Annotated in this window: 60 protein-coding genes and 1 tRNA gene (2 of these 61 only partly in view); 30 read left to right on the plus strand and 31 right to left on the minus strand. The window is 33.3% G+C overall.

Translation table 11 applies throughout. The annotated features are described in order from the left end of the window. From HHX25_RS07155 to HHX25_RS07180, 6 genes are all read right to left on the minus strand, one after another. Window positions 1-202 carry the beginning of a mannosyltransferase gene (locus HHX25_RS07155; protein ID WP_169671612.1) on the minus strand. The gene continues 1,280 nt to the left of window position 1, outside the view, so the window shows 202 of its 1,482 coding nt (coding positions 1-202); the start codon lies at window positions 200-202; its stop codon lies beyond the left edge, outside the window. A gap of 164 nt (window positions 203-366) precedes the next feature. Beyond that, window positions 367-1,857: a cellulose synthase family protein gene (locus tag HHX25_RS07160; RefSeq protein WP_169671614.1), complete on the minus strand. Its 1,491-nt coding sequence runs from the start codon at window positions 1,855-1,857 to the stop codon at window positions 367-369. Continuing rightward, a complete protein-coding gene (locus HHX25_RS07165) occupies window positions 1,854-2,546 on the minus strand; it encodes a glycosyltransferase family 2 protein (RefSeq protein WP_169671616.1) in 693 nt (230 codons plus the stop codon). The genes HHX25_RS07160 and HHX25_RS07165 overlap by 4 nt, the downstream gene beginning before the upstream one ends. Next, entirely contained in the window at window positions 2,543-2,998 is a 456-nt protein-coding gene (locus HHX25_RS07170) for a toxin-antitoxin system YwqK family antitoxin (protein ID WP_169671617.1), read from the minus strand. Before HHX25_RS07170 ends, HHX25_RS07165 begins: the two co-directional genes overlap by 4 nt. A gap of 504 nt (window positions 2,999-3,502) precedes the next feature. Next, entirely contained in the window at window positions 3,503-5,092 is a 1,590-nt protein-coding gene (locus HHX25_RS07175) for a 4Fe-4S binding protein (protein ID WP_169671619.1), read from the minus strand. Window positions 5,093-5,101: 9 nt separating this feature from the next. After that, complete coding sequence (locus HHX25_RS07180; protein ID WP_169671621.1) at window positions 5,102-6,400, minus strand: NAD(P)/FAD-dependent oxidoreductase; 1,299 nt, start codon at window positions 6,398-6,400, stop codon at window positions 5,102-5,104. 286 nt (window positions 6,401-6,686) lie between these two features. On the opposite strand from HHX25_RS07180, the gene HHX25_RS07185 reads away from it, so the two are divergent. The 7 genes from HHX25_RS07185 (at window position 6,687) to HHX25_RS07215 (ending at window position 13,574) form a co-directional block, all read left to right on the plus strand. Beyond that, window positions 6,687-7,400, plus strand: coding sequence for a DUF547 domain-containing protein (locus HHX25_RS07185; RefSeq protein WP_169671623.1), 714 nt, complete (start codon window positions 6,687-6,689; stop codon window positions 7,398-7,400). A 36-nt stretch (window positions 7,401-7,436) separates the two neighbouring features. Next, window positions 7,437-8,312 (plus strand): hypothetical protein, encoded by an 876-nt coding sequence (locus HHX25_RS07190; protein ID WP_169671625.1) that lies wholly within the window; start codon window positions 7,437-7,439, stop codon window positions 8,310-8,312. Window positions 8,313-8,349: 37 nt separating this feature from the next. Continuing rightward, a complete protein-coding gene (locus tag HHX25_RS07195) occupies window positions 8,350-9,354 on the plus strand; it encodes a glycoside hydrolase family 113 (RefSeq protein WP_169671627.1) in 1,005 nt (334 codons plus the stop codon). Further along, a complete protein-coding gene (locus HHX25_RS07200) occupies window positions 9,351-10,076 on the plus strand; it encodes a hypothetical protein (RefSeq protein WP_169671629.1) in 726 nt (241 codons plus the stop codon). Before HHX25_RS07195 ends, HHX25_RS07200 begins: the two co-directional genes overlap by 4 nt. After that, window positions 10,073-11,344, plus strand: coding sequence for a POTRA domain-containing protein (locus HHX25_RS07205; RefSeq protein ID WP_169671631.1), 1,272 nt, complete (start codon window positions 10,073-10,075; stop codon window positions 11,342-11,344). Before HHX25_RS07200 ends, HHX25_RS07205 begins: the two co-directional genes overlap by 4 nt. A 42-nt stretch (window positions 11,345-11,386) precedes the next feature. Then, the gene (locus HHX25_RS07210; RefSeq protein ID WP_169671632.1) at window positions 11,387-12,643 is read left to right on the plus strand and encodes a BamA/TamA family outer membrane protein; all 1,257 of its coding nucleotides are present in this window, start codon (window positions 11,387-11,389) and stop codon (window positions 12,641-12,643) included. Between the two features lie 199 nt (window positions 12,644-12,842). After that, window positions 12,843-13,574 (plus strand): metallophosphoesterase family protein, encoded by a 732-nt coding sequence (locus HHX25_RS07215; RefSeq protein ID WP_169671635.1) that lies wholly within the window; start codon window positions 12,843-12,845, stop codon window positions 13,572-13,574. A gap of 3 nt (window positions 13,575-13,577) precedes the next feature. On the opposite strand, the gene HHX25_RS07220 is transcribed toward HHX25_RS07215, so the two are convergent. Both HHX25_RS07220 and HHX25_RS07225 read right to left on the minus strand, forming a co-directional pair. Then, the gene (locus HHX25_RS07220) at window positions 13,578-14,270 is read right to left on the minus strand and encodes a TIGR04283 family arsenosugar biosynthesis glycosyltransferase (RefSeq protein WP_169671637.1); all 693 of its coding nucleotides are present in this window, start codon (window positions 14,268-14,270) and stop codon (window positions 13,578-13,580) included. Continuing rightward, entirely contained in the window at window positions 14,263-15,135 is an 873-nt protein-coding gene (locus HHX25_RS07225; protein WP_169671639.1) for a DUF547 domain-containing protein, read from the minus strand. The genes HHX25_RS07220 and HHX25_RS07225 overlap by 8 nt, the downstream gene beginning before the upstream one ends. 148 nt (window positions 15,136-15,283) lie before the next feature. Between HHX25_RS07225 and HHX25_RS07230 the strand changes: the two genes are divergently transcribed. Genes HHX25_RS07230 through HHX25_RS07250 form a run of 5 tightly spaced genes read left to right on the plus strand, consistent with a single transcriptional unit; the run spans window position 15,284 to window position 18,912 of the window. Then, a complete protein-coding gene (locus HHX25_RS07230) occupies window positions 15,284-15,838 on the plus strand; it encodes an RNA polymerase sigma factor (protein ID WP_169671641.1) in 555 nt (184 codons plus the stop codon). 2 nt (window positions 15,839-15,840) lie between these two features. After that, window positions 15,841-16,632, plus strand: a complete 792-nt coding sequence (locus HHX25_RS07235; protein WP_169671643.1) for a HEAT repeat domain-containing protein — start codon at window positions 15,841-15,843, stop codon at window positions 16,630-16,632. 22 nt (window positions 16,633-16,654) lie between these two features. Then, the gene (locus HHX25_RS07240; protein WP_169671645.1) at window positions 16,655-17,425 is read left to right on the plus strand and encodes a DUF4097 family beta strand repeat-containing protein; all 771 of its coding nucleotides are present in this window, start codon (window positions 16,655-16,657) and stop codon (window positions 17,423-17,425) included. Between the two features lie 23 nt (window positions 17,426-17,448). Then, window positions 17,449-18,171: a DUF4097 family beta strand repeat-containing protein gene (locus tag HHX25_RS07245; RefSeq protein ID WP_169671647.1), complete on the plus strand. Its 723-nt coding sequence runs from the start codon at window positions 17,449-17,451 to the stop codon at window positions 18,169-18,171. A gap of 6 nt (window positions 18,172-18,177) precedes the next feature. Beyond that, a complete protein-coding gene (locus HHX25_RS07250; protein WP_169671649.1) occupies window positions 18,178-18,912 on the plus strand; it encodes a DUF2268 domain-containing putative Zn-dependent protease in 735 nt (244 codons plus the stop codon). Window positions 18,913-18,954: 42 nt separating this feature from the next. Here HHX25_RS07250 and arsM read toward each other — a convergent pair whose 3' ends face one another. The 7 genes from arsM to HHX25_RS07285 all read right to left on the minus strand — a co-directional run bounded on the left by arsM (window position 18,955) and on the right by HHX25_RS07285 (window position 24,725). Further along, window positions 18,955-19,926, minus strand: coding sequence for an arsenosugar biosynthesis arsenite methyltransferase ArsM (gene arsM / locus HHX25_RS07255; RefSeq protein ID WP_169671651.1), 972 nt, complete (start codon window positions 19,924-19,926; stop codon window positions 18,955-18,957). 2 nt (window positions 19,927-19,928) lie between these two features. Continuing rightward, window positions 19,929-20,741 carry a purine-nucleoside phosphorylase gene (locus HHX25_RS07260; protein WP_169671653.1) on the minus strand — a complete coding sequence of 271 codons (813 nt, stop codon included), beginning with the start codon at window positions 20,739-20,741 and terminating at the stop codon, window positions 19,929-19,931. A 53-nt stretch (window positions 20,742-20,794) separates the two neighbouring features. After that, the gene (locus HHX25_RS07265; RefSeq protein ID WP_169671656.1) at window positions 20,795-21,430 is read right to left on the minus strand and encodes a TIGR04282 family arsenosugar biosynthesis glycosyltransferase; all 636 of its coding nucleotides are present in this window, start codon (window positions 21,428-21,430) and stop codon (window positions 20,795-20,797) included. After that, a complete protein-coding gene (locus HHX25_RS07270; protein ID WP_169671657.1) occupies window positions 21,423-21,917 on the minus strand; it encodes a rhodanese-like domain-containing protein in 495 nt (164 codons plus the stop codon). The genes HHX25_RS07265 and HHX25_RS07270 overlap by 8 nt, the downstream gene beginning before the upstream one ends. Before the next feature lie 3 nt (window positions 21,918-21,920). Beyond that, window positions 21,921-22,976 carry an arsenosugar biosynthesis radical SAM (seleno)protein ArsS gene (gene arsS / locus HHX25_RS07275; protein ID WP_169671659.1) on the minus strand — a complete coding sequence of 352 codons (1,056 nt, stop codon included), beginning with the start codon at window positions 22,974-22,976 and terminating at the stop codon, window positions 21,921-21,923. An 85-nt stretch (window positions 22,977-23,061) separates the two neighbouring features. Further along, the gene (locus HHX25_RS07280; protein WP_169671662.1) at window positions 23,062-23,397 is read right to left on the minus strand and encodes an arsenosugar biosynthesis-associated peroxidase-like protein; all 336 of its coding nucleotides are present in this window, start codon (window positions 23,395-23,397) and stop codon (window positions 23,062-23,064) included. 185 nt (window positions 23,398-23,582) lie between these two features. After that, window positions 23,583-24,725, minus strand: a complete 1,143-nt coding sequence (locus tag HHX25_RS07285) for an acyl-CoA dehydrogenase (protein ID WP_169671664.1) — start codon at window positions 24,723-24,725, stop codon at window positions 23,583-23,585. Between the two features lie 94 nt (window positions 24,726-24,819). On the opposite strand from HHX25_RS07285, the gene HHX25_RS07290 reads away from it, so the two are divergent. The 8 genes from HHX25_RS07290 to HHX25_RS07325 all read left to right on the plus strand — a co-directional run bounded on the left by HHX25_RS07290 (window position 24,820) and on the right by HHX25_RS07325 (window position 32,175). After that, window positions 24,820-25,884, plus strand: a complete 1,065-nt coding sequence (locus tag HHX25_RS07290; protein WP_169671666.1) for an anhydro-N-acetylmuramic acid kinase — start codon at window positions 24,820-24,822, stop codon at window positions 25,882-25,884. Window positions 25,885-26,042: 158 nt separating this feature from the next. Then, window positions 26,043-27,269 carry a Glu/Leu/Phe/Val dehydrogenase dimerization domain-containing protein gene (locus tag HHX25_RS07295; RefSeq protein WP_169671667.1) on the plus strand — a complete coding sequence of 409 codons (1,227 nt, stop codon included), beginning with the start codon at window positions 26,043-26,045 and terminating at the stop codon, window positions 27,267-27,269. 9 nt (window positions 27,270-27,278) lie between these two features. Further along, window positions 27,279-28,670 carry a sodium:proton antiporter NhaD gene (gene nhaD / locus HHX25_RS07300; RefSeq protein WP_169671669.1) on the plus strand — a complete coding sequence of 464 codons (1,392 nt, stop codon included), beginning with the start codon at window positions 27,279-27,281 and terminating at the stop codon, window positions 28,668-28,670. A 185-nt stretch (window positions 28,671-28,855) separates the two neighbouring features. Continuing rightward, window positions 28,856-29,557: a MotA/TolQ/ExbB proton channel family protein gene (locus HHX25_RS07305; protein ID WP_169671671.1), complete on the plus strand. Its 702-nt coding sequence runs from the start codon at window positions 28,856-28,858 to the stop codon at window positions 29,555-29,557. Between the two features lies 1 nt (window position 29,558). Continuing rightward, on the plus strand, window positions 29,559-29,951 hold the full coding sequence (locus HHX25_RS07310; RefSeq protein WP_135875322.1) for an ExbD/TolR family protein: 393 nt from the start codon (window positions 29,559-29,561) through the stop codon (window positions 29,949-29,951). Window positions 29,952-29,959: 8 nt separating this feature from the next. Then, window positions 29,960-30,811 (plus strand): energy transducer TonB, encoded by an 852-nt coding sequence (locus HHX25_RS07315; protein ID WP_169671672.1) that lies wholly within the window; start codon window positions 29,960-29,962, stop codon window positions 30,809-30,811. A 3-nt stretch (window positions 30,812-30,814) separates the two neighbouring features. Next, window positions 30,815-32,038, plus strand: a complete 1,224-nt coding sequence (locus tag HHX25_RS07320; RefSeq protein WP_169671674.1) for a bifunctional folylpolyglutamate synthase/dihydrofolate synthase — start codon at window positions 30,815-30,817, stop codon at window positions 32,036-32,038. 62 nt (window positions 32,039-32,100) lie between these two features. Continuing rightward, window positions 32,101-32,175: transfer RNA gene (locus tag HHX25_RS07325), tRNA-Val, on the plus strand. Window positions 32,176-32,333: 158 nt separating this feature from the next. Here HHX25_RS07325 and HHX25_RS07330 read toward each other — a convergent pair. From HHX25_RS07330 to HHX25_RS07385, 12 genes are all read right to left on the minus strand, one after another. Next, window positions 32,334-32,768 carry a GNAT family N-acetyltransferase gene (locus HHX25_RS07330; RefSeq protein WP_169671676.1) on the minus strand — a complete coding sequence of 145 codons (435 nt, stop codon included), beginning with the start codon at window positions 32,766-32,768 and terminating at the stop codon, window positions 32,334-32,336. Continuing rightward, on the minus strand, window positions 32,740-33,186 hold the full coding sequence (locus HHX25_RS07335) for a GNAT family N-acetyltransferase (protein WP_169671678.1): 447 nt from the start codon (window positions 33,184-33,186) through the stop codon (window positions 32,740-32,742). Before HHX25_RS07335 ends, HHX25_RS07330 begins: the two co-directional genes overlap by 29 nt. 24 nt (window positions 33,187-33,210) lie before the next feature. Then, a complete protein-coding gene (bla, locus tag HHX25_RS07340; protein ID WP_169671680.1) occupies window positions 33,211-34,122 on the minus strand; it encodes a class A beta-lactamase, subclass A2 in 912 nt (303 codons plus the stop codon). Window positions 34,123-34,263: 141 nt separating this feature from the next. Beyond that, entirely contained in the window at window positions 34,264-34,455 is a 192-nt protein-coding gene (locus HHX25_RS07345) for a hypothetical protein (protein ID WP_205958010.1), read from the minus strand. Window positions 34,456-34,496: 41 nt separating this feature from the next. Beyond that, complete coding sequence (locus HHX25_RS07350) at window positions 34,497-35,369, minus strand: EamA family transporter (protein ID WP_169671682.1); 873 nt, start codon at window positions 35,367-35,369, stop codon at window positions 34,497-34,499. Window positions 35,370-35,374: 5 nt separating this feature from the next. Further along, window positions 35,375-35,851 carry a hypothetical protein gene (locus tag HHX25_RS07355; RefSeq protein ID WP_169671684.1) on the minus strand — a complete coding sequence of 159 codons (477 nt, stop codon included), beginning with the start codon at window positions 35,849-35,851 and terminating at the stop codon, window positions 35,375-35,377. A gap of 59 nt (window positions 35,852-35,910) precedes the next feature. Beyond that, window positions 35,911-37,437, minus strand: coding sequence for an amidohydrolase family protein (locus HHX25_RS07360; RefSeq protein ID WP_169671686.1), 1,527 nt, complete (start codon window positions 37,435-37,437; stop codon window positions 35,911-35,913). 26 nt (window positions 37,438-37,463) lie between these two features. Beyond that, a complete protein-coding gene (locus HHX25_RS07365; RefSeq protein ID WP_169671687.1) occupies window positions 37,464-38,516 on the minus strand; it encodes a helix-turn-helix domain-containing protein in 1,053 nt (350 codons plus the stop codon). Window positions 38,517-38,549: 33 nt separating this feature from the next. After that, complete coding sequence (locus HHX25_RS07370; RefSeq protein ID WP_169671689.1) at window positions 38,550-39,644, minus strand: type 1 glutamine amidotransferase domain-containing protein; 1,095 nt, start codon at window positions 39,642-39,644, stop codon at window positions 38,550-38,552. 84 nt (window positions 39,645-39,728) lie between these two features. Further along, the gene (locus HHX25_RS07375; RefSeq protein ID WP_169671691.1) at window positions 39,729-40,493 is read right to left on the minus strand and encodes an isocitrate lyase/PEP mutase family protein; all 765 of its coding nucleotides are present in this window, start codon (window positions 40,491-40,493) and stop codon (window positions 39,729-39,731) included. Between the two features lies 1 nt (window position 40,494). Continuing rightward, on the minus strand, window positions 40,495-40,794 hold the full coding sequence (locus HHX25_RS07380) for a YciI family protein (protein WP_205958011.1): 300 nt from the start codon (window positions 40,792-40,794) through the stop codon (window positions 40,495-40,497). Window positions 40,795-40,801: 7 nt separating this feature from the next. Next, on the minus strand, window positions 40,802-41,881 hold the full coding sequence (locus HHX25_RS07385; protein WP_169671693.1) for an alkene reductase: 1,080 nt from the start codon (window positions 41,879-41,881) through the stop codon (window positions 40,802-40,804). Window positions 41,882-42,022: 141 nt separating this feature from the next. On the opposite strand from HHX25_RS07385, the gene HHX25_RS07390 reads away from it, so the two are divergent. After that, window positions 42,023-42,388, plus strand: coding sequence for a winged helix-turn-helix transcriptional regulator (locus HHX25_RS07390; protein ID WP_169671695.1), 366 nt, complete (start codon window positions 42,023-42,025; stop codon window positions 42,386-42,388). 259 nt (window positions 42,389-42,647) lie between these two features. Here HHX25_RS07390 and HHX25_RS07395 read toward each other — a convergent pair whose 3' ends face one another. Beyond that, window positions 42,648-42,866, minus strand: a complete 219-nt coding sequence (locus tag HHX25_RS07395) for a hypothetical protein (RefSeq protein WP_169671697.1) — start codon at window positions 42,864-42,866, stop codon at window positions 42,648-42,650. Between the two features lie 90 nt (window positions 42,867-42,956). Continuing rightward, complete coding sequence (locus HHX25_RS07400) at window positions 42,957-43,238, minus strand: hypothetical protein (RefSeq protein WP_169671698.1); 282 nt, start codon at window positions 43,236-43,238, stop codon at window positions 42,957-42,959. A 111-nt stretch (window positions 43,239-43,349) separates the two neighbouring features. Here HHX25_RS07400 and HHX25_RS07405 point away from each other — a divergent pair, with 111 nt between their 5' ends. After that, on the plus strand, window positions 43,350-43,661 hold the full coding sequence (locus tag HHX25_RS07405; RefSeq protein WP_169671700.1) for a helix-turn-helix domain-containing protein: 312 nt from the start codon (window positions 43,350-43,352) through the stop codon (window positions 43,659-43,661). 43 nt (window positions 43,662-43,704) lie between these two features. On the opposite strand, the gene HHX25_RS07410 is transcribed toward HHX25_RS07405, so the two are convergent. Together HHX25_RS07410 and gldJ are read right to left on the minus strand one after the other, a co-directional pair. Then, the gene (locus tag HHX25_RS07410; RefSeq protein ID WP_169671702.1) at window positions 43,705-44,997 is read right to left on the minus strand and encodes a UDP-N-acetylmuramoyl-tripeptide--D-alanyl-D-alanine ligase; all 1,293 of its coding nucleotides are present in this window, start codon (window positions 44,995-44,997) and stop codon (window positions 43,705-43,707) included. Between the two features lie 93 nt (window positions 44,998-45,090). After that, window positions 45,091-46,791, minus strand: coding sequence for a gliding motility lipoprotein GldJ (gldJ, locus tag HHX25_RS07415; RefSeq protein ID WP_205958012.1), 1,701 nt, complete (start codon window positions 46,789-46,791; stop codon window positions 45,091-45,093). A gap of 266 nt (window positions 46,792-47,057) precedes the next feature. On the opposite strand from gldJ, the gene porU reads away from it, so the two are divergent. From porU to HHX25_RS07455, 8 genes are all read left to right on the plus strand, one after another. Then, complete coding sequence (porU, locus tag HHX25_RS07420; RefSeq protein ID WP_169671706.1) at window positions 47,058-50,948, plus strand: type IX secretion system sortase PorU; 3,891 nt, start codon at window positions 47,058-47,060, stop codon at window positions 50,946-50,948. 99 nt (window positions 50,949-51,047) lie between these two features. Beyond that, complete coding sequence (gene porV / locus HHX25_RS07425; protein WP_169671708.1) at window positions 51,048-52,250, plus strand: type IX secretion system outer membrane channel protein PorV; 1,203 nt, start codon at window positions 51,048-51,050, stop codon at window positions 52,248-52,250. A 91-nt stretch (window positions 52,251-52,341) separates the two neighbouring features. Continuing rightward, entirely contained in the window at window positions 52,342-52,824 is a 483-nt protein-coding gene (gene cdd / locus HHX25_RS07430) for a cytidine deaminase (RefSeq protein ID WP_169671710.1), read from the plus strand. Between the two features lie 176 nt (window positions 52,825-53,000). Continuing rightward, window positions 53,001-53,999, plus strand: coding sequence for a pyruvate dehydrogenase (acetyl-transferring) E1 component subunit alpha (gene pdhA / locus HHX25_RS07435; RefSeq protein ID WP_169671712.1), 999 nt, complete (start codon window positions 53,001-53,003; stop codon window positions 53,997-53,999). 3 nt (window positions 54,000-54,002) lie between these two features. Beyond that, window positions 54,003-55,616 carry a pyruvate dehydrogenase complex dihydrolipoamide acetyltransferase gene (locus HHX25_RS07440; RefSeq protein WP_169671714.1) on the plus strand — a complete coding sequence of 538 codons (1,614 nt, stop codon included), beginning with the start codon at window positions 54,003-54,005 and terminating at the stop codon, window positions 55,614-55,616. Between the two features lie 126 nt (window positions 55,617-55,742). Next, on the plus strand, window positions 55,743-56,759 hold the full coding sequence (locus HHX25_RS07445; RefSeq protein ID WP_169671716.1) for a M20/M25/M40 family metallo-hydrolase: 1,017 nt from the start codon (window positions 55,743-55,745) through the stop codon (window positions 56,757-56,759). Next, window positions 56,752-57,435, plus strand: a complete 684-nt coding sequence (locus HHX25_RS07450; RefSeq protein ID WP_169671718.1) for an SDR family oxidoreductase — start codon at window positions 56,752-56,754, stop codon at window positions 57,433-57,435. The genes HHX25_RS07445 and HHX25_RS07450 overlap by 8 nt, the downstream gene beginning before the upstream one ends. Window positions 57,436-57,551: 116 nt before the next feature. Next, window positions 57,552-57,671, plus strand: partial view of a gliding motility-associated C-terminal domain-containing protein gene (locus HHX25_RS07455; protein ID WP_169671720.1) — the beginning only. The gene runs 2,685 nt beyond the window's last position; the window shows 120 of its 2,805 coding nt (coding positions 1-120); the start codon lies at window positions 57,552-57,554; the stop codon falls past the right edge of the window.

Consider the following 57,671-nt stretch of genomic DNA (forward strand, 5'->3'; position numbering starts at 1 on the left):
TCCATGTTAAAAAAGAGATGTTGTGCTTTAATAATTGCACCAATTTATAAAATAGAAAAAACAATGCCGCGTATAGCATGATAAGCTTTGTGTAGTCCGTTCTGGTTAAATTATAAGCAAAGGAGGTGTAAAATAAAAAGCACGAAACCACTAGCAATAAAGGTATCCTGTTTATTTTAAAAAAGGCAGAGTTTATAAGCATATACCAAATATAAATATTATTTGTTGGTCGGTTTTAAGATAGATTTATTTGGGGAGCTTTAAATATTGTAAGAGCTAACACCAAAGTTAGGCGTTAAATGCACCAAAATATTTGGGTGTTGTATAGAGTAACTTAATAATATCCAATAGAAAAACTAAGTGTTACTATACTTTAGAAGTTAGCGATTTAATAAATACATAGCCAAAACCTAAAAATAACATCAAGTGAAAAGGAAAAAGTCCGAAGTCGCCACCTTGATCACCAACAATAAAAGCACTGTACATGCCAAAACCGAAGTAGGCCATAAGTAGTCCTTCAAAAATAACGTGTACAGAGACTGTCTTTTTTATGTATTTGTTGTTTTTCCAACTGTCTTTTAATGTGTTGATGTTAAATTTTGGGGTTCTTATAAATTCACTCTTTTTTCCTAAATGCCCTTCTAAAACAGCAATGGAGTTATGTAATGAGAAACCCATGGCTATGGAGAAAAATACAAAGAACATTCCGATGTAGCGAATAAAGTTTTTTATGCCACTACCATAAATGTTTTTGTACATGATCCAGTAACAAACAAAAAATATGATAGTACTAAGTACAAAGAAACTCATGACATAAAAATAAGGCTTTAAATGTGCATATTCATTTTTTATGTATAGCATAGGAATACTTAGTATGGCTACTATTAAGATGTTTAAAAACATCGTGCTGTTAAGCAAATGCAATAGTCCGTGTACTTTTGTTTTAGGGGATATGTTTTGGTTTTTGAGTACCTTCCACATCATTTTTCTAAAGTTTTCGGCACCTCCCTTGTTCCATCGAAATTGTTGCGAACGCGCTGCACTTATTACTACAGGAAGTTCGGCAGGGGTTTCCACATCTTCAAGGTATTTGAATTTCCAATTTTTTAATTGGGCACGGTAGCTTAAATCGAGATCTTCGGTTAGGGTGTCACCTTCCCAGTTACCAGCATCAATAATACATGCTTTGCGCCATACGCCAGCAGTACCATTAAAATTAATAAAATGCCCTTTACTATTTCTGCCAACTTGTTCTAAGGTAAAATGAGCATCTAGAGCAAAGGCCTGAATTCTGGTAAGAATGGAATAATTACGATTAATATGCCCCCAGCGCGTTTGTACGACACCAATATTTTCATCCTTAAAATAAGGAACCGTACGTTTTAGCCAATCTTTTTTAGGGAGAAAATCAGAATCAAAAATAGCTATAAATTCACCTTTGGCGATTTCAAGCCCTTCTTTAAGGGCACCAGCTTTAAAACCACTGCGATCAGTTCTGGTAATATGCTTAATGTCTAATCCAGATGATTTTAAGTGTTCTATTTGTTGACGTGTGGTTTCTATGGTTTCATCTGTAGAATCATCTAAAACCTGTATTTCTAATTTATTTTTTGGATAATCTATATCTGCAATATTATCTAACAGACGTTCCATGACATACATTTCGTTATAAACGGGCAGTTGTATGGTTACGTATGGGATTTCATCAGGGTTTGAAAGATCAAATTTAGAACAATCATCAGATTTTTTTTGAGCACTGATGTAATTAAAAAGAAGATTTAATTGCGCCAATGCGTATAAAAATATAAGCAAAAGTGCAATGGTATATATTATGATAACGATAGTATGGGAAATCATTTTTTAATACTGTATTTAAAAATCCAACCTAAAATTTTTATGCCTGCAAATATAGCACCTTTTACCGTACCTGAAACTTTTGAAACACCTATTCTGTTTCTATAATTAACTGGTATTTCAGTATATGTAAATTTTTGTTTTAATGCTTTTAATTGCATTTCTACTGTCCAACCATACGTTTTGTCTTCCATGTTAAGTGCTAAAAGCTTCTCATATTTAATAGCTCTAAAAGGACCTAAATCTGTAAATTTTGCACGAAAAAACAATGTCATTAAAGTAGTTGCCAGCCAATTTCCAAAAATTTGCGGTATCGTCATGGCACCTTGTTCTCTAAGTCGCTTAACACGTGCACCAATTACAAAATCGATATTGTCATTTATTATGGGAGCTACAATTTTAGTTAATTCTTCGGGGTAATCACTATAATCTCCATCTAAAAAAACAACAATGTCAGGCTTCTTTTCTTGATGTGCGATATAATCCATGCCTTTTAAACAAGCATAGCCATAACCTTTATTGGTTTCAGTTAAAACAGTTGCACCAGCTTTTCTTGCATTAACTTCTGTAGCATCAGTTGAGTTATTGCTAACTACAATAACTTCATCAACACTAGTTGGAATATCATTAATAACATGGGTGATCGATTCTGCTTCGTTATAAGCAGGTATGATAACTTTTATATGAGTCATTGAAGATCAGATAGTTTATTTTCTTTCCTAAAGGACTTAAAATCTGTCCACTCCTTAATTTTTTTATCAGCTATGTATTTTCTTGCTGAAACCAATTTTTCATTTTTATACATCAAACAATAGCCATTTTTTTGATTGTCTTTTAATTGGCATTTATGATTGATTTTTTCCATGTCATCATAAAAAATCCACCAACTATTTTTTTTCCCATTAATAAAATGACCTTCAGATTTTTTATTGCCGTTTTCGACGTAAAAGTACCAATATTTTATAGGTTTATCTTGCTGAAAATGACCTTCTTTTTCAACACGCCCATTTGAGTAGTAAAACGTCCAATATTTTACTTTCTGATTGTTGTGTATCCACCCTTCTGATTTAATATTCCCATTGTCGTAATATGTTTTTTTATAGGACTTTTGGGCTGATGCTGATAAGGTGAAAAGGCAAATCATAGAAAAAATAAGAAGTGTATGTTTTCTCGTAAGGTAATTGAAAAAATGACTGTCAGTCCGAGCTTGTCGATGACTATTCTCGGTTATCAGAGTACTCATATTCTGTATAATTTTTTAGAAAATTCGATTAAATCTTTCCAATTTTCATTAATTAATGCTTCTTTTTTTTCGTTGAGACCACCCTTTGATTTGTTTTTTAATTTTAATGGCTTCTGTGGGATTAGTAAATTGTAAATACCATTTAAGCTTCATTGGTCGTCTTGAATGCGTATAACTATCTTTTTAATGACCAGGTTTGTGTTAATTAATTCTTTTTTCTAAATCATTGATCATGCCCATATAGTAGGTTTTGTCTGAACAGGGTAGTATGTAAACATAATAAAATTTCATTCTATAAAATATGCTTCGACAGGCTTAGCATAACTGCGTAATTTCGATTTTTCATTTAGTTGATATATAATTTATCGAAATATAAAAAGCTCTTAATTGACACTGAAAACTTATTTACTTTTTGTTAACTAAATCCATTAAGTCCACATCATTCCCTAGTAATATTTCGGTTGGATTGATGCGTCCTTCCATAGTGTCATTTTCTAATTTTAAAACCCCCCTTGGACATACTGCACTACAAATACCGCAACCTACGCAACTAGAACGTACTATATTTTCTCCTTTTTGGGCATAAGCACGAACATCAATTCCCATTTCACAACTGTTAGAACAGTTACCGCATGAAATGCATTGTCCGCCGTTAGTTGTAATTCTAAATTTAGAGAATAATCGTTGCTGGAATCCTAATATGGCAGCCATGGGACAGCCAAAACGACACCAGGCTCTACTTCCTAAAATAGGATAAAACCCTGTGCCAATAACCCCAGAAAAGATAGAACCTATATAGATACCATAAGCAGAACGTAAATCACTCCCTTTTATAAAAAATACATTTTCGCTGGTGCCCGTAAAGTGCATAATTACTAATAAAGCTATAACAACAAAGTAACCTATAGCTCCATATTTGGCATCTTTACCAAGTTCACGACGTTTAAAATACATGACACCCACAAAAATTAGGGTTAAGAACCCAACAACCAAACTTATAAATAGACCTTTAGTAAGCCAAAAGTTATTATGGTCATAACCTAAATAAGTATATATCATGGCTACCGTCATAACTACAGAAAATACCAGTACTGTATGAATTAACCAACGTTCTAATTTCCAGGCAGACATTTTTTTAGAAGATAATTGTCTAAAAGAATCGCCCGCAGTTTCGGCTAACCCGCCACAACCACAAACCCAAGAGCAGTACCAACGTTTTCCATACTTATAGGTCAATATGGGAGTGATGACAAAAATGGAAATGATACCAAATAATAAAAAACCTAATCCAATATTTCCATTGGAGAGAAATGCTTTTACCGACCATTCATCAAAAATATAATAGTTAAGAGGCCACACGCTTTTTAAATCGTAATAAGGCAGGTCAGAATTCATAACATACATAAATTCTGGAATCAAAAAGGCAAAACCTAGTTGAAAAAACATGACAGAAACCGTTCGTAATTGCTGATATCTATTATGTCTGTATTTAAGTATGAATTTATACCCAAAAGCTAAAATGGCAACCGTATATAATGTTCCGTAGACAAACCATTGGCTGGCATTTCTTCCACTTAAAAGGTTGCTTAAAGGGTCAAAAAGTGAAATCAAACCTGTGTTTTCTGCACCATCTTTCCCTAGTCCCAAATATTGAGGATAAAAATATAATACGATATAAAATGCTGTTAAAATAACACCCAAAATCCAACCCCAGATACCACGGGACGATATAGATTTAAACCAAACCCCATCATTTTTTATACCTTCTAATTTGGTTAAATAAGCGTCCCTCGAATAAATTATTGTCCCAATAACAATAAAGCCTAATGATAAAGTCAAGAATAATCCTTTGTTAGGGAAATTGGTGTTAAATAAGGCAAGTGCTAATATAAATAGCCCCAAAATACCAATCGCTAAAGCTACTTTTTGTTTGTTCGAAATGTCTACAGCGTCTGGTTTTGCCAAAGACATACTATGATTTAATTTATTGCTCATGATATATTTTTATACAGTTTGTAATTCATTTTTAAATGCAGAATAAATATCAGCTTCGTAAGCTTTATAGAATTCTGGATCGAAATTAGCTTCAGCTAAATGTTCGATAACATAATTAACATCTCTTCCCTCCGTAAGCCATTTATCAAATATGTCGTGTCGCATTCTAATACCAAAAGTATTGATGCCTAAAAAAGTATTTGTGCTAGTGTCATAACAGACCGTGATACATTTAGTGTCATCGGTATGTTTCCAATGAAAATGAGCTTCATTTTCTCTGGGATTTGCGAATACCCATCCGTAAGTTTGATATTCAATATCTAAAAATTTAGCAGAATTAAACCAGTGTCCAGGATTGTACTGTATACGATTGCCACAAATAGTTTGTGCAACAGTTTCACCCATCATGCGCCCAGTGTACCATACGGCTTCAACCGGACGGCGACCATTAATGCCTTCATGTTGTTCGGCACAATCACCAATAGCGTATATATCTTGAACATTGGTTTCTAAAAATCTATTTACTTTAACACCACGCCCTGTTTCAATATCAGAATTTTTTATAAAGTCAATATTAGGAGATACACCAGCGGTAAGACCAACAACACCACAAGCAATTTCCTCACCAGTTTCTTGTATGATTACAGATTTAGCTTTGCCATTTTCATCAGAAATGATCTCTTTTAAATTACTTCCCAGTCTTAAATCAATATGATGGTTCTTTATATGTCTGTTGATCATGGCAGATTCTCCTTCTGGCAAAACGCCATTCCAAAAGCTATCTTCTCTAACTAAAAAGGTAACAGGTATGTTACGACTGTTAAGCATCTCTGCAAGTTCGATGCCTATCAAGCCTCCGCCAACAATTACCGCTCGTTTACATACCTTATTATTAGGGGCATATATCTCTAAATTCTCTAGATCTTGTTTGTGGTACATTCCCATAACACCGTCTAAATCCTGACCAGGCCATCCAAATTTATTAGGCTTACTACCTGTAGCGATAATGAGTTTATCATATTGTAGTGTGCCTCCATCAGAGAAATGAAGCATTTTTCCTTTAGTTTCAATATGCTTAACATATCCTTTTTTTAGATTAATTCTGTTCTTTTCCCAAAACCAATTTTCATACGGCTGCGTATGTTCAAATTTCATGTGCCCCATGTATACATACATTAAAGCTGTACGTGAAAAGAAATAATCTGTTTCTGCAGATACAATGGTAATTTGCTTATCTGATAATTTGCGAATATGTCTAGCGGCTGTTACACCAGATATTCCGTTTCCTATAATAACAATATGTTCCATAATTTGTTAGCTTTTTTATATTGTCAAATACAATTCACCAAAATACCATAGATTAATTGCGCAGATTTGATGGGGTATTTTATGAATTTTGATTGTTGTTGAGGTTTATGTCGAAACTAAATATAAGAACTTAATGTGAGGATGTATATTTAGAATTAATATAAATTATTTTTAATTGTAAGTTTTTAAATGAAATTTAGACGCGAAAAATTTTATATTTTTTTTGAAAGTTTGTTAAAATCATTCAGACTGAAGCAACGTTGAAAAACCAAATAAACACATAAAAATGAAGAATATAAGTATTATAGTATTAATGTTTTTTGCAAGCGTATCGCTTTCGGCACAAGACTTAAGTGCTTTTTTTAAAAAGGCAGATAGTTTTTTTAAAACTAACGTTACCAATGGTAAAGTAGCGTATTCTAAAATTAATGCCAACCAAGAACCCCTTAATGAGATTTTAAAATTGGCAGAAACCATTTCAGTATCAAAAAACGATGCGAATAATTATCAGGCATTCTGGATAAATGCTTACAACCTATCAGTAATAAAAGGTATTATAGACAACTATCCAACAAAATCGCCTTTAGACCATACAGGTTTTTTTGATAAGACAACCTATAATTTAGGAGGCAAGAAAATTACTTTAAATGATATAGAACACAAGCTATTAAGAGCGCAATTTAATGATGCCCGTTTTCATTTTGTGTTAGTCTGTGGTGCTTTGGGATGCCCACCTTTAATTAATAAAGCATATTTGCCCAGTACCTTAGATACCCAAATGGATACTCAAACAAAGAAAGCATTGAATGGTAGCTTTTTAAAAGTAAATATTAAAAAGAAACGTGTACAAGCGTCTCAGATTATGGAATGGTATAAAGGTGATTTTACGATGAATGGTAAAACGGAAATAGATTTTATCAATACATACAGAACAGAAAAAATACCTGACAATTTTAAGCTAAGTTATTTTCCATATAACTGGAGCGTAAACAAACAATAAGAACATAAATAACAAATCAAAAAAAAGATAAATCAAATGAAAAAAATAATAGCATTACTAGCAATCACAGCGATATCCTTTTCAGGATTTTCACAAGAAACCGATGAAGATCAAGCAAAGAGTAATATCCAAACATATACACCATCAAAATTATTAAAGAAAGGACAATGGGATATTAAATGGTTTAATAATTTGTACACACAAACTAAAGCAGCAAATAATAGTGGTGATGTTACTAAAAACCTTCCAAGAGAAACTTATTTTACGTCAAGTATAGATATCTTTACAGGGGTATCAGAAAACAGTAAAATAAATGTTGGATTACTAGCAGAAATAAGATCTAATGTTATTGGTGATAGAAGTGCATTGGATGTGTTTTCTTTTGATGGCGAAGCTGGTACAGCACGTTCAGGTTTAACGTCTATAGCTCCGGTAATAAAATTTAACCCGCTTAAAAATGTTAGTAATTTTACAGTTCAAACAGCATTCCATATACCGCTTATTAGCGACGAATCAGATGGTAGCGGTGTGTTTTTAGATCAAACAGCATACACTTTTCAAAATCGTTTTTTCTATGATTATACATTCCCAAGCGGAGATTGGCAATTATTTACAGAATTAAATACTGAATATAACTTTGGTGAAGATAAAAGTTTTGCTAATGAGACATTCGTATTTGCTCCAGGGGTGTTCTTGAGTTATTTTCCAAGTCAAAAGTCTACTGTTTTAGGATTTGTACAACATTTACAAAGAGTGGGGGATTTTGATCAAGATTTTACGGCATTAGGGTTTGGTGGAAAATATCAATTGACTCAAGCTTTAAATTTAGAAATTCTCTATAGTAATTTTGTTAGAGGTCAGAATACAGGTTTAGGTCAATCTTTTAACATAGGTTTAAGAGCATTGTTTTAATGGTTAATCTTAAATTAGAGGTTTAAAGATGTTTTTTATGAATATTATTAGATCTCTAATTGTTTTATCCTTTTTAGTTTTTCAGTCTTGTACTGGTCAGCGTTCTAAAATTAACGGTGTTAGTTTTGTAGCTGCCAACCAAGAAGTCAACCAGAGTCATGTTAAACCTGTTGTTAATGTAAATGCTAATTATGCAGCTGTGATGCCTTTCGGGTTTATTAAAAATTTAAACCACCCAGAAATAGTATTTAATACGAATAGACAATGGTTTGGAGAAACCAAAGAAGGTGCAAAACAATATATTGAAGAACTTTATAAGTCGAATATAAAAGTAATGTTAAAACCTCAAATATGGGTTTGGCATGGAGAATTTACAGGCTATATAGTGATGAAGAATGAAGCAGATTGGGGCGTGCTAGAAACATCATACTCAAAGTTTATTTTAGAATATGCTCAATTAGCCCAAGAAATGAAAGTTGATATATTTTGTATTGGCACCGAGCTTGAAAAATTTATTGAAAATAGGCCAGATTATTGGAAAAAGTTAATAGTTGAAGTAAAAAGGTTATACAAAGGTAAATTAACTTATGCTGCTAATTGGGATGAATTTAAACGTACGCCTTTTTGGAATGATATGGATTATATTGGGGTTGATGCCTATTTTCCAGTAAGTAATAGTAAGACACCAACGTTTAATGAGTGTTTGGAAGGTTGGAAGAACCACATGCAAACTATATTGGGGGTTTATAATAAAAATAAGAAACCCATTTTGTTTACAGAATTTGGATATAGAAGTGTAGATTATTCAGGAAAAGAACCTTGGAAAAGTGATAGAAGTATGACACAAGTAAATCTTGAAGCTCAAACAAATACAACTCGGGCGCTTTTTGAAACATTTTGGAAAGAAGACTGGTTTGCAGGTGGGTTTATTTGGAAATGGTTTCATAATCATAGAAAATCTGGAGGAGAGAAAGATTCACAATTTACACCTCAAAATAAACCTGTGGAAGATTTAATAAGAGTACAGTATCATTTAAAATGAACACTATAAGATACATTATTGTATGTTTTTTGATTTTAGTTTCTTGTTCAAATGAAGAAGAAACCGCATCAACATTATCGGCTTATACTCAAGGAAGAATAACCGAAATAGGAGCTGTTATAGCTTGTGCTGCTAGTGATGGTGTAAATAATGATATTTTAACTTTTTACTATCCAGAAACGGGAGCAACAGATATACGATTTTACCAAACCAATGATGTGAATGTTGATCATAGTAATTTCTCAAACTATTCCAGAACATTACTAAATAGTTCTCCTTTTTTTAATGGCTATTTGGGGAAATTCACACAGGCTTTTGATAACGAGAAATGGGTTATAGTAACATTCGAATTAGAAGGAGAAATAAAAATTTCAAACCCTATTCGAACCAAACAAATTTCAAAGCCCACTATTTGGATGGATGATGTAGATATTGATCAAAACGAATCGGGAATGCCTCATTTTACATGGATTGATGATGTTGTTGGAGATAATGCTATTTATTTTCAGGTTATTTCTGATGCTCAAAATAACCTGTTATCTGGGACCTATACCTTCGAAAATCATTTTCAATATTACAATATTGACAATGTTGTTTTGAATATTACAACGCAAACACCTCCGGATTTAACTTTAAATGCTAATTATAATTTTACCCTAATGGATGTAAGTGAAGATAATTGGGTGAATTTAGTAATCAATAAAAAATTTATTGCACAGTGAAAAAGCTAGCAACACTAGTATTAATATTCTTTTTTACATTTTCCTTTGCACAAGAAAACAGTATTGGTGAAATAAGTATAGAGGGCAATAAAAGAACGAAAGCAGCCTTTCTTAAAAGATTGGCTTTTGTAAAAGAGGGTTCGGTTTTAGATTCTACTAAAATAACCTCAGACGTAAGGCGACTAAAACTATTGGCTTCGGTAGCTAATGTTGAGTATAAATTAGAATTTGAAGCTAACGGAAAATATCATTTAACCTATATAATAGAGGAGAATTTTGCCATTATTCCTGGGTTGAATATATCTACGGATAATAATGGGGAATTTGCTTTTAGAACATCGATATTCGATTTTAATTTTTTGGGTAGGAATCAAATTATAGGTGGTTTTTATGCCAGAGATGTATTCGATTCCTATGGCGCTTTTTGGGAAGCTCCAAATTTGTTTACCCGTAAATTAGGAATCGGCATAAATTATCAAAACTTAATATCTCAAGAACCTGTTTTTTTTGATAATGGGGATGATGTAAATTATAAATTTGCTAACAAAGCATTTGAAATTAAACTTCAATATGAGCCAAATTTTCATAATCGTTTGGAGTTAGGTTTAAATATAGGTTCAGAAGATTATAATTTTTTAGAAGGCAACTTGCCAAACGGAATTCCTAGACAACTCCACGCCAACAAAGTAGCTGTTGTAGGGGAGTATGAATATAATAATATTAATATTTTCTATCAATATCAAAGTGGATTTAGAAGTATACTAACCTATAGAATCGTTACAGGTACCAGTGGAGAAAACGATCTTTTAAGGAATTTTTTTATTGGCAGAAATGACTTTGAATATTTTAAAAGAATAGGAAACAGGGGGAATTGGGCGAATAGGTTGCGGTTAGCCTATGCATCTAATGATACCAGTCCTTTTGCACCTTTTGCTGTAGATAATCAATTAAATATCAGAGGGGCGGGTAATACCATAGATCGAGGTACTGCTGCTATAGTTTTTAATACAGAATATAGACAGACACTATACGAGAAAAACTGGTTTGTATTACAGGCTAATGCTTTTGTTGATACTGGAACTTGGAGAACTCCTGGAGGTGATTTGAGTGAGTTAATTGATGGCAGTACTATTAAATTTTATCCAGGTTTAGGTATTCGGTTTATTCATAAAAGAATCTTTAACGCTGTTTTTAGATTAGATTATGGTTATGGAATAGGCGATAAAGCTACCAATGGAATTGTTTTTGGAATAGGTCAATATTTTTAATTTTTAATGTTTTATTTTTAACACATAATTTCACCTCATTGAATGTTTAAAAGAACAATCATATTATTATTTCTTATTTCAGGGTTGTGTTCTTATGGACAAGAGAAAATTGTTCATGACCTAAAAATTCAAGGCAATAAAAATTTAAAAGCCTCATTTATAAAAAGTATATCTACGGTTAAACCAGGTAGTAAGCTAGATTCTTTAGTAATAGCTCAAGATATTTTACGTTTAAAACGATTACCTTCGGTATCTCACGCTTATTATCAAGTATTCTCTTCTGAAGGCAATCAATACAATGTGTTTTATAATATTGAAGAGAACTTTACTTTAATACCCTCATTAAATGTTTACACGACGGATGATGATGAATTTGCATACAGATTAGGGCTTCATGAGTTTAATCTGCTGGGAAGGAATATCATATTCGGTGGTTTTTATCAAAAAGATATTTATAGTTCCTATGCTGTAAATTTTAGAGCCCCTTATTTGTTTTCGAATAAATTGGGACTGGCTGTGAATCATCAGGATTTAACCACGCAAGAACCTGTTTTTTTTGAAGGAGAAACTGCCAGTTATAAGTATAGAAATAAGTCGTTTGAAGTTTTGGGATTGTATGAGTTTGATTTTAAAAATAGATTAGAACTAGGAGGTAATTATTTCGTAGAAGACTATAAATTTAAAGGTGAAAACACTAATAACAGACCAGAACTAAATGTACATAAATGGTTGATAAAAGGCATTTATGAGTATAATAATTTGGATTATTATTATCAATATGTTTCAGGGTTTAGGAGTCAGTTTAATTTTCAATATGTAACATCAACCAATAGTATGTTACCAGATTTTTTTATTGGTTGGAATGATTTCTTTTATTTTAAGCGTGTAGGTGCAAAAGGTAATTGGGCCAATAGATTAAGGATAGGATTGTCTACAAATGATAATACGCCTTTTGCCCCTTTTTCTGTAGATAATAATTTGAATGTAAGAGGTGTTGGGAATACCATCGACAGGGGTACTGGGGTTATAGTGCTTAATACTGAGTATCGTCAAACCTTGTATGAAAAAAACTGGTTTATATTACAAGGAAATGCTTTTGTAGATAGTGGTACTTGGCGAAACCCAGGAGGTGATTTTGGTGATTTTAGTAAAGCAGATAACGTAAAAGTATATCCAGGTTTAGGACTCCGTTTTATTCATAAAAAAGTATATAATGCCATTTTTAGAATTGATTATGGTTATGGCATTACTAAAAATGCTACCAAGGGATTTGTGTTCGGTATTGGACAATACTTTTAATCTATATTAAGTTCCAGTCCTGATATCCAACTGATGCTTACATGGAATTTTAATAATGTGGTTTTAACTCCAGGCTTCAAGATGTAAAATAGGTGTATGTTTAGATAGCGTTAAGCCAATATAAAATGTAAAAGAATTTTTAAAAGATTAATTTTTTTAGCTTTTAAAAAAAATTACTTTTGCCAGAAAGAATTACTTAATGAGAATATTTGCAATAGGAGACATTCATGGTGGTTTAAAAGCATTAATTCAAGTATTAAACAAAATTGAAGTTAAAGACGGGGATACGCTTATTTTTATGGGGGATTATGTTGATGGTTGGAGTGAATCGGCTCAAGTTATTCAATTTTTAATAGAGTTGTCTCAAAAAATAAATTGTGTTTTTATAAAAGGGAATCATGATGTTTGGTGCGAGAACTGGCTAAGATCAAACGATGTTAACCCTGTTTGGTATATGCATGGTGGAAAAGAGACTATAGACAGCTATGCTTCTTTTTCTTTAGATGAAAAAAAGAATCATTTAGAGTTTTTTGAAAATATGCCATTATATCATATCGATGATGAAAACCGTTTATTTGTTCATGCCGGTTTTACATCCATGCATGGTGCTAAAAAAGAAGTATTTCAAGAAACGCTTTATTTTGATAGAACACTTTGGGAAATGGCTTTAACATTGGATGGTAATATAAAAGAAGACTCCATTTTGTACCCCAAACGTTTAAAACATTATAGTGAAATTTATATAGGACATACCCCTACGACTAACTTTAATTCAGATATGCCAATGCATGCTGCTAATGTTTGGAATATTGATACAGGTGCAGCATTTAAAGGTAAGGTGTCTGCAATGAATTTAAATTCAAAAGATGTTTTTCAAAGTGATAATCTACCAGCCTTATACCCTGATGAAAAAGGGAGAAATAAGGATTGATAATTAATAAATATACTTTTTGTAATAACGATTTAGCTCTTTAGCATCGGCGCCCATCCACTTTTTTAAATGAATTCTCCAATAATGGTATTGTAGTCTCCAAACACCATTTACACAATAACATCTTGCAGAGGTAGTCAGCCATTTTTGAATCACAACAAATTGTTTACGATCGTACAATTTTGCGATGAGGTCGTTGTCCTCATAAATAGTGAAATTTTCATTAAAACCACCAATATTATTAAAAAGGGTTGCTGTTATAAATTGACTTTGGTCCCCGCCCCGACAAATTTTCCAGGGTAAGCGTGTGAGTTGCCCAGCAAGTTTAAGCCACAAATGATTACTATTAAATTTCATTCTAAAACATCCAGCTTCATTACCTTTTTTAACCTCGTTTATAATAAGCGTATCGAAATCTTTTGGGGGGAATGAATCGGCATGCAAAAAATAAAGGATACTGCCAGTGGCATTTTTAGCCCCAAGATTCATTTGTTTGGCACGACCTTTTGATGAATTTAGGAGCTTTACAGACTTATGTTTGGAAACGATGTCTAGTGATTTGTCTGTACTTCCTCCATCGGCAATAATTATTTCAGCTATATTTTCTTTTGATGAGTTTTCTAAAAGATGAGTGAGCAGATGTCCAATGTGGTCTGCTTCGTTTAGCATGGGAATTATTATTGACATCTTACTCATTTAAATTCCAATTATAGTCTTTAAACTTCTTTTTTGCTTTATTAGAAATCTTAGTTTCTGAATATTGATTAAGAAAATCGATTAATGAACCGTTTTGTTTAAAATCTTTAGCAAACCATTGAAACAGTTTTGAGATTTTAATTGAGTTTTTAGATAAGTTATTCTTAGTGGGGTCATTTAAAAATTCTTTTGTAGCATTGGTGAGTTGTGTTTCTAAATTGCTAGCTGTAAACGCTTTGTTTTGTAATTTAGGACAAGAAAATGAAGCACAATTAATGGCAAAATGAATTCTAGGTTCGTTCATTTTACGTAAAATTTGGTGTTCAATTTCATCTAAATTATACCATTTGTCACCTAATTTCCAATGGCGTTGTTTCCACGGATCTTTTAAGTCCTTTATGCTTTTTAGTGGATAATTACGTAAAATTAAATCTACAGTAAAGGCATTGTAGGCGTTGATCCAAAAAGCGAGTTTTTGTTCTTTAGAACGTGTTTTAAAACTTTCATGTTGATACATTAAGTTTAAAACATGAAGATAACCATAGAAATCCTTTCGTTCTTTTTTGAGTTCTTTATAATTAACGTTGCCATCTTTTGAAACATACTTTTGTAAAAGATCGTTCCATAACTCATGCTCGTCTAAAATTCTTTTTGTTAAAACTTGATCGAATTTTTCAGTTTTTATAGCGGTTTCTATAGGTTGTTCATCAGTATCTTTTATAGTTTTACTAGGTGTCGTACTAACGGTATCAATTTTAACTTGAGCTGCTGGAACAGGTGTAGGTTTTGTTATTTCTTTAGCAACTTTTTTAGAACCTGCGCAGGAAAAAAATAAAAAGACAATGATATACGTTAGTTGCTTCATTTTAAATTGAATAATTATAAATCTATAACTAATAAACGCTTCAAGATAAATTTAAGTCTGTAATTTACATTATTACTTACATCGTTCGAAGATACATTCTAAAAAAAATGAAGGACTGGTGTAACCTTTTTATAAATTGAAGGTCTTTATGCCAAACCACAACAAAATAGAATTGAAAAAGCTAACCGACGAAGAATTAATGCTTGATGTATCTCAAGGTAATTTAGATGCTATGGCTCATATTTTTGAACGCTATAATAAGCGGTTGTACAATTTTTATTTTCAAATGGTAAGAGACAAAGCTATCTGTGAAGATTTAACCCAAACTGTGTTTTATAAAGTGATGCGTTACAGAGAATCTTATAAAGGAGGTCAATTTGTATCATGGATTTTTAGGATTGCAAGAAATGAATTTTCAGATTATTACCAGAGCTCCAAAAAGACTTCAAAGAATACTGATATAGAGCTTGTAACCAGCAAAAGTGAAGATAGCTTAATTGAAAAAAATGATAATGAGACACATTTACACGAAGTTTTAAACACATTGAATAAGGATGAAAGGGAATTAATTGTGTTAAATAGATTTCAAGGTCTAAAGTATGATAAAATAGCTGAAATAGTAGGAAGTAGTGAAGGTGCTGTAAAGGTGAAAGTACATCGAATTATAAAAAAATTAAAAACTGTTTATTTTAAAACCATATAATCATGAATTGTAAAGATATAGAACAGGATATACTAGATTTTATTGATGGTGAATTAGCTACAGATAAGGCTGATAAAATTAAGAAACATATAGGTACATGTGCTAATTGCAAGGCGTTTTATGATGAAACAGTTGCGCTTTTTGGAGCATTCAATAAAGAAGAACAACAAGTGCCAAGTGAAAGCCTACGGGAAGGTTTTTATAAGCTTCTTGAGGAAGAAAAACAGCTGTTAAATCCAAAAGTTGTCCAGTTTAATAAACAAGAAAAAGCGTTTCCGTGGAAACGTGCATTTCAAGTGGCAGCTTCTATAATATTTCTATTTATGGGGTATTTTTTAGGAAGCCATAAGACAGGAAAAGATGCAAATAAACAAATAATAGCATTGCAAAAAGAAACGAATGAATTAAAAGAAGGGATGGTTTTGGCAATGATTGAAAACCAGTCCGTAAGTAAACGAATTCAAGCAGTAAACTATACTGAAGGTTTTGAAAAACCAGATGTTAAAATATTAGAAGCTTTAATTGAACGTATGCAATATGATGGAAATATGAATGTGCGGCTGGCTGCAGCAGAAGCGCTGTCAGAATTTCCAGAATCAATCATGGTAAAAGATGCGTTTATTGAAGCTCTAACAACGCAGAAGAGCCCAAGTTTACAAATTGCCATTATTCAATTTTTGGTAAAGATCCAAGAGAAGCGCGCTATCGCTCCAATGAAACAACTATTAGAGCATTCGGACACACCAGATTTTGTAAAGGAGCAGGTAAACGATGGTATTTTGCAAATTATTTAATCAAAAATTAAAATCAAAAAACATGAAACGAACAGGAATTATTATAAATCTAATGGCTTTTTTGAGCTTTGTATTCTCTTATGCACAGGAGGATTATACCAAAAACTTAAATGGAATCTCTAAAGTTTATATAGAAACAGGAACTAAAGTTAAGATAACAGCAGGTTCAAGTAATGTGTTAAAGTTCAATAATATTGGACATAATAAAACAAATAATGAACGTGCTGAAGGATTAAAAGCTGTCTATTCGGGAGGGGCAGACAATACTGGATTTGGATTTTCAATGAGTCAAGAAGGAAGTGTATTACGTGTTAAAGATTTAAAATCGTGGATGCAACGCAAAGATCTTCAAATAGAGCTTCCTAAAACAATAGATATTCATATAGATTGTGGAAATCTAGGTTCTGTAACTTTTGAAGGATTCTCTTCTGAAATTGAAGTTAACAGTACTGTAGGTAATATTACGTTTAATGACGTCACAGGCCCCATTACCGCACATTCAGAAACAGGAACTATTAATGTTGATTTTGTTAATGTTAATCAATCATCACCAATTACAGTCCATAGTTCAACAGGAAGTGTTGATGTGTCCTTACCATCAAATACAAAAGCCGATTTAGAATTACGTTCTACCATGGGAACAGTTTACACTGATTTTGAGTTGAAAACTGATGCTCCAGACGGTATGAAAGTAGTTGGGGCTAATCGCAAAATTGAAAGTAAGCTCAATGGGGGAGGCGTAAACATAGTGCTTAGATCATCAACCGGAAACGTATACCTCAGAAAAAAATAAACAATCAAAAAACGAACAGTAAAATGAAACACCTGATAGTAATGGCACTATTAAGCGTGGTAACGCTTAACGCCCAAAAACAAGTAGAAGTAAAAGAACAAGTCTTTAAAAATCAAGAGGTTTTTATCAACTTTAAGTTCGCTCAAGATATTAAAGTTAAGCATGGAAATACTGATGAAATTATAGTGAAAGCATCAGTAAATATTGATGAAGGTGCAGGCAATGACAAGTACAGTATCAAGAGCGAAAATAATTCAGGACAGTTAAAGTTATATTCAGATTTTGGAGATTATTTTAAAAGTAAAAAACGAAACGTCTATTATTCTAATAAAGATGGAAAAAATGATAATTGTAACTGTTGCAGTACATCAGATATTAATTATGTGGTCATTGTACCCAAAAATGTAAGTCTCAAGATTAAAAGTATATCTGGAAGCGTTTTTATAAATACTTTTGAAGGTGATTTGGTAACTGATTTAATTTCGGGGGATATTACTATCAAAAAATATAGTGGAGAATTACGATTAAAAACAATAAGTGGCGCATTAGATATTATAGTTGATAAGGCAAAGCTTCATGCAAAGTCTGTAACAGGTACTATATATTCTGATATGGATTTTGAAAAAACTAAATTTGGGAAGCACAGCAAGTCATTTAACAACAAGGTTTCAAAACAAATTAATGGAGGAACGCTTCCGTTGGTAATGGAAACCGTTTCAGGGAATATTTACATAAGGAAAGGTTAATATAAAATGAAAATACTAAAGGGCTTTATTTTAATTGTATTCATGTTTTGCAGTGTTACCTGTAATTCAAAAAAAACTCAATTAGGGCAAGTAGAAATACTCTTTCAGGAAGATTCGCTTAAGTTCACAGAATCGCAAAAAATATTTATCAGAGAATTGATAAATAAGTCAGGAGAAGAAGTTCGTAATGTTTTGCCAAATCTTCCAGACAGTATAAAAGTTGTTGTTGAGAGTGTAAATTGGGATTTGGATCGCGTTGGAGGTGTAACAGGAAGAACCGAATGGAATTCGCCTCCAACAATTGCCGTTCAGCTTTCCAACAGTTATCATGGAGGCATTGTTGACTCTCTTGAATTGGGAATTAGAAGTGTCGTGTTTCATGAATTCCATCATTTGGCACGAGGTTGGGCTATATATGATAATAAATTTGGATATGGAATTCCTAATGCTATGGTTAATGAGGGTTTAGCAGTTGTCTTTGCTGAAATACAAACGGGTTATATATGTGATGAAAATTCCTTTACTAATGAGACTGATAGTTGGGTGAAAGAAATTTTAGACCTTCCGCTTGATGCAAGTTATAATAAATGGGTTATGGGAGAACACCCAGATGGTAGAACTTCTATAGGGTATAGGGCAGGAAACTATCTTATTAGAAAAGCTATGAAAAAATCTGGTAAGAGTATTATAGAATTAAGCGCACTAAAACCTAATGAAATAATAAGTTTAGCAGGTTATTAAAGGTTGCTAAACTTTGAAAAAATGATGTGATTGGGTGGGTGTTTAGCAACACCCACCACCATCATAATGATACGTGGATTCTGATATATAAATATCGTCTCTGTTTAGTGCTTGTATGGCACCAGCTGTTTTATCGCAAATAGCCAAAGGTTGGTTTTTTAACAAAACATGACCTGCATTATCATCAAAAAAATCTTCACCACCGTAATAAATAGCCGCTTTTCCTGTAAAGATGCAAGGGCCATCTGCAGGCATTGGATCTTTTATTGCGGCAACTTCAATAGATTCTATATAAATTAGCTCATCTGTTGGATAATGCTTGGAATCTAGTATTCTATATGGCTTTCTTGCCCTAATTTCGATAGTGCCAAAACCAGCATCTGTTAGTGCTTTTACGTATTCTGCAATGGGTAAACTACCACTTAGGCATAAAGCACGTAGTCTTTCATCGTTACGTAATGTATCATTCATTGGTTGTTCGCATGTAGGATCGCTCATTACTAACCTCCCATGAGGTTTTAAAACACGATACATTTCTGCGATAGCTTTTTTTAGATCGTCTGCCTTAAAAATATTAAATAGACAATTTTGAGCAGCCACATCGATACTATTGTCTTCCACGGGAAGATTCATAGCATCTCCTTTTTTAAGGTCAACAAATTCACTTTTAAACCAATTGTTTTGTGCTTCTGCCTCAACAAAATTCTTACGAGAAGCCTCTAACATCTCATCAACAACATCGATACCAACTACGCCTCCTTTTTGACGATTAAAATAGGCAAACTGTAACAGTTCCATGCCCCCACCAACACCAACATATAACATTTTTGGGTTATTGGTTAAATCTCTTGCATGAACAGTACTCCCGCAACCATAGTTCATTTCTTGCATGATTTTTGGGATTTTTAACCCTGGTAATTCCCAAATTGGATTTGTCGTACAGCATAGCCCAACATCTGGTGTCAACGCGGCTTCTTTATATACATCTTGAGTGGTTTCTAAATAATTACTCATAATTATAAGGTCTTAATAAGTTCTTTAAATAAGGTTATCATATTTGGTTCTGCTTTTGCAGCATTTTCAATGATATCCGAAATATTAACAGGTTCTAAGTTATCTGGGTCGCATTCATCTGTTAAAACTGACACAGCCGCTACTTTTAATTTTAAATGATTCGCCACAATAATCTCAGGTACGGTACTCATACCAACAGCATCAGACCCAATAATTTTTAGCATCCGATATTCTGCTCTTGTTTCTAATTGAGGCCCCACTACACTTGCATAAACACCCTTGTGCAATTTTATATGGTTTGCTTTGGCAATGTTTTCAAACTTTGAATTGATTTCGGCATCATAGGGAGCGCTCATGTCTGTAAAACGTTCTCCTAATTCTTCAACACCTTTAAATGCCAAGGGAGAGCTGCCTTGCAAATTAATGTGGTCTTCAATAAGCATTAATTCCCCTTTTTTAAAGTTTAAATTAATGGCACCAGCCGCATTAGAAACCAGTAATGTTTTAATACCCAGTTTTTCCATAATACGAACAGGATAAGTAACATCTTGTAATGTATAGCCTTCATATAAATGAAAACGTCCCTGCATAATGACCACTTTTTTACCAGCAAGCTTACCATAAATTAGTTTTCCTTTGTGAAACTCGACTGTTGCTGTTGGGAAGTTCGGAATATGATTATAACTAACTTCTTTTATAATGTCTATTTCGTTGATAAGTTGCCCTAATCCTGTGCCTAGTATAATGCCAATTTCAGGAGATTCAAAACCTTTTTCTTGTAGGTATTTAGTGGTTTCGTTTATGTATTTAATCATCTTGTGTTTTTTGGAATTAATTTTAAAAAAAATACTATGGTAATGTAATGAATTTATGCGTTATCTATTAAAGTTTTAACCTTTAATTGAAGCGCTTCATTGTGTTGGTAGAATGATGAATTTTCTAAATCTTCAAAAGTATCAATATCGTTTAATGCTTCCAGCAAAGTATAGGATATGTTTTCTCGATCTAATTCTTTAAGCGTTACTTCTAATAAATGAGATTCACTCCAGGGTTTATTACTAAATACGGTATGATGCATTTTTGTCATTCCTATGAGATAATAACCACCATCAATAGCTGGCCCGAAAACGACCTCGTTACTCTTTAGTGCATTTAATCCTTTTTTAATATGTTCTGAATTAATATCGGGTAAATCAGATCCTATAAGTACAATACGCTCATAACCATCTTCAAAGCCTTTAGTAAAGGCGTTTTTCATGCGTTCTCCTAAATTGTCGCCATTTTGTATGGTCTTGTAATCGTTTTTCCATTTTGTTTTAATAACTGTATTAGAAAAATAGATTCGTTTGTCTATGGCTATTTTCTCTGTGGCAAATTCGGTGATTTTTACCAGTTCTTTATAGACTTCAAAAGCACCTTGAATACCAATAGTTTTGGCAAGTCTTGTTTTTACTTTGCCTAGTTTTATATTTTTAACAAAAACGACTATAAGTTCTTTATTCATATACTTTTACTCCTTTTTTTACCCACTTACTCCATGCATTAGAAAAGGCATGAATACTGTCCGTTTCTTTTTCTGACGAATTATAAATAGGTAAATTATTATTTTTCCATTCAAAAATACCACCATATAAGTTTTGTACATGGTTATAACCAGCTTTTTTGAGACTGTCTGCTATGGTTTCAGAGCGTATCCCTAAAGAGCAGTATACAACTATTTTAGTGTTTTTGTCAGGGATTTTTTTCTGAACATTTTCTATTTTAAACGTGTTATACCCAATATGGATGGCATTTTTTAGATGGCTTACTTTGTATTCTGGTAGTTCTCTGGCATCTAAGAGCACAGGTGGTACTGTTTGTTTTTTTAATTGTTTTACATAAATATAGGGTGTACTTTCATCATTGTATTTTTTTAATAATGATTTAAGGTTATTTTGAGAAAATCCCGAAATAGCAAAGCATACAAATATGTAAAAAAGTATTTTGTTCATAAATTAAGCAACTACGCCTTGGCAGCTACTTCCTGCTCCAGCGGTACAGCCATAACAGTGCTGAGAAATAACAATATGACGTCCTTCTAGTAGCGCTTCGTTATACTCAGAAATATGTTTTACTTTGCTGTTTACTGGTAATTCCAGCATTTGATTAAAATCACAATCAAATAAATAGCCGTCCCAGCTAACAGATAGTGTATTGGTGCACATAACATTGCCCACAGCTGCTGGGTTATACGCTTCAACCAAAGAATACATGTAGTCTTCATAGTTTTCGGAAGCAATTAAATAATCTAAAAACCTGCTAATAGGCAAATTTGTAATGGCAAACAGATTATGAAACTGAATATTGAAATCTTCCTTTAATGCTTTTTTAAAATCCTTTTCCATGGATGCTTGATCGCCAGGTAAAAAAGCACCAGATGGGTTGTAGACTAAATCCAATCGAAGGCTGCTGTCTGGCATGCCGTAACCTATAGCATTTAGTTCTTGTAATGCCTTTATAGATTTGTCAAAAACACCATCTCCGCGCTGTTTATCTGTTTTTCCACGAGTCCAGTGTGGCATGGATGATACCACATGTACATTATGTTTTTTAAAGAATTCTGGTAGATCGTAATATTTTTTATTGGCTCTTATTATAGTGAGGTTTGAGCGTACTATGAAATCCTTAATACCAGCTTTGGCAGCTTCTTCCACAAACCATCTGAAGTTGGGATTCATTTCTGGTGCACCTCCAGTTAGATCTAGGGTGTGCGCACCTGTGGTTTTAATGACATCCAAACACTGCTGCATCGTTTCTCTGGTCATGATTTCCTTACGGTCTGGACCAGCGTCAACATGACAATGTTCGCAAACCTGATTACACATATAACCAACATTTATTTGAAGAATTTCTAACTTTTTAGCTTTTAAGGGAAATTGATTTGTTTCAGAAATTTTACTCTTAAACGTTGGTAATTCGCCATTTTGAAATATACCATTTGATAAAATTTCAAGCTGCCTGTTGCTATTAGCTAAATCACTTTCGCGTTTATGTAGGGATTTTGTTGCCATTAAATTGTTCTAAATTTTTATTAGGTCGACTGCGCTCAGAGTAAATGATTCACTCAATTTTGATGTTTCAAAATTGGTTTGCCGTTCACATTTCTAATTTATTCACTTTGTTCATCATCTGTACACCATGAACTAATGTAGCACCACTTTTTATAGCGGCTCCAACATGAAGTGCTTCCATCATTTCTTCTTTAGTAATACCACGTTGTAAGCCATCTTTTGTATAGGCATCTATACAGTAGGGGCATTGCTCTGTATGCGAAACAGCCAAGGCTATCAAGGATTTTTCCCGAGCCGTAAGCGCTCCTTCTTCAAAAACTTTTCCGTAGTATTCAAAAAATTTATCTCCTAATTCTTGATTCCATTCACTTATTTTTCCGAATTTTTTTAGGTCAGCAGGGTCGTAATATGTCTTTTGCATAAAATTTAATTTTTACTAAAGATAAAAATCTATTGAAATTATGTCGAAAAATTTAAAAATACTTAACAAAAATATTCAACTATTAATTTGACTAAATTAATAGTTGAATAATAGGAAATGACTTGCTTTACGATAAGAAAAATATAAGGTGTTGGTAGTCAGTGGTTTTTTTGGATAAAAATAATTTATTCCCTTATCAAACTTCTTGAAATTACAATTTTTTGAATTTCTGAAGTCCCTTCATATATCTGTGTGATTTTTGCATCCCGCATAAGACGTTCCACATGATATTCTTTTACAAAACCATTGCCTCCATGTATTTGTACAGCTTCAACAGTATGCTCCATCGCTACTTTAGAGGCATAAAGTTTAGCCACAGCGCTAGACTTGTCATAATTATTTCCTTGGTCCTTATCCCAGGCAGCTTTCATAACTAAGTGGCGAGCTGCTTCAATTTCGGTATACATATCGGCCAATTTAAAAGCAATGGCTTGATGGTTGCAGATCTCAGTACCAAAAGCTTTCCGTTCTTTGGAGTATTTTAAGGCCAATTCATAAGCGCCCGATGCAATTCCTAAAGCTTGCGAAGCAATACCGATGCGCCCTCCAGATAAGGTTTTCATAGCGAACCTAAATCCAGAGCCATTAGCGCCTATTCTGTTTTTTTTAGGAACTTTTACATCATTAAATTGTAGTGTATGTGTATCGCTTCCGCGAATGCCTAATTTATCTTCTTTTGGTCCAATGTGAAAACCTTCTGTTCCTTTTTCAACAATAAAAGCGTTGATGCCATGGGAACCTTTATCTTTGTCAGTTTGCGCTATTACTAAATACACATCTGCTCGCCCTCCATTAGTAATCCAGTTTTTCGTACCATTAATGAGGTAATGGTCGCCTTTATCAATAGCGGTGGTTTTTTGTGAAGTGGCATCACTACCAGCTTCAGGTTCGCTTAAGCAAAAAGCACCGAGAAATTCACCTGTTGCTAATTTCGTTAAATATTTTTGTTTTTGTTCTTCAGAACCATAAGCTTCCAATCCATAACAAACCAACGAATTATTTACAGAAACCATCACTGAGGCCGAGGCATCAATTTTTGATAGCTCTTCCATAATAAGAACATAAGAGATGGCGTCCATGCCACTACCACCGTATTTAGGATCTACCATGATGCCCATAAACCCTAATTCGCCCATTTTTTTTACTAACTCATCGGGAAACTCTTGTTTGTTATCGCGTTCAATAACACCAGGAAGTAATTCGGTTTGTGCAAAATCGCGAGCAGCATCGCGTATCATAATATGTTCTTCAGAAAGATTAAAATCCATAATTCTTCGATTTACTGTTGATTTGATAAAAAATATGTACAAATATAGCTTTTTAGTATCATATTTTTAATAAGTATTGTTATTTTTACACAATATGATAAAAAATAAGTATAAGGTTGTTGGTGTGATGTCAGGAACATCATTGGATGGTGTTGATGTTATTTACGTAGAGTTTGCATTAGATAATATATGGCATTTTAAAATAATACATTCTGAGACTGTTAGTTATAATTCGAGTTGGGAAAAAACACTTCGCAATTTAGTTGCCTATAATATTGCTGAATTACAACTTATAGATAATGATTATACAAATTACTTATCAAGTATTATAAAAGACTTCATCAATAAAAATAATATACAAACCATTGATGTTATTTGTTCACATGGACATACGGCTTTGCATCGGCCCGATAATGGAATAACTTATCAGATAGGAAATATGCCAACGATGGCAGCATCACTTAATGAAGCCGTGGTTTGTGATTTTAGGGTTCAAGATGTTGAACTTGGAGGACAAGGGGCGCCGTTGGTTCCAATAGGTGATAAACTATTGTTTTCTGAATACGATTTTTGTTTGAATCTGGGTGGATTTGCCAATATTTCCACTGAGTTGAATCATGAAAGAATAGCATATGATGTTTGTCCAGTCAATATAGTTTTAAATCACTATGTTAAACTCATTGGATTTGATTATGATGATGGGGGTAAAATAGCTGCAACAGGTAATTTGAATAATGAATTGCTCGATAAATTAAACAGTCTTGTGTTTTATGAAGAGGATTATCCAAAATCTTTAGGATTAGAATGGGTCAATGAAAATATTTTTCCCTTAATTGATACTTTTCAATTGGAAACTAAAGATATTCTAAAGACTTTTGTTGAGCATATAGCTATCCAAATAGCCAAGGAAATAAATAAAAAAAAGCAAGGTTCTGTGCTGGTTACAGGAGGGGGTGCTTACAATAATTATTTAATAACTCGGCTTAATGAGTATTCAGAACATAGAATAATAATACCTTCAAATACGGTTGTGGAATTTAAAGAGGCACTGATCTTCGGGCTTTTAGGTGTACTTAAACTAAGAGGCGAAATTAATTGCTTGCAAAGTGTTACTGGAGCTACAAAAGACCATAGTTCTGGTAAAATATATCTACCTTAAAAATAATAAAAAATTTATCCTAAAGGATTTTAGTTTTTTATCTTTGTTACCATAATAATTTAAATCATTTTCTTCATGACTCAGCTTTAGCTACGCTTAATGTAACTTTTGGATTAAATTAAATGTAAGCTATATAGTGAATCAACTTAAAAATAGAAATGAAAGAATTATTAAAAAAATACGAAAATAAAGATCCTGAAATTGTTTTTAATTGGAAAGATCCGGAAACATATGCCGAAGGCTGGACTGTTATAAATTCATTACGTGGAGGAGCCGCTGGAGGTGGAACACGTATGAGAAATGGATTAGATATGAATGAAGTTTTGTCTTTAGCTAAAACCATGGAGATTAAATTCACAGTTTCGGGACCAGCCATTGGAGGTGCAAAGTCGGGAATAAACTTCGACCCCAAAGATTCTAGAAAAAAAGGTGTGTTAGAGCGCTGGTATGCTGCTGTGTCCCCATTGCTAAAAAGCTATTATGGTACAGGAGGCGATTTAAATGTAGATGAAACACATGAAGTGATTCCGATTACGGAAGAAAGTGGTGTTTGGCATCCTCAGGAAGGCGTTTTTAACGGACATTTTAAGCCAACCGAAGCAGATAAGATAAATAGAATAGGGCAGTTGAGGCATGGCGTTATTAAAGTGATAGAAAGTCCTTATTATTCCCCAGATATATCAAGAAAGTATACCGTAGCAGATATGATTACTGGTTTTGGCGTTGCCGAAGCTGTTAAACAGTACTATAATATTTATGGTGGCTCTGTTAAAGGAAAGCGAGCCGTGATTCAGGGTTTTGGAAACGTAGGTGCAGCTGCAGCTTTCTATTTATCACAAATGGGGGCTAAGATTGTTGGGATTATAGATATTTCTGGAGGCTTGATTAATGAAGAGGGTTTTACTTTTGAAGAAATTACAAATCTCTTTCTTGCGAAAAATGGGAATACCTTAGTTAGCGATAATTTAATTCCGTTCGATGAGGCTAATGAAAAGATTTGGACCATAGAAACAGAGATTTTTGCACCTTGTGCAGCATCACGTTTAATTACACTTCATCAAATAGATCAAATGATTGATAGTAGTTTAGAAGTTATTTCTTGCGGAGCCAATGTGCCTTTTGCGGATAAGGAAATTTTCTTCGGACCTATTATGGAACACACAGACTATAGAGTGAGTTTAATCCCGGATTTTATTTCAAATTGTGGAATGGCCCGTGTATTTGCCTATTTTATGGAGAGAAAGGTGCAAATGACAGACGAGGCGATATTTAATGACACATCAAATACAATTAAAAAGGCACTGGAAAAAGTGTATAATAGAAATCAATTAAAAACAGAGATAAGTGCTACTGCTTATGAAATAGCACTCAACCAATTAATATAATATTTTTTTATGGAAGCAACAATTATTTTAGTATTCGTAATGGGCTATTTAGCCATTACCCTAGAGCATAGTATTAAAATTGATAAACTTATTCCAGCATTGGTCATGATGGCTATTTGTTGGGCATTAATCGCATTAGGTTTAGAAAGCTTCCCACAATGGTTTGATTCTTCAAAACATGCTTTGTTAGATGGTTTTGGGGCATTTTCGTTAGATGAAAAGACACATCTTATGGAAGAAACCTTATTGCACCATTTAGGAAAAACATCCGAAATATTAGTGTTTCTTTTAGGCGCTATGACTATTGTTGAAATTATTGACTACTTTGATGGATTCTCCACGATTAAAGGTTTTATAAAGACGAAGAAGAAGACTAAGATTTTATGGATATTCTCCATTCTGGCATTTATTCTTTCGGCTATTATAGATAACTTAACAGCAACGATTGTACTTATTTCGATACTTCAAAAAATTGTAAAAGATAGAGATGTACGTATTTGGTTTGCAGGCTTGATTATTATTGCTGCTAATGCTGGAGGTGCTTGGTCGCCTATTGGAGATGTAACAACAACTATGTTATGGATTGGTAAAAAAGTAACAACAGGACATTTAATTGGCTATTTGTTTGTGCCTTCACTTTTGTGTATGGCTGTGCCGTCGTTAATAGCCTCTTTTTTACCAGCCTTTAAAGGGGATTTAGAAGTTGAAGAGGTTCAGGAAAAAAAGAAATCAAAATTTAGTGGTACCATGCTTTATCTTGGATTGGGAGCTATCGTATTTGTACCAATTTTCAAAATGATAACACATTTGCCTCCTTATGTAGGTATGATGCTTTCATTAGGTGTAGTCGCTATTTTTGCCGAAATTTATAGTAGCTCTAAATTTAGCATGACAGAGTTTGATGCAGAAGAGAGTGATGCACATGCACACCATAGCCCAGTGCACTATTCATTATCAAAGATAGAATTGCCTAGTATCTTATTCTTTTTAGGTATATTGATGGCTGTAGCAGCTTTAGAATCTTTAGGTATTTTGTTTGGATTTGCGTCATCATTACAGGAAACGATGCCTCAAATGGGAACCGAATTACATTCTGGAGGTGTGTCAGATTTAGTTGTGTTATTGTTAGGTGTAGGATCTGCAGTTATAGATAATGTACCTTTGGTAGCTGCCAGTTTGGGGATGTTTTCTGAACCATTAGATCATGAATTATGGCATTTTATAGCTTTTTCTGCTGGAACTGGTGGTAGTATGTTGGTTATAGGATCTGCAGCTGGTGTTGTAGCTATGGGAATGGAAAAGATAGATTTTTTCTGGTACCTAAAAAAGATTTCTTGGTTAGCTTTAGTTGGTTTTCTTGTAGGATCTGCGGCATTTATGGTAACCAGAACTATGTTTTAAATAGAAAATATTCCTCGAATTTATTGAGGGTTTAAATATCAAATTGCTATACTCACGAAATCGAAAATTTACGAATTATACTGAAATAGAAATTATTAAGTAAAGCGAAAATCTAGTCAAAAGAATTTTTGCTATACTTTAATGGAAAAAGAAACGTTATACATTTGCAATAAATTTAAAATTATATGCTTTATACACTATTACTAAACACGCAAGAGGGAGCGGAATTAATTACAGATGAAGAATCAGTTGAAAAAACGCTTTCAATTATAGAATTAATAAGTAGCGGAGGTGCTGCAGGGCAAGTTATTATAGCTGTACTTTTTTTATTACTTGTTGGAGCCATTTATATTTACTTTGAACGCATTTTTGCTATCAAAGCTGCTTCAAAAGTAGATTCAAATTTTATGAATCAAATTAAAGACCATGTAAGTAATGGGAAAATTGATTCAGCCCAAATGTTGTGCGCTCAAGTAAATTCCCCAGTTTCTAGATTAATTGGCAAAGGGATTTCAAGAATTGGAAAACCGCTTGCCGATATTAATACAGCTATTGAGAATGCAGGACGTTTAGAGATTTACGGTTTAGAAAAGAATGTTAGTATTTTGGCAACCATTTCTGGTGCAGGCCCTATGATTGGATTTCTTGGAACAGTTATTGGTATGATATTAGCAATATTTGAACTGGCCAATGCGGGAGGTACTATACAGATGGATGTTTTGGCAAGTGGACTTTATACTGCTATGACAACAACTGTTGCAGGGTTAATTGTTGGTATCGTTGCTTATATTGCGTATAACCATTTAGTGGTAAAGACCGATAAAGTTGTATATCAAATGGAAGCAAATTCTTTAGAGTTCTTGGATCATTTAAACGAACCTACGTAATATGAACTTTAGAGGAAGAAATAAAGTAACGCCAGAATTCAATATGTCTTCAATGACAGATATTGTATTCCTGCTTCTCATATTTTTTATGATTGCTTCAACGCTTGTAACAACTAATGCTATTGATATAGTATTGCCAAAAGCAAGTGGGAAAACCGAGAATAAAAAGTCTGTGGCTGTAAGTATAAAAAAAGATTTAACCTACTATATAGATCAAAAACGTGTTGGAGAAAGTGTATTGGAGAATGAGTTATTAGCAGCTTTGTCTTCGAAAGAAAAACCAACTATTGTTTTAAGAGCAGAAAAGTCGGTTCCTGTGGAGAATGTGGTTAAGGTTATGGATATAGCTAATAGAAATAAATTTAAAGTCATACTTGCGGTTAAACCTAAATAAGTTTAATAATGGGGAAATACTTCAAAACCAAACATGAAAAAGATTCGGCAAAATTAACAACATTAATTGCTGTTATTTTGCTGCTGTTATTGTTTGTGGTTGGAACACCTTATATGGATCCTCCAGAAGAGTATGGCGTTGCTGTAAATTTTGGGAATTCAAATTTTGGAAAAGGTAAAGTCCAACCTTTAAAGCCTGTCAAGTCTGAACCCAGAGAAGTAGAAGAACCACCCCAACCTGATGTTTCTAAAACAGAACCTACAAAAGCTTCGGAAACAAAGGAAGAAGTATTAACACAGGAAAATGCAGAATCTATAGCTATAAAAAAACAAAAGGAGGCTGAAGCTAAAGCGAAAGCTATTGCAGATGCCAAGGCTAAAGCCGAAGCAGATAGAATTGCTAAAGAGAAACGGGAACGTGAAGAAAAAAAGAAAAAGTTAGATGCTTTAATAGGTGGTGTAAGTAAGTCTGAAGGAAGTGAAACTGGTAGTGAAGGTAACGACAATAGAGCAGGAGATAAAGGGCAATTAGATGGTAATCCTTATGCGCCAAGTTATTTTGGAGGTAAAGGAACTGGCAGTGGTGGCGTTGGCTACGGATTAAACGGCAGAGGTACGGCATCATATAAGAAGTTAAAACAAGACTGTAATGAATCTGGACTTGTTATAGTCAAAATTGTTGTAAACAGAAGCGGAAATGTTATAGAAGCGGTTCCAGGTGTAAAAGGAACCACCAATACAGCACGATGTTTATTGGAGCCAGCAAAAAAAATAGCATTATCCCACAAGTGGCGAGCAGACTCTAAAGCGCCCGCAAAACAAATAGGTTTTGTAAAAGTAAACTTCAAATTAGGGCAATAACATATGACGTATCAAGATACAATTAATTGGATGTTTTCTCAACTGCCAATGTATCAGCGACAAGGAAAAGTTGCATTTAAAAAAGATTTATCCAATACCCTAATATTAGCAGACTATCTAAATAATCCCGAGAGAAACTTTAAATCCATACATGTCGCTGGAACCAATGGTAAAGGTTCCACAAGTCATATGTTGGCATCTGTTTTACAAGAAGCAGGGTATAGAGTTGGATTGTACACATCACCACATTTAAAAGATTTTAGAGAACGTATTAAAATAAACGGTCATGTTATAAGTAAACAATATGTAACAGGTTTCATAAAGCGAAATAAAGTATTCTTAGAAGTTAATGCTTTATCGTTTTTTGAAATGACTGTAGGTATGGCTTTTGAATATTTTTCAAGAGAGAAAGTTGACATAGCTGTTATAGAAGTTGGTTTGGGTGGTCGCTTAGATTCAACAAATATTATTATTCCAGAAGTTTCAGTAATAACCAATATTGGGTTGGACCATACTCAGTTTTTAGGAGAAACATTGGAAGCTATTGCTTTTGAAAAGGGAGGTATTATAAAGCGAAATACGCCAGTTGTAATTGGAGAAACCCAAGAAGAGACGGTTTCGGTTTTTAAAGATTTAGCACATAGAAATAATTCCAAGATCGTATTTGCGGACCAAGAGGTGACTAAGGTATTTGAATCTGATTTATTAGGAAGCTACCAATCTAAAAATATTAAAACAGTTATTCAGGCAATAAAAAAATTAAAGGTTAAAGGGTTTGAGGTCTCTGAACAACATTTAAAAACGGGGCTGCTCAATACAGTTAATAATACAGGATTATTAGGAAGGTGGCAAGTAATAAACGAGGCTCCTAAAGTAGTTTGCGATACGGGGCATAACAGGGAAGGGTTGAGTTATGTTATGGGCCAAATTCAAACGCATAAAGAGAATTATAAGCATTTACATATTGTTCTAGGTGTTGTTAATGATAAAGATTTAAGTGCTATTGTCGATTTATTTCCTAAAAATGCTACTTATTATTTTTGTAAGCCTAATATCCCAAGAGGTTTAAATGCAAACACATTAAAGCGCATTTTTTCCGAGCATAGACTTTTGGGAGACGTTTACAATTCTGCTAAAGAGGCGTATATGAGTGCTTTAAAAAAATCAGATCTAAATGATTTTATCTTTATAGGAGGAAGCACATTTGTGGTTGCAGAAATAATTTAAAATTTTATTAAAAAAGTTTTTGCAATATTAAAAACTCCATTATATTTGCAGTCCAATTTAGAGGGCGCGTAGCTCAGTTGGTTCAGAGCACTTGGTTTACACCCAAGGGGTCAGGGGTTCGAATCCCTTCGCGCCCACAAAATCCTAAAGCAAATGCTTTAGGATTTTTTTGTTTATACTGGTAAAGTTTATGCTGGATCAAGGAGGATCAGGGATCAGGAAGGATCAATCCCAAAAGTTGTGTTTAAGCAAAAATTTGTGTTAACCTGAAAAGGAGGAATTTATATTTTAAACTCTAATTATTTTCTACTTCTCCGTAATGAAACTTATAGGGACCATTTTTTTTGAATCCTAACTTTTCATAAAATTTTGCAGCACTAGTGTTTTCATTGGCAACAAGCCAAACTTTAGTTTTTCCTTTATTGCCAATATGTTTTAAGAGCGATTTTGCAATTCCTTTTTTTCTGTGTTCAGGGTCTACAAAGAGTTCTTGAATATAAACTAACGTATCCGAATGCCAAGGATATGAATAAGCAAACACCCCTCCAATTACCTTCCCTTCATGAATTGCCATAAAGCATCTTTCCGGTTCTATATTATAAAATCGTGTTAGATAATTGCATGCATCTTGTTTGTTCCAGTTTTCTTGATATTCTGGTGCAGCATAAACTTTTGCTAATAAACTGGCACACGCTTCTAAGTTATTTTCTTGACAGTTTGTAATCTTCATAATTCCTTTTTTCCATAATTACATATTTAATTCCGCCCTTGTCAAAGTAAGAATTGGTCTCTTTTAATCCAAATCTTTTGTAAAATGCACTTTTATTTACTCGGGCATTACACCATACTTTTTTATATTCGTTTTTTTCAGCATATTCTAGGATATAATTCAACAGAATTGTTCCATATCCTTGTCCTTGAAATGTGTTTAAGGTTGCAAATTTTCTAAACTGAATGTTGCTATTTTCTTCAAATAAGGATATAACAGAAATAATTTTGTCCTGAATAAATAACCCGAAGTGTAAACCTTGAATATCGTTTTCCAGTTTTACATAATCGATGGGTTTATTGGGCCACATTGCTTGGTATCTTATTGATAAAGTTTTTTGGGAATCAATTTTTATAATTTTATAACCCTTATTTTTCATTATGCACATTGTAGGTAACAGTTTTTACTTCGTCTGTATAGTGTAAAAGTCATAAGTAGCTTTTGCAATATCCGCTATAATTTTATCATTCGTTTTATTATTTTCATGCGAATTCGTTATAAAAACACTAATGTAAAAGTACTTCCCATCTGGTAAGAAGACAATTCCAATATTATTTACAGCACCCATGATTCCAGTTTCCTTATTTGTACCAGAAGACCCAGATTTATGGGCGACAATAACCTCTTCAGGGAGCTGCCCTCTAATTCTGCCTAATGCAGTTGTTGTTTCTTTATTCGTTTTCCAAAAAAAATCGTAATTGCTTTTTGAAAGTAAGTTGTTTTTATTCTCAAAAAATGTTTTCATGGTTTGGTTTGCAGCATTTGGGGTTGTCCAATTTTGGAACATATTTTCCCACTGTTCCTGCATCCCTTTTTCATCAAAAGTAATTTGTATATCTTCTATGCCACTCTTTTTTATGTATTCCTCAACCGTTTTAGGAGTTCCGATAAGTCGTATTAAAACATCACAGGCTGTATTATCGCTATGAGAAAGGTTGTATTGAATTAATTTCTCAATTGTAAAGTTGCCTCCATTAGGGTTTTCATCTCTAAGTGGACTCCAAAAGCCTTTCCAAAGGTCATCTTTATCTATCTTTACTATTTGGTCTAACGATAAAGTGCCCTTGTCAACCTCTGACAATACTGCTAACGCAATATGAAACTTAAACACACTTTGCATAGGAAATTGTTTATCTGCGTTTATTGAAAGCGTATCTTTTCCATTATTTCCGATTATTGAAACACCAACTACCGCATTTTTGCCTGATATGATTTGTTCTATTTTATTTCGAAGTGAATCAGTCTTGGTATTTGGAGTTTTACAACTTATTAAAAAAAATAATAGTAAAGTTGTCAATTGAAATAGTCTATTCATTTTTCTTTTTAACTGTTTAAGTTTTGTTTTCAAAAATTATCACCAATATAATGATAAGCCTAAAAATAAGAAGTATTTAATTGAAGAAGACTTTTTAGTTTTTGATAGACTTTTATTGATACTATTTTTTATCAGTAGGTTTTACATAGATGTGTTGCTTCCACTGAAGCACCTTATAGGGTTTGCGGTTTCTATTTTAACAGTAAGTTGCAAATCGAATATTTTACTTAAGCCAGGATTTATATATTGAGGCGTATTTAAAAAAACATCATCAATTATATCTACCGAATCTTTTATATTCTGAATTGATAGTCTATGGTTTTCTAGTTTCATTTTTATACTCATCAGGATTAATATTTACTTAATTGTAATATCTATTTCGCTATATAAATTAAACTTCCACCAAGAATGGAGATTACTACTCCAATTATCTTTGATTTATTTAGTTTTTCATTTAGTAATTTATAACCAAAGAAAACACCAATAACAATGCTTAATTGCCTAAGTCCACCAACATAACTGGCTTTACTCATAGTTAATGCAGTGAGCACTAATATGTAGGTAAAGCTATTAAAAAAACCAACCTGTATTATTTTGGTTTTATTCTTAGTCCACTCATTGACTAAGTTGCTTTTTGAAAATTTGAAATAAATGAAACTATTGTAAAAGCAAGCTATTAAAAAGGTATAGGAGTAGAAATATAAAAATGGTTGCATTTTCGTAATGGATATTTTATCCCACAATGTATACCCCGCAACGGTAAGAGCAGCTAATAGCGCATAGATGCTTCCTTTATTACTGATGCTCTTTAAAACCGTAAGAAAGCCCCTTTTGTCAAAGGAATCTAAATGCATTATAAATGTTCCTAAAATAATAAGTATGATAGCTGCTACGCCAGTTGTGTTTATGGTTTCTCCAATTATAAAATAAGCTAAAACAGGCAGAAATATGATACTAGACCTAGAAACGGGATATACTAATGAAAGCTCCCCATATTTGTACGCACTTGATAAAAAATAATAGTTCAAAAAAGTAATTATAGAAGCTATCAATATCAGCCACAAAAAGTCAATTTTAAAATCTGTTGAAGAGAAAAAATACATTGCTGGTATTGCAAAAATTACTATTTCGGCTAGTTTACTAAATGCAGTAAAGACATGTTTGTTTTCTGAGCTTTTTATTAGATAATTCCAATATGCATGAGTGAAAATTGAAATCAATACGAGAAGAAAAGGGGTTGTTGCCATATTTTTTAGAGATTCCAGTTAGATAATTCATATTTATCGTGGTTTAGCAATAGGCTTATTTGTTTTTTAATTTCTGCAATATCCTGTAGATTTAATGGTTCAAAATTATCATAAAAACCAGTGTCTCTAAATGGAAATTCGCACGCTTCTCCATATTTGTGATACTTGGCACTTTTGGCTCTTCCGTAGAGGTGCACATGTAAAAAAGGGCCTTCAGGTTTAAAAACGCCCCAATTTCCATTGTCTTGATAGTTAATTCTGCCCACATCTATTCCTTGGTTATTCAATCCAATAGACATAGCTTCTCCAATAAGCATTGTTAGACGCATTAATTCTATGGCTAGTATAGGTGTCAATAATGTCCTATTGTCAAGTCGAATTTTTGGAGATATTTCAATATGTCCTCCATCTTTTCTAGTAACTAGGGGAAATTTGACCGCTGTTACATTGAAGTTTTTAGTTTCATAAATTAATAATTCCATAATACTATTTTATTATTTGTAAAATACGTAACTTATTGTTTTTTAGTATAATAAAAGCGTTAGGTAGTCATGTGAATAAGTATATCCCAGATGAGTTTTGCGTTCATATGAAGGCTCTTGCGCCTATTATTTATTTTATCTTTTACATCGTATAAATAATTGTTATTCAAATACACACCGTTATTAATTATTCCTGTAATACTCGTGGTATTTTTAATGTCTGAAATAGGATTTTTGGATAAAATAACTAGGTCCGCTATCTTATTTTCTGAAACACTACCGTATAGATGTTCTAAATTATAATAGATAGCGGGATTTAATGTTGCAGTACGTAAAACTTCATAGTTTGTTAAACCCGCTTTTGATAGTTCTTGCAGTTCCTCATGAAGTGTTGAACCAGGTAATTCTGGTACATCTGACCCAGCTAATAGCTTGACTCCATGTTTAGAAGCTTGGCCTGTGATTTCGAGCCCTTTGAGATAAAAATCTTTATATATTTTTCTTCCGTAAGAGGTGGTGTCTTCGTAAATAACACCATCTAAATCTTCAAAAGAAAACATTCTAAGAATAGAGTTGATGTGGTCATACCTTTTTCTAAAAGCCTCATTATCTGCATAGGCATCTGCTTTTCTTGTTAGGTGTGTGGGGCAATACCAGGTATTGTTTTTCACAAAAGTGTCAAACATATTATAGAGCATAGTGCTATCATGTTGTTGTAGCATAGTAGCTCTAAGCTGGGTACAATCTTCTCCTTTAGGGTTATCACTTTGCCTTAATAGGGCAGCACCTTTAAAACTATCCCAAATAAAAAAACGAGCATGTTCCAGTGTTTTCATACCTGCATTCGAAGCATCAATAGTGCTCACTCTAACGGGTTTATGACCAGAAACTTCAATACCTAATTTTTTGGCCTCCTTCATTAATGTGAAAAAAGCATCTTTTGAGATATTGTTATACACTTTAATGAGTGTGACACCTTTATCATTAAAGAATTGTACTAATTTTTTAGCATCTTTTGGAGTTGCACAATTAAAGAAATCAGGACAATTTTTAAACATAGGGCTAGAACCTTCTACAGGGAAACTTGCAAAGCCGTGTGTTCTGGGACCAATGATTTCTTGCTTAATAACTTGATTGTTCCATTTTTCAATACGTTCTTGAGAACCAGCAAAAGGGCTTCTTTCATTATAGGCACCCATTAAGTCTCTAACATGAGTTACACCATAACGTAAATACTCAGGATAATCTACATGTGGTGCTTGTTTAAAAAGATGTGCGTGCATATCCCAGAGACCGCTCATTACAAATTTATTGGTGCCATCTATAATTTTTGTATCACTTTCAGCAAATTCAAAAGCGTTATCGGAAATTTTTGAAACCCTATCTTCTTTAATTAAAATATGCTTGTTTTTAAGAATGGTGTCTTTAGTGACATCAACAATATTGATGTTCTTTATGATCATGTCTTTTCCATTTTGTGGAGGTGGTTTAATTGCCGAAAATGGGTAAATAACGAAGCCAACAAATAGTAAGAGTACTAAAAGGATGAAGTAACCAGCGTATTTTAATGTTTTTTTGATTGACATATTGAGTTATTGATAAACGCGTTTATTTATGTGTTGCTCTTTTTGAATGAAGAAGGTGTCATACCTTCAAATTTTTTAAAAGCGCTGTTAAAAGAAGATAAACTGCTAAAACCAGCATCGAATGCTATTGCCGAAATAGTATGATGTTCTCTATCTTCTTGTAAAAGAATTTTTTTAGCTTCCTGAATTCTATGATAGTTTATAAAATCATTAAAGTTTTGTTTTGCGTATTGGTTAATGACTTCGGAAGTTTTTTGGGTACTCTTACCAACTAGTTTACTTATGCTAGAAAGCGATATGTTAGAATCTATATACATTTTGTTACCTGCCACAAGCTTAGATATTTGATTAAATAAGGCTATATCATCGTTCTTTTTAAATACATTTCCATTTATGTCTGTTATTTTTAATTGAAATGCTTTAAAGCTTAAAAAATAAATAACTACTGAATACATAATTGGGCCTATGATATAGGGAACACTATCTTCTATAATATTTAAGACATAGGATATCCAAATAAGCACAAAACCAATGATGAGCATGTTTAACCAATGAAGGATCGTTTTTTGAGATTTTGTCTGTAATGCTTTAGGGTAAAGTCTATTAGTTTTTCTAACCAATTTGCTTGTCATATAAATATAAAAAGCCAAATGGAGATAGGTGAAAATTAGAACGCTGGCAAAAACAATAATTACATTGTTATCATTGGTGTCAAACCATTTTTTAGAAACAAAAAAACTAGCTAAGAACAATAAACAAAAAGGGATTAATTCTATATAATAATAGCTAGATAGTTTAAATTTAGCTTGAGTCATTCCTAAAACATACCATTTTAAAAGCGGCCCTATTAACAATAAAAAGGTAAGGCCTGCAAAAATAAAAATAGGCTCTAAATTGTCTCCAAAATTGAGCATTACAGACTTGCCTATTCTAAAAGCCATAAACACAAGAATGAGTGCTAACAAGTAATTAGATAAGTGCTTTTTCTTTTTGAAACAGCTTAGATATATTGCGAAAGCTATTCCGTGTAAAAGACCTGCACTACTGATTACAATGAGAAGTATATCGGTAAAATTCAAAGATGTCTTTTTTCAAATTTAGTTATATTTTCTTTATTTAGATTCGCACTTTTTTGCAAAGGAAACTAAACCAATAATGTTATAAAAATCAGATAGTTTACCATTCATGGCAGCAATAATGCTATGTTTTGCCAATAATACTCTATCTACAGGCTTTTGCTCCTTTATCAATAATGACTCAATCGCTTCTTTAGCTTTCTTTTTGCCTTGACTTTTGTAAATAGATAGAATATTTACGCCATTTTCTTCTGCAGTAATCTTTCTGTTTTTGGGCTTGTAACCTAATTGCTTAATCATGCTTTCAGCCAAACTCCAGGTAGACCATGGGTTTTGACCTGTAATCAGGTTGCCAGAACGACTTATATTATCTAAATACATAAAACCTTCGTTAAAGTTAGCACCTTGCTCAATGAGCTTATCTTGTAAAAGAAATGGGAATATAGATTGTGCTTCTGGTATTAAAAGCAGTTCTTCTTTATTTGTGAAACCACTTATGTTTTTGTTTTCAATAAGTGGGCGTCCGTTATCTAAAACCACGTTTACAAGGGCAGAAGGGCCATGACAAACTGCTCCAATAACTTTATTAGACTGATAATAGTTTTTTACTAAAGATTGAATGGCTTTATTATCTGGAAAATCGAACATGGTTCCTTTTCCTCCAGCAAAAAATACAGCTTCGTAATTTTCTAAAACAACATTTTCTATTGGTATGGTATGACTTGTTTTATATTGTGCAATGGAGTCATTAAGAAAAGCATAGTCGAATGCACCCATATCATCACCATCTAAAACTACTGGAGGTTTGCCACCTTTAGGACTTGCTACATCTACTTCAAAACCATTGGCCTTAAACACATAATAAGCGCGTGAAAGTTCTGTTAGTTCGTAGCCAGTACTTTTGCCAGTATTTCCCATAGTATTCTCACTTGTAACAACAGCTAATATTTTACCCCTATGTGGGATGATATTCTTCGATATGTAAGATAAATCTTTAACATAGGTAGATTGTACCGTAACATCTTTAGGCGGAAGTAAACTTTTAAACCAAAGCGCAAATGAAAGGGTGATCACTATTAATGCGAGAATAAATAGTGATACCCATTTAAGAATTCGATATTTTTTAAACATGGTATTTCATTTTATATTTTTGACGAAATAAAATGAAATACCCCATAAAACCTGTCGAAATGATAATTCCGTCAGTATAAAATGTTATGCAAAATCAAAAATTGATTTAAATGACTTTTGGTCTAATATAGCTTTAGTGCTTTCTTCAAATTCATGATACATTTTCTTAAACAGAAAATCACCCATACTAATCCGTTTTACACCCAGTTTATCCAATGTGTCAAAATCTGGAAGGTTGGGCATACACATCACATTGATTGGCAAATGTGTGCAATTCACAATGTTTTTTATATCCTTTTCTTTTTCAATACATGGGATAAAAATTCCATTGGCGCCTACATTTTGATATAACTCTATTCTCTTTTTTGTTGCTTCAATTACATTTTCTTGAAGTAGGATGAACGTATCTATTCGCACATTTATAAAAATTGCACTATTTTCTTTTTTTAGGATAGCGTTTACACCCATTAGAGTTTCCGCAAATTCATTGGCGTTTAATAAAGTGCGTTTTTCGTTAACCACACTATCTTCAATATTAATCCCAACAACGCCTAATGCTTCTAATCTTAAAATGTGATTGGCAATTTCTATTGGATAACGGCTATACCCTGATTCCAAATCTACAGACAGGGGTAAGTTAGTGTTTGAAAGAATTTGCTTTACCACATATTCCAATTCAGAAAACTTCATGTCTTCTCCGTCGTTATACCCTAAAGACATTGCAATGGCCGAACTAGAAGTTGCAATAGCTTGAAGATTTAGTTTTTCTGCTGTTTTTGCACTAGGTACGTCCCATACGTTTGCAATTAATAAAGGGGTATCTTGATGATGTAAATTTTTAAATTCCATTTTATTCTAAAGCTATATTTTCATGAATTCTCGAAGGGGTTATTCCAAGAATTTCAGGTGTAACTATATTTTCTTTTACAAAAGGGTCTGTTTGTATAAACTCCTGAAGGTTTTCAAAAGATGTATTGTAGGCTAATATAGTGCCTCCCGAATGGTTGACTAAAGAACCTGTTAATAAGAAAATCTTATCGTTGAATCCTTTATCGATCCACTGTAAATGGGCTTTCATAAATTGGGGAGCCATCTTTTTATTTTCTGAAAATCTTAAGATTACTATATATAAATTGCTTTTTGTCATCATTTACTGTTTAGTTTAAATTCAAAAAAGGATAGTCTGTATAACCACGTTCATCTCCGCCATAAAATGTCTCATGGTCTGGTTCGTTTAATGTTGCATCTAAAGAAAAGCGCTCTGGTAAATCTGGGTTGGCAATAAACAACCTTCCGTAGGCTACCATATCTGCTTTACCATTTTCAAGAATACCATTACCAGATTCTTTTGAAAAACCTCCGTTCACTATTAAATTTCCGTTGTAAAATTTTCCATAATATTCGGCAACATTGGCAACCATTTCTGGATACTCATCAATGGGCATCATAGGATTCATTAAATGAAGGTACCCCAGGTTGTAGCCATTCAACTTTTCAATGATGTATTGATAAGTTTGTTTTGAATTTGAATCCCCTACCGAATTGAATACGCCTGAGGGAGATAGTCTTACCCCAATGTTTTCAGGAGACCATATAGTAGAAACAGCATTTATTATTTCAAATAAAAATCGAGACCTGTTTTCTATTGAGCCGCCATATTTATCTGTACGGGTATTGCTCACATCATCAATAAATTGATTTATTAAATATCCGTTGGCAGCGTGTATTTCAATACCGTCAAAACCAGCTTCTTTGGCATTTTTAGCGGCTACCTTAAAATCATTGATGATTTGTGATATTTCATTGTTTTCTAATGTTTTTGGTTCTACATAATCCTTGTAACCTTCATAGGTATATACTTGCCCTTGGGGTGTAATACTTGAAGGAGCTACTGGCTGTTTCCCTTCTAGAAAGTCAGGATGAGATATCCTACCAACATGAAAAAGCTGATTAAAAATGACACTTTCTTTTTTATGCACTTCACTGATTAATGTTTTCCAGCCAGCTACTTGAGCCTCGGTATAAATACCAGGCGCATAAATATAACCTACTCCATTTTCTGACACTGCAGTGGATTCTGTTATTATCATTCCTGCACTTGCTCTTTGTGAATAATATGTTATGTTAAGCTGAGAAGGAATACGATCTTTTGTTGAACGATTTCGGGTTAAAGGCGCCATAATCACTCTGTTTTTTAAAGTCAGATTTCCTAGTTTAAATTCATTTAATAATTTCATTTTTGTATAATTTTATACAGCAAAAGTATATTATACCATGCTTTGTGTCAAGAACATACAATTAAGTATGGTACATACCAATTAGTTAGTTTTGTTTAAATACTATACCTTTACGGTGTAAATTTTTTTATTTTTTTTAAAATGGATTGTTCAAAAGAAAATTGTCCAATGACTTTGGCCGTAAATATGATTAGTGGAAAGTGGAAGCTATTTATTCTTTACGGGCTTAGGGATGGAGAAAAACGCTATAGTGAATTACGAAGAATATGTGAAGGCATTACTGAAAAAATGCTTACCAACCAGCTAAGAGAGTTAGAGAAGGATGGTTTGATAAAAAGAAAAGTTTACCCTCAGGTACCGCCTAAAGTTGAATATTCATTTACAGAAATTGGAGAACGTTTAAGTTTTATGTTTGACCCACTTTACAATTGGGGCTTAGATTATATAAAGGAAAAGAGACCTGAACAGTATCATTTGGTAAAACAATATGAAAAAACGTCACATTAAAACTCCTATAAAAAGAGATCATTTAAATTTAAATGAGGTATAAAATTATTTTTAGAAACATTGTGTTGCCATTGTTATGACTTTATTTTGCTTTTGTCAACAAAGTACAATACCGATTTAATAAGCTTTTTACTATCCAAATTCGTTTAGAATTAATAAGTCTCCTATCATAGGAGACTTATTTTTGACTATTTTCCCTCAATAAAATTGATAGTCAATTTTTGATTGCTCACAATCAAACGGAATTTGGTCAGAGTATTTACCAGAATTCTATAAATACACCATTGGTTGTATTTTTAAGGTTTACATTAGCTGGTATTTCTTCACAAAGTTTAGCTAATTGAATAATTTGATGTTTTACTAAAGGCTCTTTAACTACTGTTGTTAAACTGTTAAAAGTTCCTTTTTGGATTTCGGTTTTAAAGATGTCTTTAAAAACTTCTTCGATTCTTTTTTGGTATTTTTTGTTTATAGACATTTAGTAGATAAAGTTTCAAGGTTCGGTTATTGTATTTGTAATGCCTCTTTTAAAGACATGGTTAATCGGATAATACATGTTTGGATATCTCTATTTATTATTCTTTAGAATTTTTTTCAAGCTATCGGACATGGTCTTGTACTCTTTAGCTATTTCAAGAATAGCATTAAAAACTAAAATATTTTTAGAAATACCCGCTTTTGTGTTTCTAACGGTTTGCGAATCAACGATGATTTTATTGGCCGTTAGTTTATCTATTACTTTGCTCGTATATTCTTTTGGGAGATGATTTACTAACAAATCTTTAAGCGCTTTTTGTTCTTTGTGACTATGTATGTCGTATAATGTATATAATTTGTTTAAATTTGTCATAGCTTGTGTATATTTGTACAGCGTTGAATGAATTTACATACAAATATATACTAATAATTAAATAAATCAAATGTTTTTTAATTATTGGTATAATTTATAATTATTCTAAATATGGAATTTGAAGAAAAGCTTAAGCAATTAATCAAGACTAAGTATAGCAAATTGAGTGATTTAGCTGAGAAATTCGACATGAATTACTCGCAATTATCACAATATGTTAATGGTAAGAAAATATCAATTAACTTCTTAACTAAAATAATTGAAGAGTTTCCAGAAGTTGATCTTAATTGGTTATTGAGAAGTGATGATATTTTGCGTGAAAGCATAGCACCTTATAAGTCGCCTTTAACTAATAAGCAAATTATCGATAGAATAGAAATATTGCTGGCAGACTTAAAAGGTCAGATAGAAGAGGAAAAGTAATATAACTTCTAGTATAAAAAGTAATGCCTCTTTTAGGCTTTTATCACGAAATAAATTCTAAAACCCTTTCCAAAGCCATACCCCTAGACCCTTTAATAAGTATTGAAGTGTTTTCTATTTTAGAACGACTAAACCAGTCTTTAAAGTCATTGAAATCTTTAAATTGTTTTGCTGTATTTGATTTGGTTTGAGTTTTAAAGAAATTTTCGCCAATAAGAATAGTTTGGTCTATATCTAAGGATGCAACCAAATCGGTTATACTTTGATGTTCTTTTTGGGCGGTCTCTCCAAGTTCGAACATATCACCAATAAAAGCTATCTTTTTTATGCCAGATCGCTGCTTTTCAAAATTTAATAAAGCGGCTCGCATACTTGTTGGATTTGCATTATAAGCATCTAGAATAATATGGTTTGTGCCTTTTTGTATAATTTGTGAACGGTTGTTGGTAGGGGTGTAATTTTCGATAGAAGCTTTTATATTGTCATCATCGACTTTAAAATAATGGCCTATGGCAATAGCGGCTGCGATATTGTTAAAATTATAATCTCCTATAAGTTGACTTGCTATTTCTAAGTTATTGTATCTGGATTTTACGAAAGGAAGTGCCTCAATAAAATGGATATTTATATTAAAATCACGGCTGTTTTTGGCAAATACAATTCTATGGGGGTATTGTTTCGTTTTTTCAAGTTGAATAGGGTCATTACCATTAACGAAAATGGTTTTATTATTGCCAATCAAGAAATCGTACATCTCGCTTTTTCCTTTAATGACACCTTCTACACCTCCAAAACCTTCTAAATGAGCTTTCCCGAAGTTGGTTATATACCCATAGTCGGGTTTAGCGATGTTGCATAGGAGCTCAATTTCTTTTTGATGGTTAGCTCCCATTTCCACGATTCCAATTTGAGTATTGCCCGTCATAGAAAGCAGTGTTAAAGGCACACCAATATGGTTGTTTAAATTACCAATAGTAGCTGTGGTTTTATATTTTTGAGATAAAGTAGCATTAATTAACTCTTTAGTTGTTGTTTTTCCATTGCTTCCTGTAAGGGCTATTATTGGAATATTTAAATAGGTACGATGGTACGAAGCCAACTTTTGTAAAATTTCTAGAGTGTTATTAACCAAAATAGTATTTGGAGACGTGTTATATGGTTCTTCATCAACAATGGCATATTTAGCGCCATTTTTTAGAGCTACTTCTGCGTAAGTATTACCATTAAAATTTTCGCCTTTAAGGGCAAAAAACAGATCACCTTCTTTAAGCTTTCTGGTGTCGGTACATACCGAATGGCATTGTAGAAAAAGTTCGTGTATTTGTTCTATTTTCAAGAGGTAGGATTCTTTTATGTTTGTAAAATTAAATGTATAAAAAAAGTCCTAACATTTCGCTAGGACTTTTAATTATATTACAAATAATTGCAATTAGTTTTTTGTTTTGTTTCTGCTTTTAGATTTAGAACCTACACGCGACATAGCACATCTAAATCCAATGTAATCGGTAGCCATATCTTGAGGGAAGTAACGTCTTTGAGCTGGATCTAACCAATACTCTCTGTCTTTCCATGATCCACCTTTGTAAACTCTAACTTCATCATTAATTAAAGAAGTTCTATTGTTACCTTTGTCATATTCTCTAATAATGTTTCCTAAAGAATCTCTAGTAACACGGTGTTTAGGAGAATTATACATTTTTCTTGTATCAGATTCTTTCTTTTCTCCACCTTCACCTTCGTAATCGTCATTAAAACTTTCATAATAACGAGAAGAGCGTTTATCACCATCTCTAAAGTTTATTTCATCACTTCTATCAAAGTTAGTACGTAAGTACGTTTCGTTTTCATCAATAGGTACTTGAGCTATTTCACCAGGTAAATTTCTGGCAATAACTTTTCCGTTAGGTAAAGTGTCATACACAATATCGTCTGCTGTAACTACTTTTACAGTACCGTCTTCATTTAAGGCATTTTTGGTATAAACATTACCACGGTAGTAGTTAAAGTCGTTAAACTCACTATCAATAATAGGTCTGTAAACATCAGCAACCCATTCAGCAACATTACCAGCCATATCGTATAATCCAAAATCGTTAGGCGCATAAGATTTTACAGCATTTGTTATGTCAGCTCCATCATCAGACCACCCTGCAATTCCACCATAATCACCTTTTCCTTGTTTGAAATTCGCTAATTGATCACCACGAACTTTACGTTTCTCAGAACGTGTATATTGTCCGTCCCATGGATATTTTTTACGTCCACGATATAAGTTGTAATTTCTAATTTCACTTAATCCTAAAGCAGCATATTCCCACTCGGTTTCAGTTGGTAGTCTGTATTTTGGTGAAATTATTCCAGTTTCGCGAGTTGCATAAATGTTGCTTTCATTACCATCAGCATCCGTTCTAACGTATCTTTTATTCCTCTTTTCCCCATTAATAACTTCTTCATTACCACCATATGTTAAGGTAGGAGCATTGATATAAGTATCTGTGCTAAATGTTGACTCTGCATTAACGTCAGTAACCTTAGCATCACGTTTTAAGTAACCTGCTTTTTCTAAGTTATACTCATTAACACGGTCTGATCTCCAATTAGCAAATTCAACCGCTTGAATCCAGCTTACACCAACAACAGGATATTCTCCATAACCTGGATGACGCAAGTAATTTTCTGTCATTACTTCGTTAAAGCCTAATCGGTTTCTCCAAACTAATGTGTCAGGTAAAGCTCCATGATAGATGGCTCTAAAATTTTCTTCGGCTGGTGGGTAAACCCTTTTTATCCAGTCTAAATACTCCATGTACATGGCATTGGTAACTTCAGTTTCGTCCATGTAAAAAGATTGTACATGTTGTTGTGTTGGACTATTGTTCCAATCATGCATAACATCATCTTGTACACGGCCTTTTGTGAAAGTTCCTCCTTCAATAAAAACAAGACCTGGAGCAGTTTCCTGTTCTCTAAAGTCTGTATTGTATTGAAAACCACCTTCTCTGGAGTTAATTTGCCATCCGGTAGCTCTAGAACTATTTTTTGAACTCGAAGATTTTTTACAACTAGTTGAAGCTAAAGTTAGTGCTAAAACTAATAGAACCTTGAATGCTACTACTTTTTTCATATCCATACTTTTAAGTAAGCTAATAATATTTTTGGTGCTGCAATATAAGAATTAAACCTAATAACACAAGCTATTTTTTACATTTTAACCAAAAAAAAGTGTATTTCACCCTATTTTTTTGACATTACAACGATGATTTTGACGTTTTTCACCATTGTTTTGTGTTGTATTAACGTATGTTTTACTAATTTATTATTGTATTTTTGATGCAGTTTTTAAAATTGTTATTTTTTATTAATAATAACACGACTATAACTACGTTGTTTTTAACGATGAAAAAGAAAACCTTATTCTTATTTTTTTTTAGTATTTGTGTACTTGTATTTGGGCAACAAAAAAGGTATACACTTGCTTGGGAGGACTCCAAAACGATTTCAGGAGGGAACTATACCATAGCAATACCTTCATTTAACGTTGAGAATTTTAACTATGGTTTCGAGGAAGGTTTATTATTCACAGACCAATGGAAAACGAATGCCTTAGTAAACGAATCTTCGGCAGTTATTAGCAATGTGGTGTATGCATCTATTTCTAAAGCTGGTTTAAAAGATTTAGATTTAGATAAAATTCCGAATAAATTAAAATTCAGCTTAAAAAATTCTAGAGCGAGAGACAAACAATATGTGTTTTTTAAAATATCTCCTATTATAAAGGTTTCCAATAATAGTTATAAAAAAGTTGTTTCATTTCAGCTAGACTATAAAAATGGAGCTGCTGCTAATAGAGTGTCTTCATTAGGAAAAGGTTTCAAGATGTCTAAAGTCATTAGCAATTCGGTATTAAGTTCGGGAGAATGGTATCGGTTTTATGTTGATAAAACAGGTGTTTTCAGGTTGTCGAAAAGTTTTTTGCAACGTTTGGGGGTCAATGTGAACAGTGTAGACCCTAGAAATATAAAATTATATGGACATGGAGGACGAATGATTCCTTATTCTAATTCGGTAGCATATCCCTTTGATGTTCCAGAAAAAGCTATAAAATTTGTAGGAGAAGCAGATGGTGTTTTTAATAATGAGGATTATATTTTATTTTATGCTCAAGGCCCAAAGGAGTTTAATGCGGAGAGTAATACGAATATAAACTGCTATACAGATAAGACCTATTATTATATAAATGTTAGTTCTGGTTTAGGTAAACGGATTCAGCAATTTGTGCAGCCTACAGGGGCGGTAGATTTGGTTATTAATACATTTGAGGATTATAAATTCCATGAAATCGACGAGCATAATATTGCTTTTTTGGGGAGGCGCTGGTTTGGTGATAGGTTTGATGTAGATAATAATCAGGTTTTTGAGTTTGATTTTCCAGATTTAGTGACATCAGAGCCTATAAACTTAAGGGTTTATACTGCTGCTGCGTCTACAACATTGAGTACAATAGGAGTTACGGTAAATGGAACCTCTGTGACAACATTAAATATGGGCGGATCTACATCGCCCAACCTGGCGAGCCAGGCTTCATTTAACGGTAATGTTAATGTAAGTAGTTCGAAAATAGAAGTAGGCCTTAATTTTGATAATCAAGGAAACCCCAGTACACAGGCTTATTTAGATTATATATCAATAGAAGCAACGCGCGCTCTAAATTTTTCTGACAAGCAATTTCAATTTAAAAATAGTGCGGTTACTTCTGTATCAGGAATAGGTCAATATAATCTCACCAACACATCGCAAGTTTCGGAAATTTGGGATATAACCGATATATATAATGTTTCTAACTATATAAATTCAGATGGAGCTTCAAGTCTTAGTTTTACATCTATCTTAGGGAGTTTAAAAACTTTTGTGACAGTAACGCCTTTGGATTATTTTGAACCAAAAATAGATTCCAGAACAACGATTAATAATCAAAATATAAAGGGAACCATTTTTCAAAACAGCCAGGGTACATTCCAGGATGTAGACTATATTATAATAGCTCCCAATAATATGTATAATGAAGCAGAGCGTTTGGCAAACATAAACAGAACGCAAAATAACTTAAATGTTAAGGTATTGGGACTTGACGAGATTTACAATGAATTTAGCTCGGGTAACCAAGATATTGGGGCGATTCGAAATCTTATTAAGTATGTTTATGATAATGCCAGCACACCAGAGAACAGAATAAAGTATGTGTGTTTGTTTGGAGATAGTTCTTTTGATTATAAAGATAGGATTCCAAACAATACGAATATTGTTCCCTCATGGCACTCTTATAATAGTTTTAACCTTACCAGTTCGTTTATTTCCGACGATTTTTATGGCATGATGGATACCAACGAGGGAACCATGGCAATAAGTGATAGATTAGATATTGCTATGGGTAGGATTTTAGCAGATACGCCGCAACGAGCTAAAGAGATGGTCGATAAAATAGAATCATATTACGTAAAAGAGGCTTTCGGAAGTTGGCGTAATAATTTTGTAGTCATATCTGATGATCCTGATGGTGATATACCTGTGGGCTTACAGGAAACGACGGATCAAATTGGGAATAGAGTCACACAAGAGAAGTCATTTATAAATGTTATAAAAATACATTCCGATGCGTTTCAGCAAGAATCATCTGCTGGAGGTGATAGATATCCAGATGTAACTTCTGAAATAGCGAATGCCATAGATAATGGTGCTTTGGTGGTAAATTATTTTGGACATGGAGGAGAAGAAGGGTTAGCTGCAGAACGTATATTGCTAAAGCCTGACATTAATAATTTTCGTAATTTTTGTAAGCTTAATTGTTTTGTAACTGTGACCTGCGAATTTACTAAATTCGATAATCCTTTGAGGGAGACTGCTGGTGAGTTCACGTTCTGGAATAAACAAGCAGGAGCTGTTGGACTAATTACAACGACAAGACAGGTATTTGTAACTTTTGGAATTAATTTTAACAGGGAGTTTGGACAATATTTGTTTTCATATAGTGATAATGATATTTATGAGGATTACGAGTATCCATCAATGGCTGAAGCATTGAGGCTGACAAAAAATGACCCAGTAATATCCAATAATTCTCAAAGGCGTTTGGTGTTCTTTATTGGAGACCCAGCCATGAAATTAGCATTCCCAGAACCGAACATTCGATTAACAGAAATTAATGATATTCCCATCACTCAAGCCACGGATACATTAAAAGCATTAAGTTATGTGAAATTGGCTGGAGAAGTAGTCGATATTTCTGGAAATTTAATACCTAATTACAATGGGATACTATCAACAACAATCTATGATAAATCAATAAATAGACAAACATTAGCAAATGATGGTGTACAAAGTGGCGGGCAAACTGTGAGGTTAAATTTTGAAACCCTTGGGGAAATTATATTTAGAGGGCAGGCATCTGTGAAAGATGGTCGGTTTGAGTTTGATTTTATAGTGCCAAAGGATATAGGTATACCTGTAGGGTTCGGAAAAGTAAGTTTTTATTCGAAAAATACAGCATTGTTACAAGACCAAGCTGGGGCGAGTATTAATACCGTTAGAATAGGTGGGGTAAATGAAAATGCAGCAGAAGATAATACAGGGCCAGTAATTACACTTTATATGAATGATGAAAACTTTGTGTCTGGTGGTATAACAAATGAGTCGCCAACACTCTTGGCTAAAATGGAAGATTCCAGTGGTATAAATACAGCAAGTGGGATTGGGCACGATATTGTAGCGATAATAGATGGTGATGAAACCAACCCAGTCATTCTTAACGATTATTACCAAACAGAAGTAGATGACTACCAAAAAGGCGTAGTGAGCTACCCGTTTAGGGATTTAGAATCAGGGCTTCATACGCTAACTTTAAAAGCTTGGGATGTTTATAATAATTCTTCTACCTCTGAAATCCAATTTGTTGTGTTTGATAAAGACCAGGAATTAGTTATAAATAATGTGCTTAATTATCCAAATCCTTTTGTAAATTATACAGAATTTTGGTTTAACCACAATAGTTCGGAGTCTTTAGACGTTTCTATACAGATATTCACTGTTTCAGGAAAATTGGTAAGAACAATTAATGGACAAACAACGGGAGGTATTAAAACCACAAGTTCATTGTCTAGAGACATTGTCTGGGATGGGAGAGACGACTTTGGAGATAAAATAGGTAAAGGTGTCTATATATACAAACTTACGGTGCACTCAAACTTATTAAATAAAAAAGTAGAAAAAATAGAAAAACTCGTCATATTGTAATGGTATTTAAATGCTTGTCATCGAATATTTGAATAAGTTGCGCATTAAAAACAGATGGGTTTTAAAATAAAAATTATATTTGTTAACTAAACTTAATACATGAAGAATAAACTATTAATAGTATTAGCCTTTGTTTTTGTGCTAAAACTAGGAGCCCAAGAAACAATTATTTTTCCAAATCAAGATAGAAGAGTTATTACAACAGGTGTGCCATTTGTTTTAATTGCACCAGATGCAAGAGCTGCAGCCATGGGAGATATGGGTGTAGCGACTTCTGTTGATGCTTTTTCCCAACAATGGAACTCATCTAAATATGTGTTTTCAGAAACTAAATCAGGTATCGGGGTAAGCTACACGCCCTATTTAAGTAAATTGGTTAACGATATTTTTTTAGGAAATGTGACTTATTTTAATCGTTTGGACGAGCGTAGTGCATTTGCAGCAAGTTTAAAATATTTCTCTTTAGGAGATATTGAATTTGTAACCGACGAGTTTTCTACAGCCTTAATACAAAGACCTAATGAACTTACTATTGATGCATCTTATGCTTTGAGATTATCGGATCAATTTGCAATGTCTGTAGCGATGCGCTATTTAAGATCGGACTTGAAGTTAGACGGTGTTGATGGAGACGCAAAACCTGCAAGTACATTTGGAGTGGATATTTCTGGTTATTATCAAAGTGAAGAAGAAGCTTATGCCGATTTTAATGGGCGTTGGAGAGCTGGATTTGCTATTCAAAATATAGGTCCAAAATTTAAATATGATGAAGGTGGTATAGAGAATTTCCAACCTACAAACTTACGTTTAGGGGGGGGATTCGATTTTATATTTGATGATTATAATAAAGTAGCTGTTACAGCAGAAATAGGAAAGCTATTAGTGCCAACACCGCCTGTTTATGGTTATGTTGATACCGATGGTGATGAAAATCAGGATACCGATGAACCGACTATTATAGTAGAAGGTAAAGATCCTGATGTGAGTTTTTTAACGGGAATGTTTCAATCGTTTGGAGATGCTCCAGATGGTTTTAGTGAGGAATTAAAAGAGTTTACTTGGGCATTAGGAGCCGAGTATGTATATCAGGATTCTTTTGCATTTAGAACAGGATATTTTAATGAAAGCGAAGACAAAGGGGCTAGAAAGTTCTTAGCATTAGGAGCTGGTTTCAAGGCCAATATTGTTAATATTGATTTGTCATACCTATTTTCAGCATCAAAAGTACAAAGTCCTTTAGAAAATACATTACGTTTCTCTTTGACCTTTAATATTGGCGCAGATACATATAATGAGTATTAATTAGCAACTAAACAATTCTTAATATATATTAAAAACTATTGTTCATTGAACAATAGTTTTTTTGCTTATAATATTTCGTAAATTTAAAAACATGAAAGAAATAAAAATAGAAAGTACATTATATATATATCAGAATTTAGATGAGCTCCCTAAGGAAGCTATTGAACTTATGCAACAAGCTTTTGAGGCACGTGAAAATGCTTATGCTCCCTATTCAAGTTTTAGTGTTGGAGCAGCATTATTGCTGGATAGTGGTGAAGTAATTACAGGTAATAATCAGGAAAATGCATCATATCCATCAGGGTTGTGCGCAGAGCGTACAGCTATTTACTATGCAGGGGCGCAATACCCAAAGGCAAAAATAATCCGAATGGCTATTACGGCAGGCTCAAAAAAAACCCAAACTACTAAACCCATTCCACCTTGTGGCGCATGTAGGCAAGCGATTGCCGAATACGAAATAAAGCAAAATGCTCCTATAGAAATTTATTTCATGGGAGAAACAGGAAAAGTAGCTAAATCCAATTCTCTTGCAAACTTATTGCCCTTAGTTTTTGATAAATCTGTGCTTTGAATTTATAATTTTTTTTAAATACCATAACATTCGACATAAAAAAATGTCAAAAAAGCAATATTGCCTGTTAAGCGTTTTTTTTTTGATATTTTTTTTACTTTAATGAATTTACGTTTTTGCAATAACTGGCAATGTATTACTTTTGTATTTGCTTAATTAAAACCTAATATTAGTCGATGCAAAAAATCACTAAAGAAACATACCTAAAATGGTATGAGGATATGCTGTTTTGGAGAAAGTTTGAAGATAAACTGGCAGCTGTTTATATACAACAAAAAGTAAGGGGGTTTCTCCATTTGTATAATGGTCAAGAAGCAGTTTTAGCAGGCGCTTTACATGCTATGGATTTGACTAAAGATAAAATGATTACAGCTTATAGAAACCACGTGCAGCCAATAGGTATGGGTGTAGATCCTAAACGTGTTATGGCCGAATTATATGGAAAAGCAACAGGGACCTCACAAGGTCTAGGAGGTTCTATGCATATTTTCTCTAAAGAACATCGCTTTTATGGAGGTCATGGAATTGTAGGAGGTCAGATTCCCTTAGGCGCAGGTATTGCTTTTGGTGATAAATACCACGGTAGCGATGCTGTAACCTTATGCTGTTTTGGTGATGGTGCTGCTAGACAAGGATCACTTCACGAAACTTTTAATTTAGCAATGCTTTGGAACCTTCCGGTAGTATTTGTTTGTGAAAACAATGGTTATGCTATGGGAACATCGGTAGAGCGTACAGCAAATCATACCGAAGTTTGGAAATTAGGTAAAGGTTACGAGATGCCATGTGGGCCAGTTGATGGTATGAACCCAGTAAAAGTTGCTGAAGCTTTTGATGAGGCCATCCAACGTGCACGTAAAGGTGGCGGACCAACATTTTTAGAGTTGAAAACGTATCGTTATAGAGGACACTCAATGAGTGATGCTCAACATTATAGAACTAAAGAAGAAGTTGAAGAGTATAAGAAAATAGATCCTATTACTCAGGTAAAGGACATCATACTTGAAAAGAAATACGCTTCAGAAGATGATATCAAAGAGATAGATAAGCGTGTAAAAGGCTTGGTTTCAGAATGTGAGAAATTTGCTGAAGAGTCACCATTCCCAGATAAAAATGTGATGTACGATGTCGTTTACGAGCAAGAGGATTATCCATTTATACAACATAAATTATAAGCTATGGCTATAGTAATTAATATGCCGCGTTTAAGCGATACCATGGAAGAAGGAACGGTTGCGGCTTGGTTAAAAAAAGTAGGTGATAAAGTTGAAGAAGGCGATATTCTTGCAGAAATAGAGACAGATAAAGCAACTATGGAGTTTGAGTCTTTTAACGAAGGGACTTTGCTTCATATAGGTGTTCAAGAAGGAGAAACAACCAAAGTAGATGAGTTATTGGCCATCATTGGTGATGAAGGTGAGGATATAACAAGTTTGTTAAGTGGCGGTGGTAATGCTTCCGAAGAAGTAAAAGAAGAAGCTGCTCCAACAACCAATACAGATGCTCAGGCGGAAGAGTCTGCTGATGTTGCATTACCAGAAGGTGTTATTGTTGTAACCATGCCACGTCTAAGTGATACCATGGAAGAAGGAACTGTTGCAACATGGCTTAAAAAAGTAGGCGATACTGTTGAAGAAGGTGATATTTTAGCCGAAATTGAAACAGATAAAGCGACTATGGAGTTTGAATCGTTTCAATCTGGAACCTTACTTCATGTAGGATTACAAGAAGGTGAATCGGCAAAAGTAGATGCCTTGTTAGCTATTATCGGGCCAGCAGGAACCGATGTAGCTGATGTAGCAAGTAACTTTAAAGTAGTTTCAGGTACAACAAAAACTGAAGAAGCGCCTAAAAAAGAGGCTCCAAAAGTTGAAGCTCCAAAAGCTGAAGTTAAACAAACTTCTGCGAAACCAAGTAAACCAGCAACATCTTCAAACGGTGGGCGATTATTTGCGTCTCCATTGGCTAAAAAAATAGCAGAAGAAAAAGGTATTAATTTATCGCACGTTCAAGGTTCTGGAGAAAATGGACGAATCATTAAGTTTGATGTTGAGAATTTTGTACCAGCATCATCAGGCGCGTCTGTAGGTAAGTTTGTGCCAACGGGACAGGAAGATTTTGATGAGGTTGCTAATTCACAAATGCGTAAAGCTATTGCTAAGGCATTGACAAATTCGAAGTTTTCGGCACCACATTATTATTTAAATGTAGAGTTTGATATGGAAAATGCTATAGCATTCCGTAAACAATTTAACTCGATTCCAGATACTAAAATATCATACAATGATATGGTTGTTAAAGCTTGTGCTTTAGCATTAAAACAACATCCACAAGTAAATTCACAATGGTTTGCAGATAAAATGCGATTAAATAACCATGTGCATGTTGGTGTGGCTGTTGCTGTTCCTGATGGTTTGGTAGTTCCTGTAGTTAAATTTGCAAATGAGCAATCATTGCCTCAAATTGGAGCTGCTGTTAAAGAGCTAGCTGGAAAAGCCAGAAATAAAAAATTAACACCAGCCGAAATGGAAGGTAGCACATTTACAGTTTCTAACTTAGGAATGTTTGGTATAGAAAGTTTTACATCTATCATCAATCAGCCAAATTCGGCAATTCTTTCAGTAGGAAATATCATTGAAAAACCTGTAGTTAAAGAAGGTGAAATTGTAGTTGGACATACGATGAAGCTATCTTTAGCATGCGACCACAGAACGATCGACGGTGCTACAGGAGCCCAATTTTTACAAACATTAAAAGGGTATATTGAAAACCCAGTGACTATGTTAGTGTAATTTGTTTAAAGTATTATTCTGAGCACTGAGCGCTAGTCGAAGTGAAAGAATTTCGTAATAAATATAAAAACCTGTTTCATTTATTTGAAACAGGTTTTTTTTATCTTTAAACCTTAATAAGATTTTATGAAAAAAATTCTAAGCATAATAGCATCTATAACAATTCTAGGGTGTGGCTCGCAAAACAAGATCTCGGAGGTAAAAAATACAAATGGAATAAATAATATTAAGGATGTAGAAAAAAAGGTATCGGTTTCTAAAGTCAGCTTAACTCCTGTTTTAAAGGAAGATGTGATATCCAGTTTAGAATATTTAGCCTCAGATGCCTTAGAAGGGAGAAGTACGGGTAGTGAAGGTATTGAAAAAGCGGCCGTTTTTATCGAAGATTTTTTTAAGGAAAATAAGGTTCAGCCTTATTATAAAACCTATAGGGATAGTTTTAACTTAAAGGACATTGTCGGTTACAACATTGTGGGGTATGTTGAAGGGCATGATCCCATGCTAAAAAATGAGTTTGTGATACTTGGGGCCCATTACGATCATATAGGCACAGCAGAACCCGTTAATGGTGATCGTATAGCGAATGGTGCGAATGATGATGCTTCGGGTACAGTAGCCGTTTTAGAATGGGCAAAGTATTTTGCTAAATCAAAAAGTAATAAACGAAGCATTTTATTTACACTATATACAGCCGAAGAAATAGGTTTAAAGGGTTCAGGTCACTTAGCTGAACGATTAAAAAGCGAAGCACTTAATTTATATACTATGATTAATTTTGAGATGGTAGGTGTTCCCAGAGCCGAAAATGAAATCATGGCTTATATTACAGGTTATAACAAAACGAATATGGCTGAAAAACTAAATAGCTATGCAAAAGAGGATGTCGTTGGCTTTTTACCAAAGGCCAAAGCATATAATTTGTTTAAACGCTCAGATAATTATCCTTTTTTTAATGCTTTTAAAATACCAGCGCAAGCGATATCTACTTTCGATTTTACAAACTTTGATTATTATCATCATGTGGATGATGAAGCCGATAAAATGGATTTTGATCACATGACTTCTTTTATAAATAAAATGATCCCAGCTTTAGAAGGTATGATCAATGCCGAAACAAAGGAAATAAAAATGAATAATGAGTAAAAATATCATCGTAACAGGAACAAGTAGGGGCATTGGTTTTGAGTTAGTTCAATTATACGACAAAGCAGGTCATAATGTATTGGCATTGTCTAGAAATAGCGAACCAATACAAAAACTTCAATTAAAAAATGTATCCGCATTGCCGTTTGATTTAAGTAAAAATGATGACTATAAAAAGGTAGAAGCTTTCATAAAGTCTAATTGGACACATGTGGATATTCTCGTTAATAATGCAGGCGCTTTACTTAATAAGCCTTTTTCTGAAACTTCAATAGAAGATTTTGAACACGTATATAAAACGAATGTATTTGGAGTGTCCGAAATGACTCGAGTCATATTGCCTTATACAAAGCGTAGTAGTCATGTCGTTACAATTAGTTCTATGGGAGGTGTTCAGGGGAGTATGAAATTTCCAGGTTTGGCTGCTTATAGTTCCAGCAAAGGGGCAGTGATTACTTTAACCGAATTACTTGCCGAAGAATATAAAGAAACTGGGCCATCATTTAATGTGTTGGCTTTGGGGGCTGTACAGACTGAAATGCTAGAAGAAGCCTTTCCAGGTTACCAAGCGCCCACAACAGCATTAGAAATGGCGGAATATATTTTTGATTTTTCACTAAACGGCAATAAATATTACAACGGAAAATTACTTCAGGTTTCTAATTCTACACCTTAAAATAAATTATTTATTTCTAGAGAGGTTTAATTTAAAAAGGGCTCTTAATAATTTAGATATTTATATATTATAAAACTTAGATAATAATTATCTTGCGGTAAATTTTAACCTACAAAATGCTGAAAAAAATACTCATTTTCGTTTTGATAACTTCTTCCTTAACGAAAATCCAAGCACAGTGTAATCCTCCTCAAACTATTGTTATTTGCGATATGACTGTAGTAGATGGCGATGGT

This window comes from Flavivirga algicola, assembly GCF_012910715.1.
Classification (GTDB): Bacteria; Bacteroidota; Bacteroidia; order Flavobacteriales; family Flavobacteriaceae; genus Flavivirga; species Flavivirga algicola.

Bases quoted from the DNA above. Each gene is read 5' to 3' on its own strand.
- HHX25_RS07225 (WP_169671639.1), bottom strand. From the start codon at position 15,135: ATGAAGCAACTAACGTATATCATTGTCTTTTTATTTTTTTCCTGCGCA.
- HHX25_RS07440 (WP_169671714.1), top strand. From the start codon at position 54,003: ATGGCTATAGTAATTAATATGCCGCGTTTAAGCGATACCATGGAAGAA.
- HHX25_RS07310 (WP_135875322.1), top strand. From the start codon at position 29,559: ATGAACTTTAGAGGAAGAAATAAAGTAACGCCAGAATTCAATATGTCT.
- gldJ (WP_205958012.1), bottom strand. From the start codon at position 46,791: ATGGATATGAAAAAAGTAGTAGCATTCAAGGTTCTATTAGTTTTAGCA.
- pdhA (WP_169671712.1), top strand. From the start codon at position 53,001: ATGCAAAAAATCACTAAAGAAACATACCTAAAATGGTATGAGGATATG.
- HHX25_RS07165 (WP_169671616.1), bottom strand. From the start codon at position 2,546: ATGACTCATATAAAAGTTATCATACCTGCTTATAACGAAGCAGAATCG.
- HHX25_RS07375 (WP_169671691.1), bottom strand. From the start codon at position 40,493: ATGGAATTTAAAAATTTACATCATCAAGATACCCCTTTATTAATTGCA.
- HHX25_RS07235 (WP_169671643.1), top strand. From the start codon at position 15,841: ATGAATTGTAAAGATATAGAACAGGATATACTAGATTTTATTGATGGT.
- HHX25_RS07190 (WP_169671625.1), top strand. From the start codon at position 7,437: ATGAAAAAAATAATAGCATTACTAGCAATCACAGCGATATCCTTTTCA.
- HHX25_RS07400 (WP_169671698.1), bottom strand. From the start codon at position 43,238: ATGACAAATTTAAACAAATTATATACATTATACGACATACATAGTCAC.
- nhaD (WP_169671669.1), top strand. From the start codon at position 27,279: ATGGAAGCAACAATTATTTTAGTATTCGTAATGGGCTATTTAGCCATT.
- HHX25_RS07370 (WP_169671689.1), bottom strand. From the start codon at position 39,644: ATGTTTAAAAAATATCGAATTCTTAAATGGGTATCACTATTTATTCTC.
- HHX25_RS07305 (WP_169671671.1), top strand. From the start codon at position 28,856: ATGCTTTATACACTATTACTAAACACGCAAGAGGGAGCGGAATTAATT.
- HHX25_RS07320 (WP_169671674.1), top strand. From the start codon at position 30,815: ATGACGTATCAAGATACAATTAATTGGATGTTTTCTCAACTGCCAATG.
- HHX25_RS07385 (WP_169671693.1), bottom strand. From the start codon at position 41,881: ATGAAATTATTAAATGAATTTAAACTAGGAAATCTGACTTTAAAAAAC.
- HHX25_RS07350 (WP_169671682.1), bottom strand. From the start codon at position 35,369: ATGGCAACAACCCCTTTTCTTCTCGTATTGATTTCAATTTTCACTCAT.
- cdd (WP_169671710.1), top strand. From the start codon at position 52,342: ATGAAAGAAATAAAAATAGAAAGTACATTATATATATATCAGAATTTA.
- HHX25_RS07285 (WP_169671664.1), bottom strand. From the start codon at position 24,725: ATGGATTTTAATCTTTCTGAAGAACATATTATGATACGCGATGCTGCT.
- HHX25_RS07195 (WP_169671627.1), top strand. From the start codon at position 8,350: ATGAATATTATTAGATCTCTAATTGTTTTATCCTTTTTAGTTTTTCAG.
- HHX25_RS07250 (WP_169671649.1), top strand. From the start codon at position 18,178: ATGAAAATACTAAAGGGCTTTATTTTAATTGTATTCATGTTTTGCAGT.
- HHX25_RS07395 (WP_169671697.1), bottom strand. From the start codon at position 42,866: ATGTCTATAAACAAAAAATACCAAAAAAGAATCGAAGAAGTTTTTAAA.
- HHX25_RS07295 (WP_169671667.1), top strand. From the start codon at position 26,043: ATGAAAGAATTATTAAAAAAATACGAAAATAAAGATCCTGAAATTGTT.
- HHX25_RS07450 (WP_169671718.1), top strand. From the start codon at position 56,752: ATGAGTAAAAATATCATCGTAACAGGAACAAGTAGGGGCATTGGTTTT.
- HHX25_RS07210 (WP_169671632.1), top strand. From the start codon at position 11,387: ATGTTTAAAAGAACAATCATATTATTATTTCTTATTTCAGGGTTGTGT.
- HHX25_RS07185 (WP_169671623.1), top strand. From the start codon at position 6,687: ATGAAGAATATAAGTATTATAGTATTAATGTTTTTTGCAAGCGTATCG.
- HHX25_RS07245 (WP_169671647.1), top strand. From the start codon at position 17,449: ATGAAACACCTGATAGTAATGGCACTATTAAGCGTGGTAACGCTTAAC.
- HHX25_RS07335 (WP_169671678.1), bottom strand. From the start codon at position 33,186: ATGAAAAATAAGGGTTATAAAATTATAAAAATTGATTCCCAAAAAACT.
- HHX25_RS07180 (WP_169671621.1), bottom strand. From the start codon at position 6,400: ATGGAACATATTGTTATTATAGGAAACGGAATATCTGGTGTAACAGCC.
- porV (WP_169671708.1), top strand. From the start codon at position 51,048: ATGAAGAATAAACTATTAATAGTATTAGCCTTTGTTTTTGTGCTAAAA.
- HHX25_RS07345 (WP_205958010.1), bottom strand. From the start codon at position 34,455: ATGAAACTAGAAAACCATAGACTATCAATTCAGAATATAAAAGATTCG.
- HHX25_RS07355 (WP_169671684.1), bottom strand. From the start codon at position 35,851: ATGGAATTATTAATTTATGAAACTAAAAACTTCAATGTAACAGCGGTC.
- HHX25_RS07290 (WP_169671666.1), top strand. From the start codon at position 24,820: ATGATAAAAAATAAGTATAAGGTTGTTGGTGTGATGTCAGGAACATCA.
- arsS (WP_169671659.1), bottom strand. From the start codon at position 22,976: ATGGCAACAAAATCCCTACATAAACGCGAAAGTGATTTAGCTAATAGC.
- HHX25_RS07265 (WP_169671656.1), bottom strand. From the start codon at position 21,430: ATGAATAAAGAACTTATAGTCGTTTTTGTTAAAAATATAAAACTAGGC.
- HHX25_RS07405 (WP_169671700.1), top strand. From the start codon at position 43,350: ATGGAATTTGAAGAAAAGCTTAAGCAATTAATCAAGACTAAGTATAGC.
- HHX25_RS07380 (WP_205958011.1), bottom strand. From the start codon at position 40,794: ATGATGACAAAAAGCAATTTATATATAGTAATCTTAAGATTTTCAGAA.
- HHX25_RS07230 (WP_169671641.1), top strand. From the start codon at position 15,284: ATGCCAAACCACAACAAAATAGAATTGAAAAAGCTAACCGACGAAGAA.
- bla (WP_169671680.1), bottom strand. From the start codon at position 34,122: ATGAATAGACTATTTCAATTGACAACTTTACTATTATTTTTTTTAATA.
- HHX25_RS07220 (WP_169671637.1), bottom strand. From the start codon at position 14,270: ATGAGTAAGATGTCAATAATAATTCCCATGCTAAACGAAGCAGACCAC.
- HHX25_RS07175 (WP_169671619.1), bottom strand. From the start codon at position 5,092: ATGAGCAATAAATTAAATCATAGTATGTCTTTGGCAAAACCAGACGCT.
- HHX25_RS07260 (WP_169671653.1), bottom strand. From the start codon at position 20,741: ATGATTAAATACATAAACGAAACCACTAAATACCTACAAGAAAAAGGT.
- HHX25_RS07215 (WP_169671635.1), top strand. From the start codon at position 12,843: ATGAGAATATTTGCAATAGGAGACATTCATGGTGGTTTAAAAGCATTA.
- HHX25_RS07160 (WP_169671614.1), bottom strand. From the start codon at position 1,857: ATGATTTCCCATACTATCGTTATCATAATATATACCATTGCACTTTTG.
- HHX25_RS07390 (WP_169671695.1), top strand. From the start codon at position 42,023: ATGGATTGTTCAAAAGAAAATTGTCCAATGACTTTGGCCGTAAATATG.
- HHX25_RS07315 (WP_169671672.1), top strand. From the start codon at position 29,960: ATGGGGAAATACTTCAAAACCAAACATGAAAAAGATTCGGCAAAATTA.
- HHX25_RS07280 (WP_169671662.1), bottom strand. From the start codon at position 23,397: ATGCAAAAGACATATTACGACCCTGCTGACCTAAAAAAATTCGGAAAA.
- HHX25_RS07360 (WP_169671686.1), bottom strand. From the start codon at position 37,437: ATGTCAATCAAAAAAACATTAAAATACGCTGGTTACTTCATCCTTTTA.
- HHX25_RS07200 (WP_169671629.1), top strand. From the start codon at position 9,351: ATGAACACTATAAGATACATTATTGTATGTTTTTTGATTTTAGTTTCT.
- porU (WP_169671706.1), top strand. From the start codon at position 47,058: ATGAAAAAGAAAACCTTATTCTTATTTTTTTTTAGTATTTGTGTACTT.
- arsM (WP_169671651.1), bottom strand. From the start codon at position 19,926: ATGAGTAATTATTTAGAAACCACTCAAGATGTATATAAAGAAGCCGCG.
- HHX25_RS07240 (WP_169671645.1), top strand. From the start codon at position 16,655: ATGAAACGAACAGGAATTATTATAAATCTAATGGCTTTTTTGAGCTTT.
- HHX25_RS07170 (WP_169671617.1), bottom strand. From the start codon at position 2,998: ATGATTTGCCTTTTCACCTTATCAGCATCAGCCCAAAAGTCCTATAAA.
- HHX25_RS07445 (WP_169671716.1), top strand. From the start codon at position 55,743: ATGAAAAAAATTCTAAGCATAATAGCATCTATAACAATTCTAGGGTGT.
- HHX25_RS07270 (WP_169671657.1), bottom strand. From the start codon at position 21,917: ATGAACAAAATACTTTTTTACATATTTGTATGCTTTGCTATTTCGGGA.
- HHX25_RS07330 (WP_169671676.1), bottom strand. From the start codon at position 32,768: ATGAAGATTACAAACTGTCAAGAAAATAACTTAGAAGCGTGTGCCAGT.